The organism is Streptomyces sp. NPDC045026 (genome assembly GCF_056432625.1).
The window spans coordinates 56,549-113,310 of sequence record NZ_JBWKIS010000015.1 but is presented as its reverse complement, the minus strand read 5'-3'; the positions used below and the strand labels follow the sequence as shown (position 1 = coordinate 113,310).

Annotated in this window: 49 protein-coding genes (2 of these 49 running past the window's edge); 22 read left to right on the top strand and 27 right to left on the bottom strand. The window is 70.3% G+C overall.

All coding sequences use genetic code 11. From position 1 onward, the window contains the following. The 3 genes from AC07EJ_RS28395 to AC07EJ_RS28385 all read right to left on the bottom strand — a co-directional run. Window positions 1–763: the 5' portion of an SDR family NAD(P)-dependent oxidoreductase gene (locus AC07EJ_RS28395; protein WP_389479582.1), read on the bottom strand. Its footprint begins 197 nt before the window's first position; the window shows 763 of its 960 coding nt (coding positions 1–763); it begins with the start codon at window positions 761–763; its stop codon lies beyond the left edge, outside the window. A 64-nt stretch (window positions 764–827) separates the two neighbouring features. Then, window positions 828–1,784, bottom strand: a complete 957-nt coding sequence (locus AC07EJ_RS28390) for an SDR family NAD(P)-dependent oxidoreductase (RefSeq protein WP_393583795.1) — start codon at window positions 1,782–1,784, stop codon at window positions 828–830. An 80-nt stretch (window positions 1,785–1,864) separates the two neighbouring features. Next, window positions 1,865–2,683: an SDR family oxidoreductase gene (locus AC07EJ_RS28385; RefSeq protein ID WP_389479578.1), complete on the bottom strand. Its 819-nt coding sequence runs from the start codon at window positions 2,681–2,683 to the stop codon at window positions 1,865–1,867. Between the two features lie 137 nt (window positions 2,684–2,820). Between AC07EJ_RS28385 and AC07EJ_RS28380 the strand changes: the two genes are divergently transcribed. The 3 genes from AC07EJ_RS28380 (at window position 2,821) to AC07EJ_RS28370 (ending at window position 8,228) form a co-directional block, all read left to right on the top strand. Further along, window positions 2,821–3,405: a TetR/AcrR family transcriptional regulator gene (locus AC07EJ_RS28380; RefSeq protein ID WP_389479576.1), complete on the top strand. Its 585-nt coding sequence runs from the start codon at window positions 2,821–2,823 to the stop codon at window positions 3,403–3,405. A 706-nt stretch (window positions 3,406–4,111) separates the two neighbouring features. After that, window positions 4,112–4,849: a hypothetical protein gene (locus AC07EJ_RS28375; RefSeq protein WP_478885315.1), complete on the top strand. Its 738-nt coding sequence runs from the start codon at window positions 4,112–4,114 to the stop codon at window positions 4,847–4,849. A 346-nt stretch (window positions 4,850–5,195) separates the two neighbouring features. Then, complete coding sequence (locus AC07EJ_RS28370; RefSeq protein ID WP_478885314.1) at window positions 5,196–8,228, top strand: 3-keto-alpha-glucoside-1,2-lyase-like domain-containing protein; 3,033 nt, start codon at window positions 5,196–5,198, stop codon at window positions 8,226–8,228. Between the two features lie 101 nt (window positions 8,229–8,329). Here the strand turns inward: AC07EJ_RS28370 and AC07EJ_RS28365 are convergent, their stop codons facing one another. From AC07EJ_RS28365 to AC07EJ_RS28340, 6 genes are read right to left on the bottom strand one after another with little or no spacing between them, the layout of a single operon-like run. Continuing rightward, window positions 8,330–9,166: an ABC transporter ATP-binding protein gene (locus AC07EJ_RS28365; RefSeq protein ID WP_389479568.1), complete on the bottom strand. Its 837-nt coding sequence runs from the start codon at window positions 9,164–9,166 to the stop codon at window positions 8,330–8,332. After that, a complete protein-coding gene (locus tag AC07EJ_RS28360; protein ID WP_393583802.1) occupies window positions 9,163–10,146 on the bottom strand; it encodes an ABC transporter ATP-binding protein in 984 nt (327 codons plus the stop codon). The genes AC07EJ_RS28365 and AC07EJ_RS28360 overlap by 4 nt, the downstream gene beginning before the upstream one ends. Window positions 10,147–10,160: 14 nt before the next feature. Next, window positions 10,161–11,012, bottom strand: coding sequence for an ABC transporter permease (locus AC07EJ_RS28355; RefSeq protein WP_478885313.1), 852 nt, complete (start codon window positions 11,010–11,012; stop codon window positions 10,161–10,163). Further along, window positions 11,009–11,956 carry an ABC transporter permease gene (locus AC07EJ_RS28350; RefSeq protein ID WP_389479560.1) on the bottom strand — a complete coding sequence of 316 codons (948 nt, stop codon included), beginning with the start codon at window positions 11,954–11,956 and terminating at the stop codon, window positions 11,009–11,011. The genes AC07EJ_RS28355 and AC07EJ_RS28350 overlap by 4 nt, the downstream gene beginning before the upstream one ends. Before the next feature lie 6 nt (window positions 11,957–11,962). After that, window positions 11,963–13,621: an ABC transporter substrate-binding protein gene (locus tag AC07EJ_RS28345; RefSeq protein ID WP_478885312.1), complete on the bottom strand. Its 1,659-nt coding sequence runs from the start codon at window positions 13,619–13,621 to the stop codon at window positions 11,963–11,965. A 13-nt stretch (window positions 13,622–13,634) separates the two neighbouring features. Beyond that, the gene (locus AC07EJ_RS28340) at window positions 13,635–14,819 is read right to left on the bottom strand and encodes a C45 family autoproteolytic acyltransferase/hydolase (RefSeq protein WP_393583805.1); all 1,185 of its coding nucleotides are present in this window, start codon (window positions 14,817–14,819) and stop codon (window positions 13,635–13,637) included. Window positions 14,820–14,956: 137 nt separating this feature from the next. Here AC07EJ_RS28340 and AC07EJ_RS28335 point away from each other — a divergent pair, with 137 nt between their 5' ends. The 3 genes from AC07EJ_RS28335 to AC07EJ_RS28325 all read left to right on the top strand — a co-directional run bounded on the left by AC07EJ_RS28335 (window position 14,957) and on the right by AC07EJ_RS28325 (window position 18,758). Continuing rightward, entirely contained in the window at window positions 14,957–15,847 is an 891-nt protein-coding gene (locus tag AC07EJ_RS28335; protein WP_389479553.1) for a MurR/RpiR family transcriptional regulator, read from the top strand. A 280-nt stretch (window positions 15,848–16,127) separates the two neighbouring features. Further along, window positions 16,128–17,951: a glycoside hydrolase family 15 protein gene (locus AC07EJ_RS28330; RefSeq protein WP_478885311.1), complete on the top strand. Its 1,824-nt coding sequence runs from the start codon at window positions 16,128–16,130 to the stop codon at window positions 17,949–17,951. Window positions 17,952–18,242: 291 nt separating this feature from the next. Further along, window positions 18,243–18,758, top strand: coding sequence for a hypothetical protein (locus AC07EJ_RS28325; protein ID WP_478885310.1), 516 nt, complete (start codon window positions 18,243–18,245; stop codon window positions 18,756–18,758). Window positions 18,759–18,824: 66 nt separating this feature from the next. On the opposite strand, the gene AC07EJ_RS28320 is transcribed toward AC07EJ_RS28325, so the two are convergent. Both AC07EJ_RS28320 and AC07EJ_RS28315 read right to left on the bottom strand, forming a co-directional pair. Next, window positions 18,825–19,742 (bottom strand): aminoglycoside phosphotransferase family protein, encoded by a 918-nt coding sequence (locus AC07EJ_RS28320; RefSeq protein WP_389479546.1) that lies wholly within the window; start codon window positions 19,740–19,742, stop codon window positions 18,825–18,827. An 81-nt stretch (window positions 19,743–19,823) separates the two neighbouring features. Continuing rightward, window positions 19,824–20,216, bottom strand: coding sequence for a hypothetical protein (locus AC07EJ_RS28315; RefSeq protein WP_389479544.1), 393 nt, complete (start codon window positions 20,214–20,216; stop codon window positions 19,824–19,826). Window positions 20,217–20,317: 101 nt separating this feature from the next. Between AC07EJ_RS28315 and sigJ the strand changes: the two genes are divergently transcribed. The 3 genes from sigJ to AC07EJ_RS28300 all read left to right on the top strand — a co-directional run bounded on the left by sigJ (window position 20,318) and on the right by AC07EJ_RS28300 (window position 23,412). Next, window positions 20,318–21,235, top strand: coding sequence for an RNA polymerase sigma factor SigJ (sigJ, locus tag AC07EJ_RS28310; protein WP_478885309.1), 918 nt, complete (start codon window positions 20,318–20,320; stop codon window positions 21,233–21,235). Window positions 21,236–21,501: 266 nt separating this feature from the next. Next, entirely contained in the window at window positions 21,502–22,326 is an 825-nt protein-coding gene (locus tag AC07EJ_RS28305; RefSeq protein ID WP_478885308.1) for a class I SAM-dependent methyltransferase, read from the top strand. A 438-nt stretch (window positions 22,327–22,764) separates the two neighbouring features. Beyond that, window positions 22,765–23,412, top strand: coding sequence for an HAD family hydrolase (locus AC07EJ_RS28300; protein WP_478885307.1), 648 nt, complete (start codon window positions 22,765–22,767; stop codon window positions 23,410–23,412). Window positions 23,413–23,590: 178 nt separating this feature from the next. Here AC07EJ_RS28300 and AC07EJ_RS28295 read toward each other — a convergent pair whose 3' ends face one another. The 4 genes from AC07EJ_RS28295 to AC07EJ_RS28280 all read right to left on the bottom strand — a co-directional run bounded on the left by AC07EJ_RS28295 (window position 23,591) and on the right by AC07EJ_RS28280 (window position 26,900). Then, window positions 23,591–23,869 (bottom strand): SDR family NAD(P)-dependent oxidoreductase, encoded by a 279-nt coding sequence (locus AC07EJ_RS28295; RefSeq protein WP_389479532.1) that lies wholly within the window; start codon window positions 23,867–23,869, stop codon window positions 23,591–23,593. Window positions 23,870–24,427: 558 nt separating this feature from the next. Next, window positions 24,428–25,489, bottom strand: a complete 1,062-nt coding sequence (locus tag AC07EJ_RS28290) for a threonine aldolase family protein (RefSeq protein ID WP_478885306.1) — start codon at window positions 25,487–25,489, stop codon at window positions 24,428–24,430. Between the two features lie 113 nt (window positions 25,490–25,602). After that, window positions 25,603–26,178, bottom strand: coding sequence for a helix-turn-helix domain-containing protein (locus AC07EJ_RS28285; RefSeq protein ID WP_389479527.1), 576 nt, complete (start codon window positions 26,176–26,178; stop codon window positions 25,603–25,605). Next, on the bottom strand, window positions 26,178–26,900 hold the full coding sequence (locus AC07EJ_RS28280) for an alanyl-tRNA editing protein (protein ID WP_389479525.1): 723 nt from the start codon (window positions 26,898–26,900) through the stop codon (window positions 26,178–26,180). The genes AC07EJ_RS28285 and AC07EJ_RS28280 overlap by 1 nt, the downstream gene beginning before the upstream one ends. Before the next feature lie 437 nt (window positions 26,901–27,337). Here AC07EJ_RS28280 and AC07EJ_RS28275 point away from each other — a divergent pair, with 437 nt between their 5' ends. Beyond that, window positions 27,338–28,033: a phosphotransferase gene (locus tag AC07EJ_RS28275; RefSeq protein ID WP_478885305.1), complete on the top strand. Its 696-nt coding sequence runs from the start codon at window positions 27,338–27,340 to the stop codon at window positions 28,031–28,033. 28 nt (window positions 28,034–28,061) lie between these two features. Here AC07EJ_RS28275 and AC07EJ_RS28270 read toward each other — a convergent pair whose 3' ends face one another. The 5 genes from AC07EJ_RS28270 to AC07EJ_RS28250 form a co-directional block, all read right to left on the bottom strand. Then, window positions 28,062–29,651, bottom strand: a complete 1,590-nt coding sequence (locus AC07EJ_RS28270; RefSeq protein ID WP_478885304.1) for an oxidoreductase — start codon at window positions 29,649–29,651, stop codon at window positions 28,062–28,064. Between the two features lie 132 nt (window positions 29,652–29,783). After that, window positions 29,784–30,998: a D-mannonate dehydratase ManD gene (gene manD, locus AC07EJ_RS28265; RefSeq protein WP_478885303.1), complete on the bottom strand. Its 1,215-nt coding sequence runs from the start codon at window positions 30,996–30,998 to the stop codon at window positions 29,784–29,786. A 132-nt stretch (window positions 30,999–31,130) separates the two neighbouring features. Beyond that, on the bottom strand, window positions 31,131–32,633 hold the full coding sequence (locus AC07EJ_RS28260; protein ID WP_389479510.1) for a mannitol dehydrogenase family protein: 1,503 nt from the start codon (window positions 32,631–32,633) through the stop codon (window positions 31,131–31,133). Window positions 32,634–32,635: 2 nt separating this feature from the next. Then, a complete protein-coding gene (locus AC07EJ_RS28255; RefSeq protein ID WP_389479507.1) occupies window positions 32,636–33,688 on the bottom strand; it encodes an NAD(P)-dependent alcohol dehydrogenase in 1,053 nt (350 codons plus the stop codon). A 42-nt stretch (window positions 33,689–33,730) separates the two neighbouring features. Next, window positions 33,731–35,086: an MFS transporter gene (locus tag AC07EJ_RS28250; RefSeq protein ID WP_478885302.1), complete on the bottom strand. Its 1,356-nt coding sequence runs from the start codon at window positions 35,084–35,086 to the stop codon at window positions 33,731–33,733. A 229-nt stretch (window positions 35,087–35,315) separates the two neighbouring features. On the opposite strand from AC07EJ_RS28250, the gene AC07EJ_RS28245 reads away from it, so the two are divergent. Next, entirely contained in the window at window positions 35,316–36,089 is a 774-nt protein-coding gene (locus AC07EJ_RS28245) for a GntR family transcriptional regulator (RefSeq protein ID WP_389479502.1), read from the top strand. Between the two features lie 117 nt (window positions 36,090–36,206). On the opposite strand, the gene AC07EJ_RS28240 is transcribed toward AC07EJ_RS28245, so the two are convergent. From AC07EJ_RS28240 to AC07EJ_RS28225, 4 genes are all read right to left on the bottom strand, one after another. Continuing rightward, window positions 36,207–37,175: a LysR family transcriptional regulator gene (locus AC07EJ_RS28240; RefSeq protein WP_478885301.1), complete on the bottom strand. Its 969-nt coding sequence runs from the start codon at window positions 37,173–37,175 to the stop codon at window positions 36,207–36,209. Window positions 37,176–37,256: 81 nt separating this feature from the next. Beyond that, a complete protein-coding gene (locus AC07EJ_RS28235; protein WP_478885300.1) occupies window positions 37,257–38,474 on the bottom strand; it encodes an acyl-CoA dehydrogenase family protein in 1,218 nt (405 codons plus the stop codon). Next, window positions 38,471–39,730 (bottom strand): CaiB/BaiF CoA transferase family protein, encoded by a 1,260-nt coding sequence (locus tag AC07EJ_RS28230; RefSeq protein ID WP_389479496.1) that lies wholly within the window; start codon window positions 39,728–39,730, stop codon window positions 38,471–38,473. The genes AC07EJ_RS28235 and AC07EJ_RS28230 overlap by 4 nt, the downstream gene beginning before the upstream one ends. Further along, window positions 39,727–41,058 (bottom strand): MFS transporter, encoded by a 1,332-nt coding sequence (locus tag AC07EJ_RS28225; RefSeq protein WP_478885299.1) that lies wholly within the window; start codon window positions 41,056–41,058, stop codon window positions 39,727–39,729. Before AC07EJ_RS28225 ends, AC07EJ_RS28230 begins: the two co-directional genes overlap by 4 nt. A 230-nt stretch (window positions 41,059–41,288) precedes the next feature. On the opposite strand from AC07EJ_RS28225, the gene AC07EJ_RS28220 reads away from it, so the two are divergent. From AC07EJ_RS28220 to AC07EJ_RS28195, 6 genes are all read left to right on the top strand, one after another. Next, entirely contained in the window at window positions 41,289–42,350 is a 1,062-nt protein-coding gene (locus tag AC07EJ_RS28220; protein WP_478885298.1) for a LysR family transcriptional regulator, read from the top strand. Window positions 42,351–42,480: 130 nt separating this feature from the next. Then, complete coding sequence (locus tag AC07EJ_RS28215; protein WP_478885297.1) at window positions 42,481–43,275, top strand: enoyl-CoA hydratase-related protein; 795 nt, start codon at window positions 42,481–42,483, stop codon at window positions 43,273–43,275. A gap of 40 nt (window positions 43,276–43,315) precedes the next feature. Then, complete coding sequence (locus AC07EJ_RS28210) at window positions 43,316–44,638, top strand: MFS transporter (RefSeq protein ID WP_478885296.1); 1,323 nt, start codon at window positions 43,316–43,318, stop codon at window positions 44,636–44,638. Next, window positions 44,635–45,831 (top strand): CaiB/BaiF CoA transferase family protein, encoded by a 1,197-nt coding sequence (locus AC07EJ_RS28205; protein WP_478885295.1) that lies wholly within the window; start codon window positions 44,635–44,637, stop codon window positions 45,829–45,831. Before AC07EJ_RS28210 ends, AC07EJ_RS28205 begins: the two co-directional genes overlap by 4 nt. 47 nt (window positions 45,832–45,878) lie before the next feature. Further along, window positions 45,879–47,030 carry an acyl-CoA dehydrogenase family protein gene (locus AC07EJ_RS28200; RefSeq protein WP_389479480.1) on the top strand — a complete coding sequence of 384 codons (1,152 nt, stop codon included), beginning with the start codon at window positions 45,879–45,881 and terminating at the stop codon, window positions 47,028–47,030. A gap of 56 nt (window positions 47,031–47,086) precedes the next feature. After that, window positions 47,087–48,721, top strand: a complete 1,635-nt coding sequence (locus tag AC07EJ_RS28195) for an acyl-CoA dehydrogenase family protein (protein WP_478885294.1) — start codon at window positions 47,087–47,089, stop codon at window positions 48,719–48,721. Between the two features lie 19 nt (window positions 48,722–48,740). Here the strand turns inward: AC07EJ_RS28195 and AC07EJ_RS28190 are convergent, their stop codons facing one another. Then, window positions 48,741–49,430 carry a FadR/GntR family transcriptional regulator gene (locus AC07EJ_RS28190; protein ID WP_389479474.1) on the bottom strand — a complete coding sequence of 230 codons (690 nt, stop codon included), beginning with the start codon at window positions 49,428–49,430 and terminating at the stop codon, window positions 48,741–48,743. A 201-nt stretch (window positions 49,431–49,631) separates the two neighbouring features. On the opposite strand from AC07EJ_RS28190, the gene AC07EJ_RS28185 reads away from it, so the two are divergent. The 5 genes from AC07EJ_RS28185 (at window position 49,632) to AC07EJ_RS28165 (ending at window position 53,977) form a co-directional block, all read left to right on the top strand. Continuing rightward, a complete protein-coding gene (locus AC07EJ_RS28185; protein WP_478885293.1) occupies window positions 49,632–50,798 on the top strand; it encodes an aminotransferase class V-fold PLP-dependent enzyme in 1,167 nt (388 codons plus the stop codon). Window positions 50,799–50,850: 52 nt separating this feature from the next. Next, window positions 50,851–52,350 (top strand): APC family permease, encoded by a 1,500-nt coding sequence (locus tag AC07EJ_RS28180; RefSeq protein ID WP_389479468.1) that lies wholly within the window; start codon window positions 50,851–50,853, stop codon window positions 52,348–52,350. A 79-nt stretch (window positions 52,351–52,429) separates the two neighbouring features. Beyond that, window positions 52,430–52,966, top strand: coding sequence for a DUF2254 family protein (locus tag AC07EJ_RS28175; RefSeq protein WP_478885292.1), 537 nt, complete (start codon window positions 52,430–52,432; stop codon window positions 52,964–52,966). 207 nt (window positions 52,967–53,173) lie between these two features. Continuing rightward, window positions 53,174–53,614, top strand: coding sequence for a DUF6325 family protein (locus AC07EJ_RS28170; protein WP_478885291.1), 441 nt, complete (start codon window positions 53,174–53,176; stop codon window positions 53,612–53,614). Window positions 53,615–53,641: 27 nt separating this feature from the next. Further along, a complete protein-coding gene (locus AC07EJ_RS28165; RefSeq protein ID WP_389479461.1) occupies window positions 53,642–53,977 on the top strand; it encodes an SHOCT domain-containing protein in 336 nt (111 codons plus the stop codon). A 22-nt stretch (window positions 53,978–53,999) separates the two neighbouring features. On the opposite strand, the gene AC07EJ_RS28160 is transcribed toward AC07EJ_RS28165, so the two are convergent. Both AC07EJ_RS28160 and AC07EJ_RS28155 read right to left on the bottom strand, forming a co-directional pair. Further along, window positions 54,000–55,712 carry an aldehyde dehydrogenase family protein gene (locus AC07EJ_RS28160; RefSeq protein WP_389479458.1) on the bottom strand — a complete coding sequence of 571 codons (1,713 nt, stop codon included), beginning with the start codon at window positions 55,710–55,712 and terminating at the stop codon, window positions 54,000–54,002. 47 nt (window positions 55,713–55,759) lie between these two features. Beyond that, window positions 55,760–56,762, bottom strand: the 3' portion of a protein-coding gene (locus tag AC07EJ_RS28155) for an MFS transporter (protein WP_478885290.1). Its footprint extends 302 nt past the window's final position; 1,003 of the gene's 1,305 nt are visible here — the last part of the coding sequence; its start codon lies off the right edge, out of view — the gene reads right to left on this strand; its stop codon occupies window positions 55,760–55,762.

The following is a 56,762-nucleotide window of genomic DNA, read 5'->3' as shown; positions in this document are numbered from 1 at the left end:
TCGCGGCGCCCTGCTCGGCGGTGCGCCAGGGATAGTTGTCGAAGATCGCCTGGGTCGCCGGGTCCACGTCCATGTTCTGCTGGTGGCGCTGGAGCGGTGTGCGGATGCCGCCCGGGTTGAGGGCGTTGGCGGTGATGCCGTCATCGGCCCAGCGCCGGAACGCCTCGACGGCGAACAGCGTGACGGCGGACTTGGACTGGCCGTAGGCGAGCCACGGATCGTAGGCGCGGTGGGCGAAGTTGATGTCGTCGAAGTCGACCGGTGCGAGCAGGTGTCCGTTGGAGCTGACCGCGACGATGCGTCCGCCTTCGGCCGCCAGGGCGGCGTGAAGGGCATTGGCGAGCTGGAAGTGGCCGAGGTGGTTGGTGGCGAACTGGTACTCGACACCCTCGGGTGTACGGCGCAGCTCGGGCACGGCCATGACGCCTGCGTTGTTGAGGAGGATATGCAGCGGGCCGGACCAGGCGTCGGCGAACGAGGCCACCGATGACCGGTCGGTCAGTTCCAGTGCGGTGACGCCGACCTTGGGGTTCCCGGTGGTGGCGGTGATGTCGGCGGCGACCTTCCGGCCCGCCTCCGTGTTGCGCACGGCGAGGGTCACCTCGGCGCCCGCCCGGGCCAGGGAGCGGGCGGTCTCGATGCCGATGCCGGAGGCTCCGCCGGTGACGACAGCGCGCTTGCCGGTCAGGTCGATGCCGGCGAGGACCTCGTCGGCGGTGGTCTCGCGGTCGAACGGGGTGGTCAGACGGGCGGTGTCAGTCATGGTGTGTTCCTGGGGGCTGTGCTGAGTGGTCAAGTGGCCGGGGACGGACATGCGGCGGCGCCGGTCAGCGGATGAGGGTCTCGGACTCGGCCCACAGGCGAGCCGCGTTGTCCGGGTCGAGGGCGTACGGTGCGACGCCGGCGACGGCACCGGCCCGCTCGGTGATCGGCTTGGCCTCCGCGCAGTCCTCGTAATAGCGGCCGGTGACGCCTTCGACCGTCGGCGAAGCGGCCAGCAGTACCGAAGTGGCGGCGCCCTGCTCCACTGTCTTCTGCGGCGGCAGTGTGAGCTCGCCCGAGGCGATGAAGTCGGTCACCTGCTGCATGTCCATGTGCCGGGCCAGGGATGTGTCGGCGATGTTGCCCGGCATCAGCGCGTTGGCGGTGATGCCGTCGTCCGCCCAGCGCGCGGCGGCGCCGACGGCGAAGAGTGCGTTGGCGGTCTTCGACTGCCCGTAGGAGGTCCACGGGTCGTAGGGGCGAAAGCGGTAGTCCAGGTCGTCGAAGACGACCGGGGAGAAGAGGTGGCCGATGGAACTCACTGCGACGACCCGGGCGCCGTTCGCCGCGGCGAGCGCCGGGTGCAGGCCGGTCGCGAGGGCGAAGTGGCCCAGGTGGTTGACGGCGAACTGCCATTCCCGGCCGTCCGCTGTGCGGGCGATCTCGGGCGGGGCCATCACTCCGGCGTTGTTGACGAGGATGTCCAGCGGACCGTTCCAGGCCGCTACGAACGCCGAGACCGTCGACCGGTCGGCCAGGTCGAGCTGACCCACTGTCAACTTCCCGGAACCGGGCGGCAGTTCTGCTTCGAGCCGGGCCGCCACGGCGGCGCCCGCGTCGGTGTTGCGGACGGCCAGGGTGACGTCGGCGCCTGCCGCGGCGAGCGCCCGGGTCGTCTCGACCCCGATCCCGGAGCTGGCTCCGGTGACCACGGCCCGGCGGCCGTGCAGGTCGACGCCCTCGATCACTTCAGCGGCTGTGGTGGTCGCACCGAACGTGTGGGGTGTCTGAGGTGCGGACATGAGGAGTCTCCTGTCGTCGGCGAGATCGGCGAGCTGGGTGTTCGGGGTGTTGAGGGCGGTGCGAGTGAGCCGTCAGGCGGTCAGCCCTGTGCGATCCGGGAAACGTGCTGCCAGTCGGACCAGGTCTTGAGGCGCTCGGCGTACAAGGGCTCGATGATCTCGATGGGTTCGGTGCCGAACAGCACTCGCAGCGGCGGGTTCTCGGCGTCGACGATCTGCAGCAGGGCGGCGCCGGCGTCGCCGGGTTCGGCGTACCGGGCGTCGCCGAAGCGGGCCGCGATGGCCTCGCGGACCTGGTCGTAGGCAGGAATGGGCTCGGCCTGGGTGGCGGAGGAGCCGCCCCAGTCGGTGGCGAAGCCGCCCGGCTCGACGATGGTGACCTTGATCCCCGCGCCGGCGACCTCCTGGGAGAGGGCGTCACTGAAGCCTTCGAGCGCCCACTTGGAGGCGTGGTATGCGCCGAGGGACGGGAACGCGCCGATGCCTCCGACGGATGAGATCTGCACGATGTGGCCGCTGCGCTGGGCGCGCAGGATCGGCAGCACGGCCTGGGTGACCCAGAACGCGCCGAAGAAGTTCGTCTCCATCTGGTCGCGCAGCTGCTGCTCGGTGATCTCCTCGACCATGCCGAACAGGCCGTAGCCGGCGTTGTTGACCACGACGTCGAGACGGCCGAACTTCTCGTGCGCGGCGGTCACCGCGGTGCCCACGGCCGCTTCGTCGGTGACGTCGAGCGCCAGCGGCAGGACGGCGTCGTCGCCGTACTTGGTGACCAGATCGTCGAGTGCGGCCACGTTCCGGGCGGTCGCGGCGACCTTGTCCCCACGCTCCAGTGCCGACTCGGCGAACGAGCGGCCGAGGCCGCGGGACGTACCGGTGATGAACCAGACCTTGCTCATGAGTCCTCCTGGCGAGAAAGCCTTCCGGGGGCTGTCCCCGGCGCTGACTTCACCGTAGCGCAGAAAGTTAGACGAGTCCAAAGATGCATCGATCCAGAAATGTATCCGTCCAGGAATCAGAACGTAGGATGGGCCGCATGGGAGGAACAATGAACCTGCGCGAGCGCAAGAAGCTGGCGACCTGGCGCGCCATCCGGGTGGCCGCGCTGCGGCTCTTCGAGGAGCAGGGCTACGAGGCCACGACCGTCGAACAGATCGCGGCCGCGGCGAACGTCTCGCGCGCGACCTTCTTCAACTACTTCGCCGGCAAAGAGGCCGTGGTGGTGGACCAGGACCCCGAGGAGGCGCGCGACTGGCAGGCCCTCATGGACGGCCGCCCCGCCGGCGAGCCGCTCTGGGACTCGCTCGCCGCGATCATGACGGGGTTCTGCGAAAGCCTGCGGGAGACGCTGCCGCTGCACCGCCGCCTCAAGGCGAAGTCGCCCGCCTTCGCGCAGTCCGCGCAGAGCTTCGGCGCACAGTTCTTCACCGATCTGCGGCAGTGGGTGGCCGCCCGCGCCACCCCGGCCGACGACATGACCGCGATACTGCAGCTGAACCTCGCGCTGGCCGCCACCAACAGCGCCTACGAGACCTGGGGCACGGACGAGTCCTTCGACGGATTCATGCACCGCCTCGAACGCTGCCTCCGCCAGGCGGGTGCCGGCACGGCCTCCGGCTGACGGGCCGGACGCGCCCTGCATCCGGGGCTGTATCCGAGGCTGCATCCGGGGGCGGCGTCGATGCGCCGCGGGAATCCTTCGCCCCGGCCTTCGACAACCTCAACACTTACAGAGGCACCGCCCACTTGAACGGGCAGAACACGGTGTCACTCGACGGCGGGCGAGCGAGCGGCGAGAGGTTCTTTGCCGAACGCCGCCTGATGGTCGACCGGAACGAGGCCCGCCCCTGCAAGCCCTGAACGTCCGCCGCAATCGCACTAAGGTCATGAACGAATGCATGATTGATTCTGCTTGAAGTCGCGTATTTACGAGCAAGTATTGACACTCCCCGAGCGGGGCGCCATAGTCCTTCGCAGGCAAATTGGACTGCAGAGTCCTGGCGAACGAAGAAGGTACCTACCGATGCGGCGACTGTCGGTGCGCGGCTCTTTCGGGGTCAAGTGAGACAGCCCGCAGCACGGTATTTGTCATGAGCATGGCCAAACGGGCACTCGATGAACTCCCCTTCCGTGTCGCGAAGTGATGCAAAGTAACGCGAAGTAATGCGAAGTAATGCGAAGTAGCCGGAAACAGGCTGGTCGTTGGTCCAGGAGCCGAGGCAACGTCCAGGCCACACAGCCACCTCGGACCGAGAAGGCGGTGCCCAACCGTTCACGACCCGGGCCACCTTCAACACCCCCTTGAGGAGAATCAGATGAAGCGAGCGTTGACACGCACTGCGGTCGGAGCCCTGGCTGCACTCGTCCCGTTCATCGCAGCACCTGACGCACAGGCACAGACCTTCGGCGGGAACGAACTACTGTCGTGGTCCATCAGCGGAGCTCCCAGCGAGGGGCTGACATCCCTCAACTTCCCGATCACCGTGAACACCGGCACCGCCCACGTGGCCGGGACCTACTTCGCGATGCAGTACGGGTTCACCGGGCAGAGCGACATCGGGTACGCAGGACTGCAGCCGCGGCCGGATGCGAACGGGCATCAGCGCCTGCACGGGGTGTTCTCCTCCTTCATCAGCGGCACGACGAGCACCCACGCCAACTGTTCGGACGGGGCCGACGGCGGCGCCGGCGTCAGCTGCGGAGTGGACTTCGACGCCGTGTACGGCCACACCTTCCGCGTCGAGATCACCCAGGCCGGCACCGACACCTGGTCGGGCACGGTCGTCGACACCAACAACGGACAGCGGATCCCCGTCGGCACCTACAAGTTGCCTGCGGGCTCCGGCAACCTGAAGACCTCACAGGCGGGCTTCATCGAGTACTACAACGTGCCCAGCTGCGACCAGCAGCCGCGCTACGACGTCACGTTCGGCGGACCGTCCTCCGGCTCCCTGTCCGGCACGACGACGTGGGTCAAGGAATACGGAGAGTGCGCCGGCTACGGCAACACCCAGGTGACCACGGTGGGCGCAGGTGCGCGCGTGACCCGCGGTAGCGCGGGTTAGCACGCCAGGCAGGGCTCTACTGTCGGCCCTTGGGGATCTAGGGGCGGCCGGATCACCATCGGGCTGACGGCTTGTCAGGGGCGGTCTCGGGGAGGCCGCCCCTCGATCGGCCGGCCGGCCCGAGGCGGCGGTCGCGATCAGGATCTCCCTGTCTGCCAAGTGCCGTGCTCGGCCGGCGTCATGCCCAGCGATTCCACCCGGGCAGCACTTCGGTCTCGGCCAACTCTCTTTCGGTTCTTCTTTTCTGTGGACAAAGTGTGGACGCTCCGCGACCACATCCCTACGCTGAGCGTCGCTCGGCCACAGAACTCCGCGTTACCCACAGCGGAACCACGCAGGAGGAAGAGTGACGCCACGCCCCGTGCACGTGTCCCGCCCCAGACGTCGCGGCGCCCGAAGAACCACCGGGCTGCTGCTCACCGCTCTCCTCGGTGCCGGTCTGATGGCCCCGCCATCGGCCGCGGCCGATGGCGATCCGCGGCCATTCGCGGATCTGCCCCCGCAGGAACCGGGAGTGACCCTGCGCGTCTTCGACGTCCAGTCACCGCTGAGCAAGCTGTGCGACCTCAAGCCCGCGCAGACCCCGAACGTCGACAAGCTGATCCCCACCGCCGACTGGAACTCCACCGACGGCTTCGGGTTCAGCGACAATTTCGTCTCGCAGATCATCGGCAATCTGAACGTGCCGGAGGCCGGCTCGTACGCCTTCCGGCTGATCAGCGATGACGGTTCGCGGCTCTTCGTCGGCGATCAGCAGGTCATCGACCACGACGGGCTGCACGGAGCCGAGCCCAAGGACGGCGAGATCACGCTGAACGCCGGCTACCGGCCGCTGCGCATCGACCACTTCGACGCGGGCGGCGGCCAGCAGGTCACCTTGCAGTGGAAGCCGCCGGGAGCAAGCGAATTCACGACCGTGCCGAACTCCGTGCTCAGCACGGACGCCGGTGTCGTACGAGTGACGGCGCCCGGTCGCAAGGAGTGCGAGGGGACGTACGACACCCCCGGTGACGGGCTGCCGCTGACCGAGGTCAACCCCGGCTACAAGCTGACCGATCTGCGGCCCAAGGGCTTCGAGCCGCAGGTCTCCGCGATGGACTGGCTGCCCGACGACCGCCTTGCGATCACCACCTGGGGCGGCAGCACCGAGACGAAGGGCGAGGTGTACCTCCTCGACCACGTCACCGGGGACACCGGGCCCGACGAGGTCACGTACAAGAAGATCGCCGACGGGCTCAAGGAGCCGATGGGGATCAAGTACGTGGACGGGAAGCTGTATGTCTCCGAGAAGCATCAGCTGACCGAGCTGAACGACACCGACGGTGACGACGTCGTCGACGAGAGGCGGAAGGTCGCCGAGTGGCCGTACGGCGGGAACTTCCACGAGTTCGCCTTCGGGCTGCTCTACGACAAGGGCGACTTCTATCTGAATCTTTCGGTCGCGATCAACTACGGCGGAGCGAGTACCGATCCGCAGCCCGCACCGAACCGTGGTACGACCATCAAGGTCAACAAGGCGACGGGCAAGGTCAGTTACCTCGCCGGCGGCCTGCGGACCCCGAACGGGATCGGGCGCGGCCCGGGCAACGATCTGTTCGTTGCGGACAACCAGGGCGGCTGGCTGCCCGCGTCGAAGCTGGTGCACATCAAGCAGGACCGGTTCTTCAACCACTACATGAACCCGGACGGCCCGTTCGACGACCAGCCCGTCACCAAACCGGCGCTCTGGCTGCCACAGAACGAGATCGCCAACTCCCCCAGTACGCCGATGCAGTTGAAGAAGGGGCCGTTCGCCGGGCAGATGGTCTTCGGTGACGTCACCTACGGAGGACTCCAGCGGGCCGACCTGGAGAGGGTCGGTGGCGAGTACCAGGGTGCGGTGTTCCGGCACACTCAGGGCCTCGAGTCCGGCATCACCCGGATCAGCACCGGGCCCGACGGCGCGATCTACACCGGCGGGCTCGGCGCCGACGGCAACTGGGGCCAGGAGGGCAAGCTCCGCTTCGGACTGCAGAAGCTGACGCCGACCGGGAAGACCGCCTTCGACATCAAGACGATGCGCGCGACGCCGAGCGGCTTCGAACTCACCTACACCAAGCCCCTGTCCGAGGAGACCGCGGCCAAGCTGGCCAAGGGCGCGTACTCCGTCGAGCAGTGGCGGTACGTGCCGACACCCGCTTACGGCGGACCGAAGGTCGACGAGGAGTCGCTGCCGGTCGCGTCGGCGAAGCTCTCCGACGACCGCCGCACGGTCCGGCTCACCGTCCCGGGCCTGAAGGCGGACCGCGTGGTGCATGTGCGCTCGCCCCGCCCGTTCTCGTCGTCCGAGGGCGAGCAGCTGTGGTCGACCGAGGCCTGGTACACGCTCAACGCCAAGCCAGGTCCCGAGGAGTCGGTCACCACGTACGACGCCGAGTCCGCGAAGCTCTCCGGCAGTGCGGGCATCGACACCGAGCACGCCGGCTACACCGGCGGGGGCTTCGTCGACGGCTTCGGCGAGCAGGGGGCGAAGGCGAGCTTCTACGTCGTGGTCGACAAGAAGGGCACCTACGACGTGGGCCTGCGGTACGCGAACGGCCCGCACCCCGCACCTGGCACGAAGACGCTGGGCGTCAGTGTCAACGGCGGTGAGCCGAAGCAGACGAGCCTGCCGTCCACCGGCGAGTGGAACCGCTGGTCCACCAAGACCGAGCGGCTCGAACTGCGCAAGGGCCGCAACACGATCACGTACGCCGTCGGGGCCGGTGACACCGGTCATGTGAATCTCGACGCGCTCGACGTGCGCCGGCCCGGCGCCCGGATCGACCTGTTCTCCGGCGGGAGCATCTCCACCGCCTGGCAGCACAGCGACGGCCGCAGCGCCGAATGGCCGCACACCGCTGAGAAGTCCATGGAGGTCTGCTGCGGCGATCTGCGTACGAAGCAGCACTTCCAGGACTTCAAGCTGCACGTCGAGTTCCGGGTGCCGAAGCTGCCGGACAACGTGACCGGGCAGAACCGGGGCAACAGCGGGGTCTATCTCCAGGAGCGTTACGAGGTGCAGATCCTCGATTCGTTCGGTGTGGAGAAGCTCGCGGACAACGAGGCGGGGGCGATCTACCAGAAGAAGGCCGCCGACCTCAACGCGTCCACTGCGCCGGAGACTTGGCAGACGTACGACATCACGTTCCGCGCGGCCCGCTTCGACGCGGACGGCAAGAAGACGTCCGACGCCAGGATCACGGTGGTGTGGAACGGCAAGAAGGTCCATGACGACGTGGCGGTCGACGGGCCGACGGGCGCGGGCGACCCGGAGTCCGCGGCGGCCGGGGCGATCCGGCTCCAGGACCACGGGAACAAGGTGCGATTCCGGGACGTGTGGGTGGAGCCGCTGTCCTGACACGGTTGCTTCCGCAGGGCACCCTGGCGACGGTCCGGTGACAGGTCGTCGGCAGGGTGCAGCCCACCGGCGCACTCGACGGGCTCAGCCAGCCAGAGCGTTCACACTGTGGCCGCCCGCGCCCTGACCACGTCCGCCGGATCCCAGCCCGCGCGCGGCACCGAGGCGAGCAGCAACCGCGTGTACGGGTCCTGCGGGCCGGCCAGGACATCGGCCGTCGGGCCCTGCTCGACCACGGTGCCGCTGCGCATGACCAGGACCTCCTCCGTGATGTGCCGGACGACCGCCAGGTCGTGGCTGACGAAGACGAGAGCGACCCCGGTGTCACGGCGGATCTCTTCGAGCAGGTGCAGGATCTGCGCCTGGATCGACACGTCCAGCGCGGCCACCGCCTCGTCGAGGACCAGCACCTTGGGGTCGACCGCCAGCGCCCGCGCGATCGCGAGCCGCTGGCGCTGGCCGCCGGACAGCCCGTGCGGCCTGGCCCCCGACTCACGTGCGCCGAGGCCTACTTGTTCGAGCAGTCCGTCGGCGAGGGACTCCTCCCGGCCGTGCAGGCGCAGGGCGGTGGTCAGGCACTGGCGGGACGTGAGCCGCGGATCCAGGGAGACATACGGGTCCTGGAACACCATCTGGATCTCGCGGGCCCGCGCGAGGCGGGCCCGGTTGCCGCGTGGGGTGCGTGGTGTGCGGGTCCGCCCCGCGACGGCGACGGTGCCGGCGTCCGGTCGTACGAGGCCCACGAGCATGCGCGCGACGGTCGTCTTTCCGGATCCGGACTCGCCGACGATGCCGAGCGAGCCGCCCGCGGGAACGGTGAAGGTGACGCTGTCCGCGGCAGTGAGCCGGCCTCCGCCGGGCAGGCCGTAGGTCTTGCGCAGCCGGTCCACGGCCAACAGTGGGGCGTCCTGCGGAACTTGTACGACGTCGGCGGTCATCGGACGCTCCTCTTCAGCGGGGCCGGGCCGGTGAGTTCGGGCAGTCGGCGGCAGGTCGCGCAGCCCCCGCCGGACAGGGGCGACGGTTCGGGCGACCAGGTCGAGCACGCCGGTTCCGCGTCGGCGCAGCGGTCCGCGAACTCGCAGCCGCCGAAAGTGTCCGCGAGGGACGGTGGGCGCCCGGGGATCGGGCGCAGGTCGCGCCGCCCCTCTCCCAGCGTCGGCGAGCAGGCGAGCAGTCCCTTTGTATAGGGGTGGCGTGGCCGGTCGAAGAGCTGGGTGGCGGGCTGTTGCTCGACAACGCGGCCCGCGTACATGACGTACACGCGGTCGCAGTACGCGGCGGCGAGGTGGAGGTCGTGCGTGATGAACAGGAGTCCCAGGCTCCGGTCGGCGCGCAGGGTGCGCAGGAGCGAGAGGATTTCCGCCTGGGTGGTGACGTCCAGGGCGCTGGTCGCCTCGTCGGCGAGCAGGAGACGCGGGTCCGTGGCCAGGGCGCCGGCGATGACGACGCGCTGGAGCATCCCTCCGGACAGTTCGTGCGGGCGCTGGCGGGCCCGGCGTTCGGGATCGGAGAGGCCGACGGTGTCGAGGAGTTCGACGGCCCGGGTTCGGGCGGTCTTCTTGTCGAGGCCGGTTCCTGTCAGCCGTTCGACGAGGAAGTCGCCGACGCGGCGGACCGGGTTGAGGGCGGAGCGCGGGTCCTGGTGGACCATGGCGACCGTACGGGACCGGTGACGGCGCAGGTCGTCGCCGGTCAGGGCGAGGACGTCCGTACCGTCGACCAGTACGGATCCGGATATGGCTGTTCCGTCGGGAAGCGTACGCAGGGCCGCCTTGGCGGTGGTCGACTTGCCTGAGCCGGACTCGCCCACCAGACCGACCACTTCGCCGCTCGCCACCTGGAGGGAGACGCCGTTGAGGACGGGCCGGGCGGTGCCGGGCAGTTGGAGGGTGAGGTTGTCGATGTCGAGGAGCATGGCGCTACTTCCTGCTACTTCCTGCTGCCGAGTCGGTCGACGGCCCAGACCCCGACGACGTTGAAGGACACCACGACCAGTGCGATGGCGAAGCCCGGTACCAGTGCGGGCAGGAGCGCGCCCTGGACGACGGCGGCCTGCCCTTCCTGGACCATCAGCCCCCAGTCGGAGCTGGGCGGCTGGGCCCCGAAGCCCAGGTAGGAGAGCGTGGCCAGGGACATCAGGGCCTCGCCGAAGAGGACCACGAGATAGCCGACGACGGACCTGCCGAGGTTGGGGACGAGGAAGCGGGCGCAGATCCGTACGCCGCCCATGCCCAGGACCCGGTAGGCGTCGATGTACGGCTTGCGGCATTCGGCGAGCGCCACTGAGCGGGTGTACTTGGCGACGGTCGGGGTGTACGCGAGGCCGAGCGCCAGCACGGACGTCGTCATGCCGGAACCGAACACAGCGATGATCAGGACGGTGAACAGGAGCCCGGGGAACGCGTACATGACGTCGGTGAGGCGGGAGACGAGGGTGTCCACCCAGCCACCGCGCCAGGCGGCGAGCGTGCCGAGGGTGACGCCGAGGAGTGCCGCGATGGCCAGCAGCAGGATCGGGGCGATGAGGCTGGTGCGGGCTCCGTACAGCACTCGGGAGAGCAGGTCCTGCCCGGAGGAGTCGGTGCCGAGGAGGTGGTCGCCGCTCGTGCCGACGAGGGACGCCGAGAGGTCGATGGCGTCGGGTGCATAGGGGGCGAGCAGGGGTGCGAGGACTGCGGCGAGTACGACGAGGGTCATCGCGGCGCCCGCGACGACGGCTCCGAAAGGGCGCCGTTCCTTCGTGGGTTTCAGGCCGAGGGGTGCAAGGGTCTCGGTGCTCATGCGGCGGCCTCCTTCACTCTCGGGTCGAGCAGCGGGTGGACCAGGTCGACGAGAGTGGTGACCACGATGTAGCCGGTGACCATGAGGAGGAGTACGGCCTGTGCGACCGGGAAGTCGTGGGTGTTGATCGCGCCGACGAGCAGTGATCCGACGCCGCTGATCCCGAACGCTGTCTCGACGACGACGGTGCCGGCGAGCATGCCCGCCATGACGAGGCCGCACATGGTGACGATCGGGCCGAGTGCGTTGCGCAGGATGTGCCGGAGCACGATCTCGCTCTCGGGGATGCCGGAGGCGCGGGCGGCCTCCACGTGGTCGGCGGCGCCCGCGTCGACCATGGACTGCCGGGTGACGCGGCTGATCAGGGCGAGCGCGCCCAGCGCGAGCGAGAGTGCGGGCAGTGTCAGATGGTGCAGGCCGCCGGTGAAGCCCTCGCCGCTGCCGGACACCGGGAACCACCCCAGTTGGACGCCGAACAGGGCGACCAGGGCGATGGCCGAGACGAACGAGGGCACCGACGCGGCGAGTGTCGTGCCGCCGACGACCGCCGAGTCGATCCAGGTGCCGCGGCGCACGGCGGCGAGGATTCCCGCGCCGACGCCGAGGACGACGAAGATCACGGTCGCGTAGGCGACGAGGGCGAGTGTCGTCGGGAAGCGGGCGCTCACCAGGTCTGCGACCTGGTCGCCGTACTTGAAGGAGCGGCCGAGGTCGAAGTGGAGGCAGTCGCCGAGCCAGCGCCCGTACTGCACGACGAGCGGCTCGTCGAGGTGGTACTGCGCGCGCACCAGGTCGAGCTTTTCGGGGGTGAGTTTGTCGCGGCCGCCGGCCAGGAAGACGGCGGGGTCGCCGGGTGCCGCGTACACGGCGGCGAAGATGACGAAGGAGGCGGCGACGAGGGTGGCGAGCAGTCCGGCGAGGCGCCGGGAGATCCGGGCAAGCATCGGTGGTCAGCCCTTCTTCGCGCCGAGTTCGGCGGCCCACGGGTAATAGAGGTACGCCATGGAGGCGGGCGGTCCGGTGAGCTTCGCGTTGAGGACGAGGACGGAGGGGACCTGGGCGACGGAGATCCACACGGCGGCGTCGGTGAACTTCTTCTGGACGTCGACCGCGAGCCGGGCCCGCTCGGCGTCGTCGAGGGTGCCGAGCGCCTTCTTCACCTCGGTGTCGTACGCCGCGTCCTTGAAGCCGACCCAGTTGTTGGAGGAGTCGGACAGGGCGTTGTCGTAGAAGCCCATCGGGTCGGCCTTGGAGATGTACCAGTCGCCGACGAGTACGTCGATGTCGGCGCGGGCCTGAGGGTCGCTGTAGAACTGCTCGAACTGTGAGGTCGGGACCGTCTTGATCTGCCCCTTGAGGCCGATCCGCTGGAGGGCCGCGCGGACTGCGTTGGCGATGACGGTGCGGCCCTGGCTGGCGTCCGTACCTATCACGATCGGGGTGGCGGCATCGGCCCCGGACTCCTTCACCAGCTTCTTGGCGGTGGCGAGATCGCCGGCCGAGGGGCTGGCAGGGGCGTAGCCGACGGCCTTCTGGGCGGCTTCGAAGACGGGCTTCTCGTAGCCCCAGGCGCCGGAGCCGACCGGGGTGCCCCAGGGCTGGACCATGCCGCCGTAGCCGGACGCGGCGATGCCCTTGCGGTCGAGCGCGAGGGACAGCGCCCGGCGGACCTTGGCGTCCTTCAGCCCGCCGCGCTCGGTGGGGATCAGGACGAGCGAGGCGGTGGAGGGGCCGTAGTGCTGCTCGATGCCCTTCTTGTTCTGGAGGGCGGCGGCGGTGTTGGGTGATTCTGCGTACGCGCCGTCGGCCGCTCCGGTCGTCAGGGCGTTGACGAGGGCGCTGTCGCCGGCCCAGCGGAAGGTCACCTGCTTCGTCAGCGGCTCCTTGCCCCAGTAGGAGTCGTAGCGGCGGATGGTGATGGAGTCGCCGGACTTCCAGCTGCTCAGCTCGTACGGCCCGGTGCAGGCGTCGGGCTGTCCGGGTGTTCCGAAGTCCTTGCCGGCCTTCTCGACCTGTTCCTTGTTCCACACGATGCCCGCGTCGCCCGCGAGTGCCTTGAAGAACATGGCGTCCGGTGCTTTGAAGGTGATCGTGATCTGCCGGGCGCCGGTCTTCTTCATCGCGGCGATGTTGCCGAACTCGTCGCCCTGTTCCATGTCGGGGTCGGCGTGCCGCTTCAGGCTCCACAGCACGTCGTCGGCGGTCATCGGGGTGCCGTCGTGGAAGGTGACGCCGGAGCGCAGGGTGAGGACCAGGGTCTTGTCGTCCGGCGTCTCGGCCTTCTCGGCGAGGAGGGGCTTCGTCGACATGTCCGGCTGCAGCTGGTAGAGGCGTTCGCAGACGTTGGTGAGGACGACGCGGCCCGCGCTGGTGCCCTGGGTGTCCAGGTCGAGCGAGTCCGGCTCATCCTCCAGGAGCCAGTCGGCGTTGGCCAGTTCACCCTTGGCGGCGGCGGTCGTGGGGGTGAGGGTGAGCTTGGCGGCGTCGGCGGTCGCGGAGCCCCCCGCGGTGTTCCGGGTGGCTCCGCTACAGCCCGCGGCCGTGGCGATCGTCGCGACGACGAGGCCTGCGGCCACGGCCGCCCTTCTTCTGGAACTGGTGTGGGTCATCGCTGATTTCCTGTCAGTTCTGGCCGCACGGGCCGTCGTAGAGGTTCCAGGGGAGGTGCTGGTACTCGCGGTCGCAGGGCGTTCCGGCGGTCACGTGGTAGTCGCCGGTGGTCAGGTCGGCCAGGGAGGAGACGAGCGTCGTCCAGTGGTTGACGGCCGGCTGCCGGGGGTCCGGGTGGGTGCACAGGGACTCGGGGTGACCGAGGTGATCCGACATGGCGTGGCGGATGATCTTGCGGGATTCGTCGGGCCCCGTGGAGCCGCGCAACGCCCTGAGCCCCTGCTCGGCGCGCGGCACGCGGACCAAGGAGTCGGACGACATGGGCCGGTAGCCGGCTGCGGCCAAGTGGGCAGGGACGCCTGCCTGGTAGTGGTTGCCGTGCACCAGCAGGCCGTCGGTCGGATACATCCAGCCGTGTCCCGCCGGGGTGGTCTCCAGGTCGATGGCGAAGCCCTCGCGGCAGGTCAGAAGGGCGTTGCTGGCGATGTGGGCGCGGGTGCGGCAGAGCACGTCGAGGGCGTCGGTGATGTTGCTCTGGTCCAGGACACTGCGGCGCACGACGGTCTGCGGCAGGCCGATCGCGTCGTCGAAGCGGCCGCCGAGACCGTTGGCGTTGAAGGCGATCCCGGCGGAGTTGGCGCCCTGGCGGCCGATCTGGCCGGCCTCGACCTGCATGATCAGGGTCGGCTTGGGGGGCTGGACGATCCGGATCATGACGACGGTGTCCGCGACCCCGGCGCGCCAGTCCCAGTTCTGCCCGGCGTAGACGTGCCCGTCGCCGCTGGCCTCTCCGTAGGCGGCGAAGGAGGTGCAGCCCTCGGCGGGCTCCCCCTCGGGTGTCCTGCCGTCGGCCTCCATCTGCGCGAAGGACTTGTCGTAGATGACCTCGCCCCGCGCGTTCAGGGCGAGGACGTCGAGCAGGTCGACTCCCGCACCGTCCGCGATGCCCCGCATCTCGTCGACGAGGTGGGGTGCGTAGTCGCGTACGGGTTCCAGCCAGCGGGCGGCACGGGCGGTGACGCGGTCCCAGGTCAGTCCGGCGGACTGGCCGAAGGCCTCCTCGTAGTAGCCCAGGGCGGCGTGCAGTTGGGGCCGCACGGCCTCGCCGTACTGCCGGCCCCGCTCGAGCGGGCTGCCGGAGATCTCGATGACCGGAAGGACCCGGGTGGGGGCGGTTTCCGTGGGACGGGGTGTCATTGTTCTCCTCGCGACGGAGCGCTCCCGACCAACGGCGGAGGACCCGAGGATCCTGTAACGTCGATTTCAGAAAGAGCTCCACTTGGAACGTTCTGCCCAGGACAGTAACGCCGACCACACGGAAGTCAATGGTTGTAATGGAGATTTCAGAGGACGGGACCGGCGCGACGCGGCTCCGGGCAGCGATTCGCGATCAATGGGAGGAACTGTCCACGTCCGAGCGGGCCGTGGCGCAGCACCTCGCCAGCGCACCCGTCGAGCAGCTGCTCTTCGCCAGCGCGCAGGAGCTGGGTACGGCGAGCTCCACCAGTAACGCCACCGTCGTCCGCGCACTCCAGCGCCTCGGCTACACGGGTCTTCCCGCCCTCAAGCGCGAACTGGCCAGCGACTTCACCTCTGCCGTCGCCCCCGAGGTCCGCCTCAAGCAGCGCATCGCGCACGTGGGCCGGGACCTCGCTTCCATCTGGACCGATGTCTTCGACGAGGCCCGCGAGCGCATCGACCACACCCAGCGCCTCACCGAACCGGACGCCCTCAAGCGCGCCGTGACCGCACTCGCCGAAGCCCACGAAGTGTTCTGCTACGGAATCGCCGCCTCGGAACCGGGCGCCCGCCACCTGGCCCTCGCACTCGGCCGCATCGGCCACCGGGCCCGATTCGTCTCCGAGACCGGCTTCGCCCTGGCCGACCAACTGCTCGCCCTCGGGCAGGGCGACGCGGTGGTCATCTTCCAGCCCGGCCGCCAACTCGTAGAACTCACCGTGATGATGGAGCGGGCCCGCGCGGTCGGTGCCAAGGTCGTCCTGGTGACGGACGAACTGGGCGAGACTTACGAGGACCAGGTCGAGGCGGTCCTGACCGCGCCACACACCCCCACCGGCATCACGGCGGAGTCGCTGACCGGCCTCCTCGTCGCCGATGCACTCCTGCTCGCACTCGCCACGCTCGACGAGTCCCGCGCGGTGGACTCCTCCCACCAGCTCACGGCACTGCGGGAACAACTGCTGCGACCGAAACGGCGGGGCTGACCGGGCATGTGCCCCACCGGCCGGCGCTGGGTCCGGGCCCAGGCCGGCAGGCAGGCCTCGCCCCTTGGACATCCGCAAGCCGATCGCAGCGCGAGGTCGAGTTCTGCGGTGGACGGGGAAGGAGGGGCCCGACTCCCCCGGGTACGGGCCTGCGCGGTCCGGGTTCCTCGCCCGGTCGGCCCATCCGCGTGGACGTGGGGCACCGAGGAGGGTTGCGTGGGACGGGACGGGCGGGTACCGAACGCCCGCGCCTTGCACCGCACGAGAGACGAGGCCAGGCATGGGCGGCTACCCCCCGATCGCCGACCATGGGCTGATCGGCGACCTGCAGACCGCCGCGCTGGTCTCCGGTGCAGGCGCGATCGACTGGTTCTGCGCTCCCCGCTTCGACTCGCCGAGCATTTTCGCCTCCCTCCTCGACGACGAGCGCGGCGGCCACTTCACCCTCGCCCCCGACACGGACGACGTGACGGTGCGGCAGCTCTACCTGGCCGACACGGCCGTCCTCGTCACCAGGTTCCTGACCCCGAACGGCGTAGGCGAAGTCATCGACTTCATGCCGGTGGACCCGCAACCGGATGTTCCCAGCGACCGGCACCGTCTGGTGCGCGGCCTGCGCGCCGTGCGGGGAACGATCACCTTCAACCTCGAGTGCAGGCCGCGCTTCGACTACGGCCGCGCCCCGCACACCCTGGCTCTGGACGGCCACAGCGCGGCCTTTCACGGACCCGAGATCGACGTGCACCTGCGCAGCACCTTCCCTCTGGCCGCCGACGGCGACGACGTCCGCGCCACCGTCACCCTCCGAGCGGGAGACCTCGCCGGAGTCGTCCTGGACACCCGCGCCTCCGGCAGCGCCGGCCCGGGACCCGTCGATACGGAGGGGCTCCAGGCGGACTTCGGCGCCACCCGTCTCTTCTGGCACGAGTGGATCCGCCGCTGCCGCTATCGAGGCCGCTGGCAGCAGATGGTCAACCGCTCGGTGATCACCCTCAAGCTGCTCACCTACGCGCCGACCGGCGCCCCGATCGCCGCCGCCACCATGGGGCTGCCCGAACAGATCGGCGGAGAGCGCAACTGGGACTACCGCTACACCTGGATCCGCGACGCCTCCCTGACCATGAGGGTCCTGCTCGACCTCGGCTACGTGGACGAGGCCGACGCGTTCCGCCGGTGGCTGGGCGAACGCCTGCAGGCGCCCCGCCCACCCGGGGCCGAGCCCCTCCAGATCATGTACCGGATCGACGGCGACCCCCATCTGACCGAGGAGCCCCTGGAACACCTCGCCGGCTATCGCGACTCCTCTCCCGTACGGGCCGGAAACGCAGCCGCCGACCAACTCCAGCTCGACATCTACGGCGAGTTCGCCTACGCGATGACCCACTCCCCGGACCTGGCCGAAGTCGCCGGCTTCAACGGGTGGAAGGCGATCTCGGGGCTCCTCGACTGGCTCGCCGACACCTGGGACCGGCCCGACGAGGGCATCTGGGAGACCCGGGGCGGCCGCAAGCACTTCACCTACAGCCGGCTCATGTGCTGGGTCGCCCTCGACCGGGGCATCCGCCTCGCCACGCAGTACGCGCGGCCCGCCGACCTGTCCCGCTGGACCGCCGAACGTGATGCCATCCTCAACCAGGTGCTGGAACGCGGCTGGAACTCCGACCGCAAGGCATTCGTCCAGCACTACGGCAGCGACGTCCTCGACGCGTCGCTGCTCCTCATGCCACTGGTCGGCTTCATCTCACCGAAGGCGTCGCACTGGCTGTCCACGCTGGACGCGATGGAGCGCGAACTGGTCACCGACAGCCTCGTCTACCGCTACAACCCTGAGGCGTCACCCGACGGCCTGCGCGGCAGCGAAGGCACCTTCTCGTTCTGCAGCTTCCTCTACGTGAACGCGCTCGCACGGGCCGGCCGCCTCGAACAGGCCCGCTACGCGATGGACAAAATGCTCACCTACGCCAACCACGTAGGGCTCTTCGCCGAGGAGATCGGTCCGACCGGCGAACAACTGGGCAACTTCCCCCAGGCGTTCACCCACCTCGCCCTGATCACCGCCGCGATGGCGCTCGACGAGGAACTCGACAAGGCCGACCAGCACTGATCGGCGCTGAAGGGTCGGCACTGACGTCGTTCGGGTGGTCGCCGGGCACGCCCGCACCGCCGAACTTCGATCCTCCGGCAGAGCTCAAGGAATCCTGCCTCCCCAAGCCGTAGACCTGCACGTTCACAGCACCGGCGCCACAATGACGCCATTCTCGATGCAGGTGACGTCACAATTGACTCCCCCTGGCGCCATACATGTGCCATTATGGCGCCAGGGGCAACACGCCCCTCGGCCCCACAGGCCGAAGGGCGCACGCCTCGCGAAGTGGGCGACCAAGGGGGACGGATCATGGAGACAGTGCAGAAGCAGCGACGGGCCGGATCAGGCGCCTTCAGCGCCTTCGCCCGCTTCGTGCTCTGCGGCGGCGGAGTGGGACTCGCCTCCAGCTTCGCCGTGGCAGCCCTCGCCTCCTGGATTCCCTGGGGCCTGGCCAACGCCCTGATCACCGTGGCCTCCACGCTCCTCGCCACCGAGCTGCACGCCCGCATCACCTTCGGCGCGGGCCGACGCGCGACCCGGCGTCAGCATGCGCAGTCGGCCGGATCGGCGGCCGCGGCGTACGCGGTGACCTGCGCGGCGATGTTGGTCCTGCAGCAGCTGGTGGCGGAGCCCGGTGCCGCGCTCGAACAGGCCGTCTACCTGTCCGCCTCGGCACTCACCGGCGTCGCGCGGTTCGCGATGCTGCGCCTCGTCGTCTTCGCACGGAACCGCTCGACGCTCGCAGCCACCACGCGCGCCGTACACCCGCCCCTGGCCCGGACCACGACCCCCGCCCGCTCCACCGCACTCTGCCGCGCGGCCTGACCACCCCAGCAGGAAAGCGCGCCAGGCGGACCGGCGGGGGCGGGTGGCCGGAAGCGAGTTGCTTGCTCAGGGGCGTACCGATGCGGTGAGGCGTTGCAGTGCGGCGTGGGCGGGTGGGCCCCAGGTGGGCTTGCCTCCGGGGCGGCCGTGGACGCCGGCGTCTCCGACGTGGATCCCGCCGAGGGCGCGCATCACCGCCCAGCCGCGGGCCCGGCGCAGGGTCGCGGCGTCCGGGCTCGGCCGGTAGGTCTCGTGGAAGAGGTCGGCGGCGCCGTCCGGCAGCAGGATCCAGGCGGCGGCCAGGTCGCAGGCGGGGTCGCCGGCGAACAGGTCGCCGAAGTCGATCACACCGGAGAAATTGCCGTGCGTAGTCAGGATGTTGGCTGGATGCAGGTCGCCGTGGAGCCAGAGACTTGGGCCTGCCCACTCGGGGGCGGCGGCGGCGTCTTCCCAGACCGCGCGGACGGCGTCCGGGTCGCGAATCAGCCCCCGTTCGGCTGCCGCGGCGAGCCCGTGAGCGAAGGATTCGGCGTGGTCGGCCAGCGGGCCACCGCGGTCTCGGCCCGTGGGCGCCTCGTCGGGGGCGGGTCGGTGAAGGGCTGTCAGGAAGCCGGCCAAGGTGACGGCCGCATCCGCCGCGCGCGTCGCGGGGGCACGGTCGGCAGGCTCGCCCGGAACCCACGTGGTGACGAGCCAGGTCCGCGGAAACCGCTCCGAGGGCTCACCGAGGCGCTGCGGGACGGGGATCTGCAGAGGAAGGTGCGGGGCGAGGGCGGGCAGCCAGGTGTGTTCCTTGCGCAGCAGCGCGTCCGCAGACTGCGTCGCCCAGGGCAGCCGGACGGCGAGGTCGTCGCCGAGCCGCCACACTTGGTTGTCCCAGCCCAGCGCTGCGAGCTTCACGGGGCGATCCGCCAAGTCGGGGTGCTGCTCGCGCAGCAGATCCCGGATCAAGTCCTCTGTCATATCCGTCTCGGTGGCTGTCATGTGGAGCAACCGTAGTTGAGTAGCGGCCTGCCGGGCTTTCGTGCGGATCCGAGTCCAGTTGCGGAGCATGGCCAACAGGCCTCAGCGCCGGGCCAGTGCCAGCACACTCAGGCCGAACATCAAGACACCCAGGGGGACATGGACCGACGGGACGTGCGCGATGCCGAGCACGACCTGGACCGAGGCGAGTACGAGGAATCCCGACGCTTGCCAGACGGGCCGGGGCGAGCCGCCGCCCGGCTTCCACGCCAGCGCCGCCGCGAGCACGTACAGCATCGACGCGCCGTACATCACGCGAGCTCCGACGCTGTGCAGTGTCTCTCCGTAGGACGCGGTAAGCAGCAGTCCGGCGGAGACCGCCTGAAGGAAGATCGTCAGGGTCTGCAGGGCGATCGCGATCTGCAGGAACGAAGCGCTGCGCCGCGATTTCGCCGTCACCGTCGCTGTCGTTGTCGCCGTCACCTGAGTAGCCATGTCGCAGTCCCCTTTTCCGCCCTCGGGCAGCAGATCGATAAGGTCTCACCAGCCCGACGACGCGGGCCTGCGAAAGGTAAGGCGAGGGGGCGGCCGGAAGCATGGGGACTGTCGGTACCAGCACAGATGAGATAGCCGGCGAGCGACGCCAACTGATCAATGTCGCCTACCGGTTGCTCGGTTCGGTGACCGAGGCAGAGGACGCCGTACAGGATGCCTACGCACGCTGGTACGGGCTGACTCGAAGCCGGCAGGAGGAGATCATGTCCCCCGGCGCCTGGCTGACGACGGTGACCAGCCGCATCTGCCTGGACCTGCTCGGCTCGGCGCGGGCCCGCCGTGAACGCTATGTCGGCGCGTGGCTGCCCGAGCCGGTGCCCGACCGCACCGAATGGGACCGCGGGGGCGGCGCCGACCCCACTGGCCCTGCAGACCCCGCCGACCAGATCGTCCTGGACGAGTCGGTGACCATGGCCTTCCTCGTCGTCCTGGAGGCGATGACGCCCGCCGAGCGGGTGGCGTTCGTCCTGCACGACGTCTTCCGGTATCCGTTCGCCGATATCGCCGACGTTCTCGGCCGGACCCCTGCGGCCTGCAAGCAGCTGGCGGCGTCCGCCCGGCGGCGGGTGAACATCGCGGGCCCTGCGGTGACGGCGGCCGGCCGGGCCGACGTGGTGAGGCACGTCAAAGAGGCATGGGAGACCAAGGACATCGCTGCCCTCGTCGGCCTCCTCAACCCGGCCGCCGTGATGACCGCCGACGGCGGCGGCATGGTCGGCACCGTCCTGCGCCCGGTCGAGGGCGGGGCGCGCATCGCCCAGTACATGGTCGCGATCGCCGACAAGGCTCCGGGGCTCGAGCTCCTGGAACGGTCGGTCAACGGTGCGCCTGGCCTGGTGGCCCAGCGTGCCGGCGTCGTCATGACCGTGGCCTCGTTCGACGTCTTTGACGGGCGCGTCACCCGGATCTGGGCGGTCCGCAACCCGGAGAAGCTGCGGCCGTGGGTGCGGGAGGGCTGACCGGCCTGCGCTCGGCAGAGCGGGCAGCCGCCCGACGCCTCTTGGGCCGGCTGGCTCAGGCAGCACGGCGCGCCTCGACCGTGTGGGCGGCCGTCGGTGGAGGATCCGTGGGGCGGCGACCTCGGGACGGGGCGCCCGGCTCCACCCCACGGATGAAGAGGTCAGGCCATGAAACCGTTCGACGACCCGCTGTTCCGGTCCAAGACCGACCGGGCACCGGAACTCATCGAGGACGAGACCCTCGGCGCCTCCTCCACGACCGCGGCGTGAGCACCGCTCCGCGCGGGGACGTGCCGGGCGGCGGTCGGTACGGCGAGGCCGTCTTCCGTCCCGAGCAGGCGGGCGAGGGCGAGCGCATCGACTTCGGCGCCCTCGCCTACGACGACATCACCATGACGCGGCTGCGGGCACTCGGGGCCGGCCCGGATTGGCGCTGCCTCGACGTGGGTGCCGGCACGGGCACGGTGTCCCGCCGGCTGCTGGACGAGGCCGGGGTGGCCGGCGTGCTTGCCGTGGATCGCGACGTACGTTTCCTCGGCGCACGGCCCGTGCCCGGACTCGACGTGCTGCAAGCCGACGTCACCGCCCCCGATTTCGCCCCCGGCCAGTTCCGGCTCGTCCACGCGCGCTTCGTGCTCATGCACCTGCCGGAGCGCGACCACGTGATCACGGCCTTGACCGAACTCGTCGCGCCTGGTGGGGTGTTGGTGCTCAGCGACGCCGTCGACCTGACGAGCGACCTGACGCCCGTCACTCCGTACGACGTGGCGATGCGGGCCATGTGGCAGGGACTGCGGGCCACCATCGGCACCGATGTCTCCTGGGTTCCGTCGTACCCGCAACTGCTGCACGACGCGGGGCTCGTGCCCGTCGCCGCCGAGATGCATGTGCCGCCGCTGCTGCCGGGCAGCCCCATCAGCCGCTTCTGGGCGGACACTTGGGAACGCAGCAGAGCCGCGATGCTGGCCACCGGTCTGGTCGATGACGCGGCTGTCGACGCCGCAGTCCGGTACCTGGGCTCCGACGACTGCGCCGCGCTGTCAGCCGGCATGCTCACCGCGTGGGGATGGAAACCCGAGGACCCGCGATGACGCGCCCCGACACCAGGCGAGGTGCCGCGCCCACCATGAGACCACCACGTGGCATTCCGGTCCAGCACGCGGGGAGCGGCAACGGACTGCGGACTGATACACCGTCAACTGAACACCCGAGCCGGCCGTTGACGACTGCCTGGCGCCCACGACGGCCCTGTGGCTGCCCCTGTATGGGGTAGGGGTGGCAGTGCTGGTGGGAGCGGGAGCGTGGTTCCGCGACCGGGCACGGGCACGATCGGGCCCCGTCGGCTAGGCGGTTTCGTTCGGATCAACAGGGCATCCAGGTGCTTGACCATCGCGATGGCCGGCGCGCCGGCCATCGCACTGACCGTCAAGACTGAACCCGCAGGAAGCAAAAAGAGGGAGTTCGGCTCCGGGGCGGTCGAGTTCCATCGATGTGGTCGGCCACCAAGTGCGCACGGTCTACTGCCGGTCATGCCGTTGCTGCTGCTGGACCTCGACAACACCCTGGTCGACCGCGATGCGGCCTTCCGTACCGCCGTCGCCGGCTTCCTTGCCCAGCACGGCCTTCCCGACTCCGACCTCACATGGGTGACGAGGATTGACGCCCGCGGCTATACCGCACGGCACGAAGTCGCCGCAGCCCTGAGCGACCGATACGGCGACGCCGTGTCAACCACCGCTGTCCGCGCCCTCCTCGACAACGGCGTCGCCGACCACGTCGTCCTGGCGCACTCATCCCGTGAGGCGCTGCGCAAAGCACAGGACGACGGCTGGAGTTGCGTGATCGTCACCAACGGCCGCACCGTCCAGCAGGAAGCGAAGATCCGTAACACCGGCCTCGACCAACTCGTCCAGGGCTGGGTGATCTCCGAGATGGTCGGCCACAAGAAGCCGGCCCCAGAAATCTTCCGAGCGGCAGCAGCAACCGTCAGCATCCCCCTGTCCGGTGCGTGGGTCATCGGCAACTCAGCTCATGCCGACATCGCCGGCGCCGAAGCGCTCCGGCTTCCAAGTGTGTGGGTGACGGACGGCCGCCCCTGGTCCCACGACTCCTACCGGCCCACCCACGTCGCTGATGATGTCGCCTCCGCAATCAGCCACGTGATGCTGACACCGTGATGGGGCACCGCCACACCGTCCAAACCCCGGGACCCTCCCACATGGCGTCAGCCTGTGGGCCGTCGAGGCTGAGACCGCGGGAGTCAGCTGGCCGTCGAAGGCTGTTCAGACCGCCCACGTACTCCGCCTCGCCGCGCCCCGCCGTCACGGGGATTGGTCCGTGACGGCGGGAGTTTCATTACGCCTTGATCAGTTCTTCGCTCAGTGCCCAGAGGCGCTGGGCAGATTCCGGGTCGATGGAGTACGAGGCGACGGTGGAGTTGGGATTCCGCGGGTCGAAAGGCCTCGGCTCGTCGTCCAGTTCGGAGATGTCGCTGTTCCTCAGATATACGCCGCCGGTATCGGCGAGGAGGGGGCTGGTGGCCGCGAACACGATGGTGGCAGCGCCTTGTTGTGGCGTCTTCCTCTCACGGTCGGGGTCGATGATCGGCCGGCCGGACTCGTCGATGAGTCCCATGGCCCGCAGCCCCTCCTCGCCTGCCGCACCGTTGAGGCTGGTACCGACGACGATGCCCGGTGGGTGGCGTAGCCACGGATTCCGTCCCGGGCCCAGCGGCAGTCCAGCTCGACGGCGAAGAGCACGTTGGCCGTCTTGGACCGGGCGTAGGCCGTGGCGTGCTCGTAGTCGGCGGTGAAATGCAGGTCGTCCCAGTGGATGTCGGACAGCCGCTGGGCGCCGGAGGTGACGTTGACCACCCGGGCACCGTGCGCGGCGCGCAAGGCGGGCAGCAGGCCCAGGCTGAGCTGGAAGTGGCCGAGGTGGTGAGTTGCGAATTGGATCTCGTAGTCACGGGCGCCGATCACGGCCTGCCCCTGGGGCGTATCGGGCGCGGCGAAGAGATCGCCACGGCCGGTTGCGTTCCTGCTCTCCGACGACGCGTCCTCCATCACCGGCGCGCAACTCGCCGTCGACGGAGGATCCTCGCCTGAACTCATCGGCCCCGAGCAACCGTGTCGTGGCCGGCGCGTGCAGGCCCACGAGCCCCCCGCACGCCGCGTCTCTCCCGGCCATCGGTCAGCGAGTGTGGCGGAGGACCGCGGCGAGGAGCTGGTCGATGTCTTCGGCGCTGTGGGAGAAGGCGGTGACGAACCGGACGATTCCCGGTTCCCAGCGGTCGTGGTAGAAGGCGTAGCCCTCGGCGAGGAGTCCCTCGGTGACCTGCTGGGGCAGGCGGCAGAAGAGGATGTTGGCCTGCGGCGTGGCCAGCAGGCCAGTGCCGGGGATGGCTTTGAGGCCGTCGCCGAGCCGGGTGGCCATCGCATTGGCGTGGCGGGCGTTGTGCAGCCACAGACCGTCGGTGAGGTACGCGTCGATCTGAGCCGTGTGAAAACGCATCTTGGAGGCGAGCTGGCCGGCACGCTTCGCGCGGAAGGCCAGCTCCATGGCCAGTGCGGGGTCGAAGGAGACGATGGCGTCGGCGGTCATCGCGCCGTTCTTGGTGGCGCCGAAGGACAGGACGTCGACGCCGGCCTTCCAGGTCATCTCGGCCGGGGTGGCACCGAGATGATCCAGGGCGTTGGCAAAGCGCGCGCCGTCCATGTGGACGCGCAGTCCTGCGTCCTTGGCGATGGCGGACAGGCGGCGGATCTCCTGCAACGTGTACACGCTGCCGCTCTCGGTGGCCTGGCTGATGCTCACTACGGACGGCTGCACGCTGTGCACGTCACCGGCCCTGCGCCGCACCGCCGCCTGTAGCGCTTCGGGATCGATCTTGCTGTCGGAGCCTGGGACACCGACGAGCTTGGCACCGCCCGTGAAGAACTCCGGAGCGCCGCACTCGTCGTGGTTGATGTGGCTGTCGGGGTGAGAGAGCACGCTGCCCCACGGCGGGGTGAGGGCGGCCAGGCTCAGGCCGTTGGCGGCGGACCCGGTGGAGACCGGGAAGACATCGACGTCCCGCTCGAAGATCTCGCCGAGCCTGCGTCGAGCGCTGTCGGTGAAGGGGTCGTTGCCGTACGGCAGGACCTGCCCGGCGGCCGCGTCGGCGACGGCCTGGGCTATCTGCGGTGATGCTCCGGCCATGTTGTCGCTGATGAAGGCGCGGCTGGAGGGGGTGGTGGCGATGGCGGCGCTCATAAGGGGATCTGTCTTCCTTGGTCTCGCGTGCTGAGGTCGCAGGCGCTGAGGTCACAGGTGCGTCGGTCGCAGGTGGGGCGGTCCCAAGCGCCGAGGTCTCACGTCCCGACGTCTCACGTGCTGATAGGGGAGGCGAAGACGACGGTGATGTCCACTTCCTCGGCGCCGGTGCGGTAGAAGTGCGGGGCGTCCCCGGCGAAGGCGAGCATGTCGCCGGGGCCCAGATCCTGCGGGGCGTCGACGGGGCCGGCGGTGACGTGACCGGTGGCGATGAGCAGGTGCTCGATCGTGCCGGTGGCATGCGGGACCCCGGGCAGCTCCGTATCGGGCGGAATGCGCAGCCGCCAGATTTCCAGGCTGTTGCCGCTGCTGATTCGGCGCAGCAGTTCCCGGGAGACTTCGCCGGGCTCGATGTCCGTGCCTGGCCGGAAGACCGGCCCGGTGTCGGCGTCACGCGCCAACAGGTCGGCGATCGGGATCCGCAGGGCGATCGCGATCGCATCCAGGGTGTCGATCGTCGGATTGCCGTTGCCGGCCTCCAGCTGCGACAGCGTGGCCTTGCTCAGCCCGGCGCGCCGGGCCATCTCCGCGGCGCTCATGCCGCGCTGCTGGCGGCGCAGGCGGATCTTCGCGCCGACCGCGGCTGCGGTACTGCTCACCGGCTGGCGACCGGACGGCGGGGGCGTCATCAACGGCTCCTGTGGGTTGCGGTGTAGGACACGCGGATGCGGCCCTTCTTGACTCTCAACGTCGGCAGCACCACTTCGGCCAGGTCACCGAGGCTGCGCACGTGCGTGCCCCCGCACGGCGCAGCGTGCAGCGCGTCCAGGTGCACGACGCGCCGCCCGTCGGCGAGGAACCGGGCGAAGACCGGCAGATCGTCGGCGACCGCGGCTGCCACCGCTGAGCGCAGCGCGTCAGTCACCTCCTCCCGCCCTTCCGGATCGGCCAGCCGCGCGTCAGTCCCGGGCGCCTGGAATTCGATGCGTGCCTGACCGGGGAAGTGGTTACTGCCGGCCATCTCCCACCCCTGCATGCGACCGACTGCTTCGACGAGGTGTCCAGCTGTGTGCAACGCGGCGTGAGCCGTCCGGGCCTGAAGGTCGATCCTGGCTCGCACCTTCTGCCCCTCGACAAGGGGCGGAAGTCTGCCGCGCTCGGGCGCCGTCGCCACAACCAGTCCCGACTCCCGGTCCCGGACCGGGATGACCTCCGTGCCCTCCAGCCACGCACGGTCGGCGGGCTGGCCCCCGCCCTGCGGGTGGAACAGGCAGTGCTCGACGGCCGCCCATGGCGTCCCGTCCCTCTCGCCGACCGCGATCACCCGCGTATCGACCTGCTCCAGGTAGGTGTCATCAAGGTAGACGCTGCTCTGTGCGCCTACCCGACAGGACTCGATCGACTGAACCATGCGTTCACTATACCGAACGATCGCGGCTAGTGAACCCAACGTTCGTTTTACTGAACGCACATCGATGATCGTGATCGAGGGGCAGGCGAAGACACACCCCACGCATCCCGGAAGTAGATGTCGTCGCGGATCTCCCAGGGAATGCGCAGCCGACGCCGCGGAAGCCACCTGGGCAGTTTCGTTTGGATCACTCGAAGACCGCGACCTTCTACCTGGCCGGACTCCACATCCCAGGCATCTTCCTCTGGGCCGACCGCTGATTCGACGGAGACGAAGGGTTGTCCCGTAACCGATCTTGGAGTTGGTGGGAGTGGGGCCAGCTGCCGTGCGGCCCTCCCGCCTATCCGGCGAGGGTGAGGTTGTGCAGACGGGCAATGCCGAGCATGGCGTGATGGACTCCGTCACCCGCACTCATCGCCGCGGACGAGCAGCACCACGTGCTGCTGATCGAGCACGCCCCGGGCCGGCCCCCCGTCCCCGGCCGGGACCGGTTCCCGTCACAGGCGCTGGACCCGGCGCACGTCACCGCGATGATCGAGGCCCTGACCGACCTCGCCCGGTGGCGGCCCCCCACCGGCGTGCTCACCCGGACGCCCGACTATCCCGGACGTCTTGACCGCGATCACCGCCAGGGCCTGACGACCCGGCAGGACCACCAGGCCCTGACCGACCTGCTCCATCAGGCCGGCACCGACCTGGTGCCGGGCCACGGCGACCCGCTGCCGACCAATTTCGTGTTCGGGCCTGACGGACGGACCACGGTGATCGACTGGGAGCATGCGGGGCATTACCTGCCAGGACACGACCTGGCCGTCCTCTGGACCGTCCTGGCCCCCACCCCGGAAGCCCGCACACAGATCGAGGAACTGGTAGCAACCGGCCCCACATCCGCCCGTGCCGCCTTCACCCTGAACCGGGCCGTGCTGCTCGTGCGAGAACTGCGCAACCACCGTGCCGTTCCCCCTCCACCTGGCGTGACGAGCGGGTGGAAGCGATCGATCGTGACTGGCAGGACATCCGCGAACTGCTCCACGCCCGCTGATTGCGAACTGGGCCGGCACTACCGAGTACCGAAGCGAACCGCCCCGCGAGGCATCCGGCACCTTCCTGTCCAGCGCCTCGCCCCAGGATGAAAATCGCCTACTGGTCTGCCTTTTCGTCTCACTGGCGGCTGATGGCCCGTGAGATACCGGCGGTGACGGTGGTGGCGAGGACCCAGCCGGCGGCGGTCAGCCCGTAGGCGAGCCATTGACCCGTGCCTCGTGGGGCGAATGCCGCTTCCTGCCCGAAGGTGACGATGGGAACCAGCAGGTCGAGCGTGTAGATGACGGCGTTGAACGGCGGCGCCTTTCCCACCTCGAGCGGTGCGGGGCCATGGGTTGCGAAGAAGCTCGCACCACACGCGAGAAGGGCCATGAGCCAGAGGCCGGCGCGCAGTGGCCGGTAGCCGTAGCCGACGGTCGCGTCCTGGATGCAACCCCAGATGCGCAGGAGCGCGGGCAGCGTAGTGCGCCGACGGCGTTGCTTCGCCAGCAGTACCGTGCGTGCTTCGTCCTCGTGTCCGAGCCGCCGATACGCGGCTGCGAGCTGTTCGTACGGCTGTGGGAGGTAGCCGTCGGTGCCGCGCCGGAGCCAGTCGAGCCGTTCGACCGCTGCCAGGGGGTGTGCGAGGGCGTCGTACGTGGCCTCGGCCAGCCGGATGTCTGCCGGCCAGGTGTCCGGGGTGTCGTACAAGGTGCCCAGCTGGGCGTTGCGCGCGTCGACGGTGCCGGCGATCGGCCGCCGGGTGCGCAGATCGGTCTCCCGGGCCCGGGTCATCCGCAGGGACAAGGCGGTCTCGCCAGGATGTGTGAGCATGGTGTCGCGGAAGCTGAGCTGCGTACCGATGTCGCTGCCGTCGAGTTTGATGCCGCCGTTGACGGTAAGGCCCCGGCCGAGGTCGAAGTTGCGGGTGACGTGCACGTCTACGGCCTCGAGCGCGACGTCGCCGGCGTTGTTCAGGACGGCGCCGCAGAAGCCGATCGCGGCCGAGACCGTAGCACCGGACAGGAGGACCCGCCCCTCGGCTCTGAAACCCGGGTGGAAGGTGAAGTCCTCGGTGATCTGGACATGGTAGGCGTCCAGTGCGTTGCCGCCAGGGTTGTTCAGGGACGCACCCTGCAGGTCGAACTCGCCGTCGATGGAGGCACCGGACACGCGGAACCCTCCCTGGACGGCCAGGCCGGCACACAACGCGTCACCACTGATGGCCGAATGGACGGCGGATATGGCCTCGGCGCCCGGTGCGGTGATCACGGCGTGGCGGAGGTCGAGGTCGCCGTGGATCTCGGCGCGGTTCAGTGTGAGGGGTCCGGTCAGGTGGCAGCCGGCCAGCACCAGTCGGCCGCCGATCTGGGCCATGTCGGCGGCGAGACCGGGCAGGGAACTTCCGGGGAGGGCCAGTTCGCGGAACCTGGCACCTTGCAGCTGAGGTACTTCGTCGAAGCGGCAGTCGGCCAGGACGACCGGCATGGCGATCTCGGCGAATCGCAGATCCAGGCTGCCTGTGATGCGGGCGCCGGTGAGGCGGAGTGCCGGGCGGTCGCCCGGGGCGGGCTCCGCGCCGGCGCCCAGCAACAGCGCCTCGATGACCTGGGCCCGTACGACGCGGACAGCCGACGACGACATGTCGTCGCGGACATTGACGGCGGTGCCCTGCGGGAAGGAGTTCCACAACTGCCGCTCAGCAGCACCAAGTTCATCGAGACGCATGATCGACGATCATCCCGGTGCGGGCCCGCCCAAGGCAAGACCTGGCAGCCTATCCCGGCGCTCGCCGCGGGTACTCCCCCGTCGTCCTCGGCTGAACGTGACGCTCGGGTCGGTGGCCGGATCACCCGCTGCTCACCAGTCGTGGACGGCCCCGTCCCGCAGTCGGTTGACCGGCAGGTACTTGCGCTCGTACGGGAACTTCGCAGCGGCCTGTTCGTCGAACTCGACGCCGATACCGGGCTTGTCGCCGGGGTGCATGAGGCCGTCCTCGAACGTCCAGGACGTGTGGAACACCTCCTCGTAGCCGGGCAGATGGGCCATGTACTCCTGCATCCCGAAGTTCGGCACGGACAGGTCGACGTGGAGTGCGGCGGCGAGCGAGGCCGGGGAGAGGTCGCCCGCGCCGTGCGAGCCGGAGCGCACCCCGTACAGCTCGGCGAGGGAGAAGATCTTGCGGAGATGGGTGATGCCGCCCGCGTGGGAGACGGAGGTGCGGACATAGTCGATCAGCCGGTTGGTGATCAGATGCTGGCAGTCCCAGATGGAGTTGAAGATCTCGCCGACCGCGAGCGGCGTCGTGGTGTGCTGACGGATCAGGCGGAACGCCTCCTGGTCCTCGGCCGGGGTCGGGTCCTCGATCCAGAACAGTCGGTGCGGTTCCAGGGACTTCCCGAGCCGGCCCGCCTCGATCGGGGTGAGCCGGTGGTGCACGTCGTGCAGGAGCTGGAAGCCGAAGCCGAACTCCTCACGGACGGCGGCCATGTACGTCGGTACGAAGTCCAAGTAGGCGCCGGTGTCCCAGACTTCCTCGGTGGGGAGATTGCCGTCGGCCGGCTCGTACGTCGCGCCGTCACCCTTGCGCATGCCGTAGACCCGCTCCAGGCCCGGCACCGCCGCCTGCGCACGCACCGCGCGGAAGCCCTTGTCGAGGAAGCGCCGTACGTCGTCGAGGAGTTCGGGGATCGTGTTGCCGCTCGCGTGCCCGTAGACGGTGACGCCGTCCCGAGCCGCACCACCGAGCAGTTGGTACACGGGCAGGCCGGCGACCTTACCCTTGATGTCCCACAGGGCGACGTCGACGGCGGCGATGGCGGTCATGGTGACCGGTCCGCGCCGCCAGTAGGCGCCCTTGTACAGGTACTGCCACAGGTGCTCGATGCGCGCGGGATCCTTCCCGACGAGGGTCGGGCAGACGTGGTCACGCAGGTAGGAGGCGACGGAGAGTTCACGGCCGTTGAGGGTCGCGTCGCCGATGCCGGTGACGCCGTCGGAGGTGGTGATCTTCAGGGTGACGTAGTTGCGGCCGGGGCAGGTGACAAAGACCTCGGCGGAGGTGATCGTGGCCATGGGGTGCCGTTCTCTTCGTAGGACGGGAAGGAAAGTGGTCGCTTCGCGGGGCAGAATTCGCCGGACAGAAGGTGCGGGGCAGAAGTGCGGACGGTGCCTGCCGCCGCACGGGATCGGCGGTCTGCGCCGGGTTCAGGTGCGGGCCCAGCGCAGTGCGGCTTCTGCTCCGTGGGTGTGCAGTGTCCGCGCGGCCTCGGCGACGGCGCTCGCGAACGCCTCGTGCTGCGCTGTCTGTTGGGGCAGCAGTCCGCTCTCGGCGAGGATCAGTCTCGTCGCCTCGCCGGGTTCCGGCGTTCGCCGGGCCAGTTCGGTGAGGCGGGGCCGTGCGGCGTCGTGGACGGTGCCGAGCGCCTGCTCGTCGTAGGCGTCGGCTCCGCCGGTGACGACGCGCACGTACGCGGCGATCCCGAGGGCGAGCAGGCGCGGTACGCGCCCCGCGGCCAGGGACTCCTCGATGACGCCCGCCCAACGGACCGGGATCTTCAGTGAGCCGTCGGAGGCGACCTGGGCGGTGCGGTGACCGAGCGCCGGGTTGGCGAAGCGGTCGAGGAGTTCGGCGATGTACTCCTTGCCCGGCATGCCGTCCGGTGCGGTGACGGTCGGCAGGATCTCGTCGCGCATGGCCGCCTCGACGGCTGCGCCGAGCAGGTCGTCGGTGACGGCCTGGTCGATGGAGCGGTGGCCGCGCAGCAGGCCCAGGTAGGCGAGGAGCGAGTGCGCGCCGTTGAGCAGGCGCAGCTTCATCAGTTCGTACGGGGCGACGTCCCGCGTGAACACCGCTCCCGCGGCCTCCCAGGCGGGCCGTCCGGCGCGGAAGTCGTCCTGAAGGACCCACAGTTTGTACGGCTCGGCGGGTACGGGCACGGTGTCGCGGACGCCGAACGCGCGGGCGACCAGGGCGCGGTGCTCGTCGGTGGTGGCGGGTGCGATCCGGTCGACCATGGTGCTCGGCGTGGATACGGCAGTGTCGAGGTACGTCTGGAGGTCGTCCCGTTCGGCGGCGGGCAGCGCGGCGATGAACTCGCCGAGCAGTCGGCGTAGTTGATGCCCGTTGTCCATGAGGTTGTCGCAGCACAGGACGGTGACGGGGGCGTCGCCCGTGCGCAGCCGCTGCTGCAGTCCGCGCACGGTGAGGCCGAGGGCGGTGCGGGGTGTGCCGCCTTTCAGGTCGGCGCGGACCAGTGGGTCGTCGAGGTCGAGATGTCCGTCGGCGCCGAAGGTATAGCCCTTCTCCGTCACGGTGAGGGAGACGATGCGGGTCGTGGCGCTGCCGATCGCGGCGACGACGTCGGCGCCCTGTCCGTCGGCGGCGAGTGGGGCATGGTGCACGCCGGGGACGGTGGCCGCGACGGCGCGGTCACGGCGCAACGTCAACACCGTGTAGAGGCAGTCCTGTTCGGCCATGCCGGTGAGCACCGGGCGGGGTCCACGGCCGGGGCTCGTGGACACTCCGGTGATGCCCCAGGGGCCATCGGTGCGGCGCAGCGCGTCCGCGGTGTAGACGGCCTGGTGCGCGCGGTGGAAGTTGCCGAGGCCGAGGTGGACGATGCCGGGTTCGGGCGTACTGGAGGGACGTTGGAGACCGGGGACGGGGAGGATCGCCCGGGAGAGGCGGGGCAGGGTGCGCGTGTTCATCGTCAGGCCTCCCCGCCCGGCTCGACGAGGACCTTCAGCTGTGTGCGGTCGGTGAGCGCGGTGTCGAGGGCTTCGGCGGCCCGCTCCAACGGGAAGGCGGCGGTGACCAGTTCGGCCAGCTGGATCCGGCCGGACGCGGCGAGCCGGATCGCCGCCGGGAAGTCCCCGGCCGCGTACCGGAAGGAGGTGACCAAGGACAGCTCCTGGCGCTGCATCCAGGCCAGGGGAAGCTCGGTGAGCGGGCGGTTCGGGTTGCCCACGACGACGGCGGTGCCGCCCGGGCGCAGGGCACGGATGCCTGACACCAGTGCGGGTCCGACGCCGGAGCAGTCCAGGACGATGTCGTATCCGGCCGGGTCGGCGAGCGCGTGTGCCCGTTCCGGGTCGGGGGTGAGGTCGGCGGCATCCACCGTCGCGGCGCCGTGTCGCGCGGCGAACTCCCGCCGGGCGGCGGCCACATCGGACACGGTCACGGATCCGGCTCCGGTGGCGGCCGCGACCTGCGCGACCAGTACGCCGATCGGGCCGGCCCCGGTGACGAGGACCCGCGCGCCCGGTTCGAGACCGCTGCGCCGCACGGCGTGCACGGCCACGGCGAGCGGTTCGACGAGCGCGCCGAGCCGTACGTCCATGGTCTGGGGCAGCGGGTGTACGAAGTCCCGCGGGACGCACAGGTACTCGGCGAGCGCTCCGTCGGTGGGCGGGGAGCCGAAGCAGGTGCCTTGGGGGCAGAGGTTGTAGCGCCCGGCGCGGCACAGGGTGCAACGGCCGCACGGGTGGGCGGGCTCGATGGCGACGGGTGTGCCGTGCGGCAGGTCGTCGGCGCCGTGGCCGACGACGAGTCCCGCGGGTTCGTGGCCGAGCACGGTCGGCTGCCGCAGTACGTTCGGGCCGTTCTCGCCGTGGGCGTAGTAGTGCAGGTCGGAGCCGCACAGTCCCACGGCGCGCACGGCGACGAGGACCTCACCCTCCGCGGGCTCGGGCAGCGGCCGGTCTTCGATGCGCAGGTCCTTGGGCCCGTGCAGGACGGCGGCGCGGTGCGTGGTCTTGGCCACGGGGCGGCCCTTTCTGTCGTACGAGGGGGGTGGGCAGCCGGTCTAGCGGGCCGGCAGCGGTTCGACGCGCTTGATCACGAACGCGTAGGTCAGGGCGCCCACGATGGAGAGCGCGCCGGAGACGAGCAGCGGCACGAGGTACGAGCCGCCGGACGACGCGAGCAGGAAGCCCGTGACGATCGGACCGAGGGCGCCCGCCACGTTCGAGGCGAAGTTCTGAATGCCGGCGAGGGAGGCGACGTGTCCGGCGGTGGGCGCGACGTCGGCGGGCAGCGAGGCGACGGACGCGGTGGAGAAGGTCAGCGACGCATAGCTGAGGGAGAGCAGCGCGAGGGCGCCGGCCGCGGTCGGCACGACCACCGTGAGCGCGATGACGGACGAGCACAGGGTGCCGGAGACCAGGCAGGTCTTGCGGACCTTGGTGATGGACCAGCCCTTGCGCAGGAGCCGGTCGGCGGTGAAGCCGCCGAGCAGCGATCCGACGATGGCGACCAGGCCCGGGACCGTACCGAAGAAGCCGAGCTTGAGCAGGTCGAAGCCACGCTCGTCCACGAGGTAGCTGGGGAACCAGGTGATGAAGAAGTAGATGACGTAGTTGAGGCAGAAGAAGCCGAGCATCATGCCCCAGACCGTCCGGTACCGGAACAGGTCACGCCAGCGCACCTGGGGGCCTTCATCGCCCTGCGCGGGGGCCTCTTCGACACGGGCGCCGCCCGCCTCGATGTAGGCGCGCTCCTGGGCGGTCAGCTTCGGGTGGTCGGCGGGCTCGTGGTACAGCCGCCACCAGCCGATGATCCACAGGAATCCGAGCAGACCGCAGGCGATGAACGCGACGCGCCAGTGGAAGGCGGAGACCAGCATCGTGACGAGCGGCAGCGCGATGGCGGTGCCGACGCGGGCGCCGTTGTCCCAGACGCTGTTGGCGAGGGTCCGCTCGTGGCGCGGGAACCAGCGGGAGACCGCCTTGGCGGGTGCCGGATATCCGGCGGCTTCGCCGGCGCCGAGCACCAGGCGCGCCCCGACGAGGCTGCCGACGCCGCGCACCAGACCCATGCCGACGGTGGCGAGGGACCACCAGATGGCACCGATCATGAAGACCTTTTTGACGCCGAACTTGTCGAGCAGCGCTCCGGCGGGCAGTTGGCACAGGGCGTACGTGATGAAGAACGCGCTGAGGATGAAGCCCTGCGTCTCGGGGCCTATGTGCAGGTCCTTCGACATCGTGGGCAGCGCCACGCTGAGCGTGGAGCGGTCCAGGTAGTTGACCGCGAGGCCGCCGAAGCAGAGCACGGCGATGCCCCATCGGACGTTCTTGCCCCGGCCACGGGGGCGGACGGCGTCAGCGGCGCCTGGTGAGGCCTGCTCGGCCTCGGTTTCGGTGACGGAGTGCGTCGTCATCGGGGTCCTCCGGTCGTCTTTGGCCGGTCGGAGGCGTCGTGAACGTCGTGCACGGCGGCTCCTTCGTGCGGGGACGGGATGCGTGGGGTGCGGTTGGGCGGATGGCGGCTCGCGAGACCGGAGGGATGCGTTGGTTCTCGCTTCCCGCGACATTTTCTACCCTCTCACCGACTTACATACAAGCCTTGTATGTAAGAATCTCCGCAGCTGAAGGTGAGAAGGTGACGTCATGGCAGCCCCGCAACGACACACGAGACCGGCCCCGCGGCGCACTCCCGCGTCGCCCGCCCCCAAGGAGTCGGTCCGCACCCGCGTGCACGCGCTGCTGCGGTCCCGGATCACGTCCCTGGAGCTGCCGCCCGGAGCGCCTTTGTCCGAGAACGAGCTCGCCGCCGAGCTCGACGTCAGCCGCACCCCGGTGCGCGAGGCGCTGATCCTGCTCGGCGAGGAGGCCCTGGTCGACGTCTTCCCCAAGCTCGGCACGTTCGTCTCCCGGATCAGCGTCGACGCCGTTCTTGAGGCCCAGTTCATGCGCGAGTCCCTCGAGCTTGCCGCGCTGCGCAAGGCGGTCGAGCAGGCAGGGGCCGAGGACATCGTGGCGCTGCGAACGATTCTCGACGCACAGCGCGCGGCGTTGGCGGCGTCGGACGCGGACTCCTTCTTCGAGCAGGACGAGGCGTTCCACCGCCGCCTGATGGAGTCCAGCGGCCACCGCACGCTGTGGCGCACGGTCACCACGGCCAAGGCCCACCTCGACCGCGCCCGCAGACTGAGCCTGCCGCTGCCCCACCGCATCGAGGACCTCATCGCGGAGCACACGGCGGTGGTCGACGCGCTGGAGCGGCGCGACGCCGCGAGCGCGGAGACGGCTCTACGCGGACACCTTCAGGGAGTCTTCGACGACATCGGGACCATCCAGGCGGACCGCCCCGAGCTCTTCACCGAGCCGTATGACGAGACGGTGCCCGCCCGCCCCCGGATCCATCCGGGGCTGCGGGCCTGACGGCGCGGACCGTGCCGAGGCGGCACCGGTACCGCCGACGCCAAGGGCCGACGAGACGCCGGCCTCATCGGCGCCCGCAAGACCGCATGGCTGATCCCGGCGTCCGGACGCGCCATCTCACGACAGTGCGCCGCGCGCGGCAACCACCGCCTCGACGAAATCGAGCCCGTCGGCGCGGTGCGCGGCGATCGCCTCGTACCAGCCGCGCAGCGCCGCGTCGACGTCGTTGACGAACTGCTGCGCGGCGGGCGCGAGCGCCCCGGAGCGGTGCACCACGCCGAACGGCGACTCGATCAGCGGATCGGTCTCGACCACGCAGGCTCCGGCGTCCAGCGCTGCTGCACACATCCGCAGCGGCAGAAATGCCTGGAGCCCGGACCCGAGGACGAACGCCAGCTGCGCGGTGCGGCTGGGCACGGTCGCCCCGGTCACGCTCTCCACACCGTGCGCCGTCAGCACCCGTTGCACGGCGTCCTCCTCGTTGCGGGTGACCTGACGGCGCACCAGCGGCAGGTCACCGATGCGCGTGAGCGGCACCACGCCGGCGGGGCCGGGTGGGCGCCGGCCCGGCGGGCGCACCAACAGCAGCCGCTGTACGCCGAGTTCGACAAAGTCGAGATCTCCGCGCAGCTCCTCGCAGGCCAGGGTGAAGCCCAGCTCGGCCCGTCCGTCCGCCACCGCCGCGACGAGTTCGTGCCGGGACCCGACCTCGCTGATGTCGAGGCGCACCGCGGGGTACTTGTGGGTGAATCCGCCCGCCCAGGACGCCACCGCCTCACCCGACATGTCCGGGGTGCACATCACGGTGAGCACGCCGCCGCCGACCTCGCGCGCGCCGCGCATGGCGTCCTGCACGGCGACCACGTCGTCGAGCACCCGCCGTGCCAGCGGCACCAGCTCCCGGCCCGCGGAGGTGGGCATCAGACGGCGGCCGGTGCGGTGGAACAGCGGCACCTTCATCTCGCGTTCGAGAGCGCGGATCGAACTGGAGAGACTGGGCTGCGACAGGTACAGCCGCTCCGCCGCACGTCCCAGACCGCCGTGGTCGACCACGGCCAGAAAGTGCTCCAGCTGTCTCAGCTCCACCGGAGCCTCCTTGTTCGCCGGCCCCTGCCCGTGACTGTTCCGGCCGTCCGAATCTCTCGGTCGGGCGCCGCTGACCTGGGCCTACGCGCCTGCGGCAGGTCCGCGGGTCACACGGTAGGTGTCCGGCAGCGTTCCGTCCATCCCCACGTGCCGGGCCACCGCCCGCCCCAGATTGCGCTCGTGGACCGGCGAGGACCCCTCGTAGATCCGCAGCGCCCGTACATCGCGCCACATGCGAGGCACCGGGTTGTCGCCGACGATGCCCTCGCCGCCGAGGAGCTGGACACACCGGTCCGCGACGCGGCCCGCCATCTCGGAGCTGAACAACTTGGCCGCGGCGATGCGATGGCGGGGGATGTGGCCGGAGTCGAATGCCTCGGCCGCCGCGAGGGTCAGGGCCCGTCCGGCCTCCAGGTCCGCGAAGCAGCCGCCGAGGTCCGCCTGCACCGCACCGAGGTCCGCGAGCGGCGCCCCGAACTGCCGCCGCCCCAGCAGATGGCGGGTGGTCTCCTCCAGCATCCGGGTGGCCTGCCCGACACAGGTGGCCGCGACGTGCAGCCGGGCGTGGTTGATGCCGCGCAGTGCCGCCGCGAACCCGGTGCCCACCGAACCGCCCAGCAGCGCGGAGTCGTCGACGCGCACCCCGGTCAACTCGATCTCGGCCACGGGGGCTTCGGCGTGTCCGTTCATCCGCTCCGGAAGCCGGGTCGTCACTCCCTCGCTGACCCGCGGCACGAAGAAGGCGGAAACACCCGCGGCGCCGTCGGCAGCCTCACCGGTCCGTGCGAAGACCACCAGGTCGTCCGCCCAGTGCCCGTTGGTGATGTACCGCTTGCGGCCGTCGACGACCCAGCCGCCGTCGACGCGCCGCGCGGTGGTGGTCAGCGACGCCGCGTCCGATCCCGCGTCGGGTTCGGTCAGGGCGAACGCCGTGACGTGCTCGCCCGCCGCCATCTTGGGCAGCAGTCCCTCACGCTGCTCGTCGGTGCCGTGGTCGAGGATCGCCTGCGAACACAGGCCGATCACGGTGGAGAACCGGGAGCGGTAGACGCATGAGGCGCGGGTGAACTCCATGGTGAGCCTGACCTGTTGGGTCATGGACCAGTCCAGTCCCCCGAGCCGGCGCGGGATCGACACCGCGAACAGCCCGTGGTGGGCCAGCTCCCGCAGCACACGGTCCGGGACCGAGCCCGCCGCCACCATCTCCGCCTCGGCGGGAATCAGCACGTCGTCGGTCAGCGCCGCCACACGGGCCAGATAGTCGTCGAAGCCGAGAGCGAACACCTCGGGGTCGATCATGCTGTCTTCTCCTTCTTCGTGTTCTTCGTGTTCTTCGTGTTCTTCATGCCGACGTCCGGACAGACGACGACACCGTCTTCGATCAGTGCGCGGATCTGGGCGTCGGACCGGCCCAGTTCGGCCAGGACCCGGTCGGTGTGCTCCCCAACCTCGGGCGCGGGCGGGGTGGCGCTCGGACGCCGCCCGCCCAGCGAGAACGGCGTGGTCGGCGCGGAGTACGACGTGCGCTCGCCCCGGCAGTCGGCGATCAGTCCGGACGCGCGTACGTCGGCGTCCTCGACGACCTCGTCGAAGCGGCGCACCGCCCCGCAGACGATGCCCGCGGAGCGCAGCCGTTCCAGGGCCGCCGACCGGTCGAGCCGGCCGAGGGTGGTGTGCAGCAGGTCGAGCAGTTCCCGGCGGTGGGCGACCCGGTCCCGGTTCGACGCGAACCGGGCGTCGGCGGCGAGTTCGGGCCGCCCGATGACCTGGCACAGGGCCGCGAACTTCTCCTCCGTGTACGCCGACACGACCAGAGCCCCGCCGTCACGGGTGCGCACCAGATCCGCGGCGGGCGCGACCAGTGCCTGCCCGTTGCCGCGGCGCCGCGGCGCTGCACCACTCAGTTCGTACTCGGCCCAGGACGCGGCCTGCGCGTGCACGACCGCCTCCATGAGCGAGGTCTCCACCACTTGGCCCCGTCCCGACGATGCGCGGTGCAGCAGCGCGGCCAGCACTCCGGAGGTGAGGGCCTGCGCGGCCAGGACATCCGCAACGGTGAAGCCCACCCGCTGCGGATCGCCGTCGGCCTCTCCGGTGAGGTCCATGACGGCGAACTCCGCCTGTGCCGCGATGTCCAGACCGACGCGGTATGCGGAGGGCCCTCGCGTACCGAATCCGGTGACGAAGCCGTACACCAGCCGGGGATGGCGGGCCAACAGCGTTTCCGGGGCCAGCCCCAGGCGTTCGCTCACTCCGTGCCGGAAGTTGTGCAGCAACACGTCGGCCGAGGTGATGAGGTCCCTCACCACTTCCTGCCCGGCAGGTGCCCGCAGGTCGACGGCGAGGCTGCGCTTTCCGCGGTTGTTGGCGCGTACCATCGCCGTTCCGAACGGGCCGATGCGGCGCGCCTGGTCACCTGTCGGCGGCTCCACCTTGATGACGTCCGCGCCGAGGTCGGCCAGGTTCTGGCCCGCGCCGGGCGCCGCGATGTACTGCCCGAAGTCCAGGACTCGCAGCCCGGCCAGGGGCAGCGCCCCGATCGTGGTGGTGGTCATCGGGCCGCTCCTGCAGATGCTGACGCTGCGGCGCGACGACGCTCGGTCTCGGCCAGCAGGACCTCGCGTGAGCGCGCCGGGTTCAGCAGCAGTCCCCCCACGACGGCGCAGACGCAGATGGTGATCCCCACGACGAGAAAGCCGTCGGCGTACCCCTGAGACACGGTGTCGGCGGCGTCGACGACGACGCCGAGCAGCCACGGGGCGACGATGCCCGCGACGCTGTAGGCCGCGATGATGCACCCGAAGAAGCCCGGCCGGTGCCTGCGTGGCAGGAAGTCGGCAGCACCGGCGAAGGCGACGGAGAACGCCACGCTGTTGATGGAGAACGCGGCTACCACCAACCCCAGTTGGAGACCTCCGGGCGGCACCTGGGTGAACGCGACCATCGCGAGCCCCGCGAAACACAGGAACCCCATCGTCAGAAAGCCCCGGGCGGCCCGCGCCGATCGGCCTGCCCGCAGCATCCGGCCCGACAGGAGCCCCGCCGTGAGCAGCACGACGATCGCCAGGCCGTACGGCACCGTGACCAGCACCCCTACCGTCCCGCGGGAGTAGCCCATCCCGTCGTGGAGAAACGACGGCAGCCAGGACACTTTCAGCGACGAGATGAGGTAGCCGGCGAAGGAGAGCAGCGCGAGCCCCCAGAAACTTCCGGTGCGCAGCAGCGAGGACAGCGGCACGTCGATGTCGCCGTTGGGGTCGGCGGGGAGTACCTCGGGTCCGTCCTGAACCGTCTGCCCAGTAGCAATCCGCTGTGGCCCCATGCCCGGCTCACGCCGCGTGACGAGCAGCCATATCACCACCCACGCGGCGCCGAAAGCGACGAGTACGGCAAACGCCGCGTGCCAGGTCCACGTGACGATCACCCAGGTCAGGAGGGGCGCGGCGGCCAACGGCCCGAGCGATGAACCCGCGTTGACCACGGCACCGGCGAACGCCCGCTGCTGGGACGGGAACCGGTCCGCGACCACGGCTTGGCACAGGGCGTGCGCGGGCCCCTCGAAGAAGCCGAGCACCACCCGCGACGCGATCAGGACCGTGAGCGTGGTCGGCACCGTCAGCGGTGCCATGCTCGCCACCCACGCGATCATGAGGAGCCCGGCCGACCAGCGCCAGCCGATCCGCCGGAAGACCAGGGCGAGAAACACCGCCCCGACCGCGAACAGCCAGAAGAACGAACTCGACACCAGCCCGTACTCGCCCGCGGTGAGCCCCAGATCGTGCTCGATGTCCGGTGCGGCGAGCCCGATCGCGGCCTTGTCGGCGAAGTTGAGCGTGAAGAACGCCAGGAGCAGGCCGATGATCCACCAGTCTTTCGGAGACACCGCCCGAAGGGCTCCGCCCCGCGTTCCGGCCCCGGCCGTCGCCTGCGACGCTGCGTGCGCGGTCACGTTCACCTCCACAGTCCCGCGCCACTCCGGCCGAGCGGCGCAACGTCAGGCAACCGCAGTGGATCGGGGCGAACAAGCTCGGGTTTCCGCACGGACCCTTCGGCGATTCCGAAGGGAGCGCCGCACCACGCTTCCCTGCACGACACCGGGCGTAGATTCCCCGCATGGATCTTCGTCAGGTGGAGTACTTCCTCGCGGTGGTCGATCACCACGGCGTCAACCGCGCGGCGGCGGCGTTGCACATCGCGCAGCCCTCGCTGTCGCAGGCGGTGCGCAAACTGGAGCGGGAGTTGCACACGCAGCTGTTCCACCGGGTCGGCCGTGGTCTGGTGTTGGCCCCGGCCGGTGAGGCGCTGGTCGGGCCCGCCCGGCAGATCCTGCGTGATGTCGAGCAGGCCCGCGAGGCGGTGCGCGAGGTCAGCGCGGTAGAGGGAGGGCGTATCGACATCGCGGGTCTTTCCGCCGTGTCGACGGACCCGCTCGCCGTGTGGGTGGCGCAGTTCAGGGTGCGCAGACCTCAGGTGAGGCTGCGCGTCGAGGAGCGGGACCGGCACTCCGAAGTGGTCGAACTGGTGAAGTCCGGGGCCTGCGAACTGGGTGTCACCGTCCTTCCCGTGCCGCTCGACGGACTGGCCCAGGAGTTCCTCGTTCAACAGCACTTCACGCTCGTCCTGCCGCCGGGCTGCGACGACGAGGATCTGCCGGCTGCCGTGCCCTTGGCCGCGATGAAGGGCGTGCCCCTGGTGATGGGAGAGCGCAACACCGCCGGCCGGGACCACGTGGAGGCGATGTTGCGCGCGCACGGTGTCGAGCCCTTGATCGCGGTCGAGGTGCCGCAGCGCGGGTCCGTCGTGCCCATGGTGCTGTCCGGCGCGGGCGCCGCGATCCTGCCGCTGCGGGTGGCGCTCGAGGCGCGCCAGCGCGGCGCTGTGGTGCGCGACCTCGACCCGCATCTGTCGTGGCCCGTCGGAGTCGTTCACCGACACGGGCGGCTGACTCCTGCGGCCACGGCGTTCCTCGCCCACACGAAGGACCGGCTGGCTTCATGGGCGCGTGCCGTCGAACGGCGGGTGGCTGCCGGAGAGTCCCAGATCGAGGCCTCCGCCGCCACGATGTCTGCGGTCGAACGACGGCAGAACGCCCGGTTCCGGGCATCTTCTCCGGTGCGGCTCGGCCCGCTGCCGACCGAGCCGGCACCCGAGCCGATCGACCACCTCGATCGATAGGTACTGACAGTCAGTCCGGCACGAAATGAGTCTTTGACCCCATCGAACGCGGGCGCTTCCATGTGATCCAGGTCAAGTTCGGCGGCGGGTCCTTTCGGCCCCGATCCGCCGCGTTCACAGGAGGCAGCCCATGTCAGCGCAGGTCACGTGCTCGATCGACGGTCACGTCGCGACGGTCACCCTCCGCAATACCGAACGCCGCAACGCCCTGTCGGTGCAGCTGCTGCACGACCTGTCCGACGTGCTCAGCGGTCTCGAGGCCAGCCCGGAGGTGCGGGTCGTCGTCCTGACCGGATCCGGCAGGGCCTTCTGTGTCGGTGCTGATCTCGCCGCCCCGCCTGAGGCCAGGTCGCTGCGCGGCGACAGCGTCGAAGGGGACACGTCCCGGCTGCGCAGGGCCGGCCGCGTGGTACAGCAGTTCCACCAGATGCCGCAGGTGACCGTGGCCGTCGTGAACGGCGCCTGCGCGGGGGCCGGGCTGTCCCTCGCGCTGGCGGCCGACCTGCGCGTGGCGGCCGAGAGCGCCGTCTTCAACACCGCCTTCCTGAGCGCCGGGCTGTCCGGCGATCTCGGCGGCGTCTGGTTCCTGACCCGGCTCGTCGGCGCCGCCCGGGCCCGCGAACTGTTCCTGCTGCCCGGCAAGTTCGACGCGCACCGCGCCGCGAAACTCGGACTCGTCACCGCGGTCGGCCCGGACACCGAACTGGACAAGCTCACCGAGCAGTTCACCGCCCGCCTCGCCGCGTCGGCCCCGCTCGCGCTGCGCGCCATGAAGCGCAACCTGCTCGACGCGACCACGATGCCGCTCGCCGACTACCTCGCTCCGGAGGTCGACCGGATGGTCGGCTGCTTCCACACCGAGGACGCCCGGGAAGCCGCTGCGGCCTTTCTCCAGCGCCGCGAACCCGTGTTCGCCGGCCGCTGACCCACTCTGCTCGCGGTCTCGCCCACGCTTGGAGACGACCATGACTGTTGCAAGTCCCCGGAGCCGACAGACCTCGGTGGCAAGACGCCCGGTGGGACGCCGGGCCTGGGTGATCACGTGCCTGCTCTTCGCGTTCATGCTGCTCAACTTCGCGGACAAGGCGGTGCTCGGTTTCGCCGGCGCGGAGTTCACACAGGATCTCGGCATATCGGCGCAGCAGTTCGGTGTGCTGCAGAGCTCCTTCTTCTGGCTGTTCGCGGTCGGCGCCCTCGCGCTCGGTGCGCTCACCGCCCGGGTGAAAGTGAAGTGGCTGGCCGGGGGGTTGATGGTTCTGTGGATCGTCGCGATGGCGCCGCTGCTCGGACCGGTCGGCTTCGGGACCGTCCTGGTCTGCCGGATCGTCCTCGGCTTCGCCGAAGGCCCGGCGTACGCCCTGTGCACGCACATCGTGCACTCCTGGTTCCCGCCGGAGAAGCGGGGCGTGCCCGGCGGTCTGGTCACGGCCGGGGCGTCGGTCGGCCCGCTCATCGCGGCGCCGCTGCTGACCTGGGTCATCGCACGGTGGTCCTGGCACGCGGCGTTCGGTGTGCTGGTCGCGGCCGGTGTGCTCTGGCTGATCGCCTGGCTCTTCCTGAGTGAGGATCCGCCGGAGGCGGGCGCCACCGCCGCCGCACCCAGCGTCTTCTCCGCAGACGCGCTCCCCGTGCAGGCACCGCTGAGGGTCCTGCTCAGCAGCCGCACCGTGATGGGCATCGCCCTGCTGACGGCGTTCGCCTACCTGGCGACCACACTGAAGGTCGCCTGGCTCCCGCTGTACCTCAACGAAGGGCTCGGCTACGGCACCGTCACCAGCGGCTGGCTGATCACCGTGCCCTACGCGGTCGCCGCGGTGGCCGCGATCAGCGCGGGCCTGGTGTCGAACCGGCTCACGGCACGCGGCGTCAGCCGGCGCATCACCCGCGGCTATCTCGCCTGCGGTCTGGTGGTGCTGGCCGGAGCGTCGATGTACCTGTTCACGGCGATCGACAGCAGACCCCTTCAGATGGTCTTCATCACGCTGGCGTTCTCGATGAACTCCGCTGCGTACGCGGTGGCGTTCATCGCTGTCGGAGACGTCGTCCACCCCAGGCAACGCGGCACGGTCCTCGGTTGCGTCGCCGCCTTCTACAGCCTGGCCGGCATCCTCGCGCCGCTGCTGCTGGGCCACCTCGTCGACGCGGCACCGAGCGACGGCATCGGCTACGGCCGGGGTTTCGCAACGATCGGGATCCTCATGGTCGCGGGCGGCGCCCTCGCCCTGACCCTCGTACGGCCCGAGAGCGACCTGGCACGTATCCGCGAACGCGTGGGAGGCACCCGATGACAGCACAGAACACTCCCCTGGACGGCGTCCGGGTCATCGACTTCGGACAGTACATAGCGGCCCCGGCCGCCACCCAGATCCTCGCCGACCTGGGCGCCGACGTCATCAAGGTCGAACCGGTGAGCGGTGAGGCCGCCCGCGGGATCGGCGTGTACGGTGACGCGATCCTGCGCACCTACAACCGCGGCAAGCGCGCCATCGCGCTGGACCTCAAGGACCCCAGGGGGCGCGCCGTCGCCGAGCGGCTCATCGCCGGCGCGGACATCGTGGTGCAGAACCTGCGCCCAGGCGTCATGGACGGCTTCGGGCTGGGCGCGGCCGAGGTCCGCGACCGGCACCCGCACCTCGTGTACGCGACGGTCACCGGGTTCGGCCTGCGTGGACCGTCGCGGAACCGGGCAGGACTGGACATCGCGGCGCAGGCGGAGAGCGGCATCATGTGGGTCACGGGTGAGGCGGACGGCGAACCCCAGCGCGTCGGCTTCCCGCTCGTCGACGCCGCCGCGGGACACGTGTTCGCGCAGGCGATCCTCGGCGCGTACATCCGCAGGCTGCGCCACGGCCTCGGCGACGAGGTCGAGGTCTCCCTCCTGGAGGTCGCTGTTCACCTTCAGGGCCCCAACTGGGGCGAGTACCTGATGACGGGCAACGCCCCCGTACGCAGCGGCAACGGCCAGCCTGCCGTCGCCCCGGCCGCCGACGTCATGGAGACGAGCGACGGCCTGATGGTGGTGTCCGCCTACGCCCCACCGCACTTCGTGAAGATGTGCGCGCTGATCGGCCGCGACGACCTGCCCCACGACGAGCGGTTCGCGACCGGCCGGGCCCGCGTCACCCACCGTCCCGCCCTGCTCACCGAACTGCGCGCGGCCTTCGCCCGGATGACCACCGACGAGGCGATGGAGCTGCTCACCTCGAACGGTGTCGTCGCGGGCCGCATCAGCAGCTACGACACCGTGCGCAAGAACCCGGACGTCGAGGCGAGCGGCTTGTTCGTCGAGGCGGAGGCCGCCGACGGCACCCGCCACACCACGCTCGGATCGCCGTGGCGGCTCGGCTCGGTCGGCGCGGGTGTCCGGCACGGCGCGCCCGAACTCGGCCAGCACACAGCCGAGTTGCTCGAAGCCCTCGGCTACAGCCCGGCCGAGACCGACGAACTCGCCGCCGCCGGAGTCGTCGGCGTCCGGCCCTGAACCCGTACCGCACTGCCCACAACGCCCTATGTCAATGGAGAGAACGCATGCGCAGGGATGTCTACACCGAGGACCATGAGATGTTCCGCGAGGTCGTCCGGCAATTCTTCGAGAAGGAGGTCGTCCCGCACCTCCCCGAGTGGGAAGCCGCGGGCCTCGTGCCCCGCGAGCTGTTCCGCAGGACCGCGGACATCGGCATCAACGGCTTGCAGATACCCGAGCGGTTCGGCGGCGGCGGAGTCGAAGGATTCCGCTTCAACGCCGTCGTCCTGGAGGAAACCGGCTACGCGGCGGCCACCGTCGGCGGACTGCAAGTGCACCTCAACACCGTCCTGCCCTACTTCCTGGAGTACGCGAACGAGGAACAGCAGGAGCGCTGGTTCCCCGGCTTCGCCGACGGCAGCCTCGTCAGCTCCATCGCCATGACGGAACCCGGAACCGGGTCCGACCTCGCCGGCATCACCACCAAGGCCGTGCGCGCCGGTGACCACTACGTGCTCACGGGCGCGAAGACGTTCATCACCGGCGGCATCAACGCCGACCTCGTCATCGTCGTCGCCCGCACCGCGGCGGCCGAGCCCGGGAACCGGCGGTCCGGTCTCTCCCTGCTCGTCGTGGAGTCCGGCATGCCCGGGTTCAGCCGTGGCCGCAACCTCGACAAGATGGGCCTGAAGGCGCAGGACACCGCGGAGTTGATGTTCGACGACGTCCGGGTGCCCGCCGCCAACCTGCTCGGCACGGAGGGCGACGCCTTCGCGATGCTCACCGCGAACCTGCCGCAGGAGCGCCTCACCATCGCCGTCAACGCCCAGGCGACAGCGACCGCGGCGGTGTCCCTGGCCGTCGACTACGTCAAGGAGCGCAAGGTCTTCGGCCGGCCCGTCGCCGACTTCCAGAACACCAAGTTCGTGCTGGCCGAATGTGCCACCGAGATCGAAGCGGGGCAGGCCCTGGTCGACCGGGCCCTGCGCGCCCTCGACGAGGGCACCCTCACCGTCGCCGACGCGGCCAAGACCAAGCTGTTCTGCACCGAGATGCAGGCCCGTGTGATCGACCGGTGCCTCCAACTCCACGGCGGATACGGCTACATGCGCGAGTTCGCCATCTCCCGCCTCTACACCGACGCACGGGTGTCCCGCATCTTCGGCGGCACCAGCGAGGTCATGAAGAGCGTCGTGTCGAAGTCGCTGGGCCTGTGACAGCTCCGGCCGGCGACACACCCGTACCACCATCCACCTGCCCCGAGGAGGCAGCGATGCGCAGCGGCTACGAAGTGATCAACCAGGTGCCGGAGCTCGTCGACTACGACGTGTCGGCCGACCCCGCCCTGCGCGAGGGCCTGGTCCGGGAGGGGGCCGGGTGGGCCCTCGACGACCTCACCGAGGTGGGACGCCACGCCGGCAGCCGGGAAGCCCAGGAATGGGGGCGCCTCGCCAATGAGCACGAGCCCGTCCTGCACCGCTACGACGCGGTCGGCAACCGCCGCGACGAGGTCGAGTACCACCCGCACTACCACGCGCTCATGCGCAAGGCCTGCGAGTACGGCCTCAACGCCGCACCGTGGTTCGACGACCGGCCCGGCGCGCACGCCGCCCGCACCGCGAAGGCCTTCGCCTGGGGCCAGGCCGAGTCGGGACACATGTGCCCCGTCGGCATGACCTACGGCGCTGTTCCCACCCTGCGCCACGCCCCCGGACTGGCCGCCTCCTACGAACGGCGGCTGGCCGCCCCCCATTACGACCCGGTGCTGCGCCCGCTCGACGACAAGCCGGGACTCGTCCTCGGCATGTCGATGACCGAACGCCAGGGCGGCTCCGACGTCCGGGCCAACATCTCCCATGCCCGGCCGCGCCCCGACGGCACGTACGAGGTGTTCGGCCACAAGTGGTTCACCTCGGCGCCGATGTCCGACGCGTTCCTCACCCTGGTGCAGACGGAGTCGGGGATCACCTGCCTGCTGCTGCCGCGGGTGCTGCCGGACGGCACGCGCAACGGCATCCGTGTCGAGCAGCTCAAGGACAAGCTGGGCAACCGGTCCAACGCCTCGTCCGAGATCGAGTACCACGGAGCCGTCGGACACCTGGTCGGAGAGGAGGGACGCGGGGTCCGCACCATCATGGAGATGGTCAACTTCACCCGGCTCAACTGCACCGTCCTCAGCTCAGCGTTCATGCGCAAGGCCCTGGTCCGTGCCGTGCACCACGCGAAGCACCGTCAGGCGTTCGGCAAGCACCTCATCGACCAGCCGCTGATGCGCAACGTGCTCGCCGACCTCACGCTGGAGTCCGAGGCCGCCGTCTTCGCCCTGATGCGTCTCGGCGGGGCCACCGACCGGGCCGCGGCCTCGGAGTCCGAGTCGCACGTACGCCGTCTCGGCCTCGCGGTCACCAAGTACTGGGTGTGCAAGCGCGCGGCGCCCGTGGTCGGTGAGGCCCTGGAATGTCTGGGCGGCAACGGCTACATCGAGACGTCCGGAATGCCGCGCCTCTACCGCGAGGCGCCGCTGCAGTCGATCTGGGAGGGCGCCGGGAACGTCGCGGCGCTCGACGTGCTGCGCGCCGTGCGCAAGCAGCCGGAGGCGCTGGACAGCTTCCTGGCCGAGGTCCGTCTCGGTGAGGGCGCCGACCGGCAACTGGACGCCACGGTCGCGGAGTTGAAGAAGGACCTGAGGGATGCGGACCACCTGGAGTTCCAGGCGCGCCGCATCGTGGAACGCATGGCGCTGGTCTTCCAGGCCTCGCTGCTGGTGCGGCACGGCACCCCCGAGGTCGCCGACGCGTTCACCGCCTCGCGGCTCGGCGGAGCCTGGGGCATCGCCTTCGGCACGCTCCCTCCGCAGGTCGACACCGCCGCGATCCTGACCCGGGTGCCCACCGGGCTTGAGGGCTGAGCCGGACCGAAGCGCCGCGTCACCCCGGCTCCGGTGACGGTCTCAGTCGTCGCAGCCACGCCTCGGTCTGTGAGAGATGGGCGGAGGCCGCGGCGGCCGCGGCCGTGGGGTCGCCGGCCGCAAGGGCGGTGATGAGCGCTTCGTGGCCGAGGTCGCTGGCCAGACGTACAGTCGCCGCCTCCCTGGTGCCGTAGACGCTGTAGTGGGCTCCGCGGGCACGCAGCAGGCCGGCGAGCGCGGCGAGCGTCTCATTGCCGGCGGCCGCGCAGACCGTGGCGTGGAACTCGTGGTCCAGCAAGTGGAGTTGCTCCTGGTCCTGCTCGCGGGACAGGCGCTCCTGAAGGTCGCGCAGGTGCGCCACGACCGTCTCGTCCGCGCGCGCCGCGGCGAGTGCGGCGGCGTGTGACTCGATGGCGCGGCGTACGTCGAAGAGTTCCAGGAGACCGTCCAGCGGGAGGACGTCGACGGTCGCACTGAAACCGGCCAGCATGTGCGCCGGGTTCAGTGCGGAGACGAACGTGCCCGCGCCGTGCCGGGACTCCAGCATGCCGAGGGCCGCGAGCGAGCGGACCGCCTCGCGCAGTGAACCGCGGGAGACGCCGAGGCGGGTGCACAGGTCGGGTTCGGGCGGGAGCCTGCTGCCCGGCCCCAGCTCGCCGCTCGCAATCATTGCGCGCAGGCCCGCAGCCGCGGTCTCGGTGGCCGCCATCCTCGTACCCCCTCCGGTTGCCGCGGGCCGTCCCCGCCGACGTGTCCGCAACGATGTCATGGCGCGCCGTCCCCCGAGTCATCTGATGACCGAGCTTGCGGCTGGACGTGAAGATTCTCTTCCCACCCCTGTTCAGCGGGAAGTTTACCGCCTACGGTCCTCCGGGAGAGCGATAGTCATCGGATGACTCAGAGAGCTGATATGCCTTCGCACCCCCTGGAACACTGGGCACTCGACCCGGACGTACGCCACCTCAACCACGGCTCGTTCGGTGCCGTGCCGCGCACTGTCATCGAGGAACTGCACGCCCTGCGCGCCGAGATGGAGACCAATCCGGACCGCTGGTTCCGCGAGCTCCCCGAGCGGGTGGCGCAGGCCCGCACCGAGATCGCCGGCTATCTGCGCACCGCCGCGCAGACCCTCGCCCTCGTCCCGAACGCGAGCGCCGGAGTCAGCACCGTCCTCGCCTCGCTCGCACTCCCGCGCGGCAGCGAGGTGGTGATCACCGACCACGCCTACGGCGCCGTCGCCATGGGCGTGGCCCGCGCCGCCGCACGTGCTGGGGCGCGCGTTCGGACCGTCCACGTGCCGCTCGACGCGACGCCCGAGCAGATCACCGCCCGGTTCGCCGACGCCCTCACCGATCCGCAGGCCCCGACCTCGCTCGTCGTCGTCGACCAGGTCACCTCGGCGACGGCTCGCCTCTTCCCCGTGGCCGACATCACCCGGCACGCCCATGCGGCCGGCGCGCTCGTCCTCGTCGACGGCGCCCACGCGCCGGGCATGCTCGCCGACCCTCTCGCGCAGGCGGGCGATGCCGACTTCTGGGTCGGCAACCTGCACAAGTGGCCGTGCACACCGCGGGGTACGGCCGCCCTGGTGGCGCGCGGAGACCGGGCGCAGGAGCTGTACCCGCTGACCGACTCATGGGGCGCGCCCGACCCGTTCCCGCTGCGCTTCGACCAGCAGGGCACGGTCGACCTCACACCGTGGCTCGCGGCGCCGCGCTCCCTGGAATTCGTGGAGAAGCGGTTCGGCTGGGAGGCCGCGCGGGGCCGCATCACCGAACTGGCGGGCGAGGCACAGCGGATGCTCGCCGACGCGCTCGGCACGGACACCGCCGCGGTCGGCGGAAGCGAGGCCCCGGCGATGCGCCTGGTACCGCTGCCGGTCGGCACGGCAACCGACCAGCCGGCCGCACACGCCCTGCAACACCACCTCTCCGTCGCGATCGGCTGCGAGACGGCCGTGACCACCTGGCACGGGCGCGGCTACCTGAGGCTGTCCGCGCACCTCTACAACGACCGAGCCGACTATGCGCACCTGGCCGAGCACCTTCCCGCAGCCCTGACCGAGGCGGCCGGGTAGCGGGCACCGTTCGACGGCCTGCCATCCACCGCTCCCAGAAAGGGCAGTAAGCGTGCGCACCAAATCCATCGAGGCGACCCTGCGGGACGCCGAACGTCCCACGACCCGGCTCGCCCGCTCGCTCGGGCCGCTCCAGCTCACGATGATGGGCATCGGCGTCACGATCGGTGGCGGCATCTTCGTCCTCACCGGCACGGCCGCGGCGAATTACGCGGGCCCGGCCATCGCGATCTCTTTCGCGCTCGGTGCACTCGCCTCGGGCCTGGTGGCCCTGTGCTATATGGAGTTCGCGTCGACGGTGCCGGTCGCGGGCAGCGCGTACACCTTCGCGTACGTCTCGCTCGGCGAACTGGCGGCGTGGCTCATCGGCTGGGACCTGATCCTCGACATGACGATGGGCGCGGGGGCCGTGGCCAGCGGCTGGTCGCAGTACGTGGTCGACTTCCTCGCCACGTTCGGCCTGCACCTGCCCTCCGCCGTCGCGGGACCGGACGCCGTGGTGAACGTGCCCGCCGTGCTGGTCATCCTCGTGCTGACGGCTGTCCTGGCCGCGGGCGTCCGCACGACCGCACGTATCAACACGGTCATGACGCTGGTGAAGCTCGCGGCCATCGTGCTCTTCCTGTGCGTCGGCGTCTTCCACATCGACCCTGCCAACTGGACCCCGTTCATTCCGGATTCGCGTCCGCCGGGCGGCGACGGCGACGTGTGGCAGCAGCCGCTGCTGGGCTGGGCGGGCATCAGCACGAACGCAACCTTCGGCCTCGCGGGCATCCTCACCGGCGGCGCCATCGTCTTCGGCGCGTTCTCCGGCTTCGACATCATGGCCAGCAACGCCGAGGAGGCCAAGCGCCCCCAACGCACGCTGCCCATCGCCCTGATGGCGACCGTCGTCGCCTGCGCCGTTCTCTACGTCGGCGTGTCACTCGTCATCACCGGAATGCGTCCGTACACACAACTGGACACCGCGGCGCCCGTGACCGGCGCGCTGGCCGCCGTCGGCTCGGACTGGGCCGTTCGGATCGTCGGCCTCGGCGCGATCTGCGGGCTCACCACCGTCGTCATGATCATGCTGCTCGGACAGAGCCGCGTCTTCCTCGCCATGAGCCGCGACCGCCTGCTGCCCGAATGGTTCTCCCACGTCCACCCCATCACGCGCAGCCCGCGTCGGATCACCTGGACACTGGGCCTCGCGGTGGCGTTCATGACGGCCGTCCTGCCGATCCAGGACCTCGCCGAACTCGGCAACATCGGCATGCTGACCTCATTCGTCGTCGTCTGCGTCGGCGTGATGTACCTGCGCCGCACCCGCCCCGACCTGCCCCGCGGGTTCCGTACACCGTGGGTGCCGTTCGTGCCCGTGGTGGCGCTGCTCCTGTGCCTGCTCCTGGCGGGCAGCCTGCCTCTGATCACCTGGGTCCGCTTCCTCGTGTGGATGGCGGTCGGTCTGGTGATCTACGCGTTGTGGGGGCGCCGCAACAGCCGCGTCGCCACGGGCGAGCTGGCCGCCGAGTCTCCCGACGCGGAACCGGTACCGTCCGGTCGCTTGTGAGAGGCCCGGCCGGGGGCATCGCCGGCCTGTGGGAGCCAGGCCGCCCCATGTCCTGAGACGGTCGGCATCCGGTCTGCCGGTGCTCGGCGAACCGCGCGGCTCGCCGAGCCCGGAGATCGGTTGCACGATGGATGTCTGTCCCGGATATGACGAGCCGTCGAGCGGGATCCGCCTCCTCGCCGACATCGCCGTCAGGGCGCTGTCACCGGCCGTCAACGATCCGACCACGGCTGTGCAGTCATTGGACCAGGTGGAGGACGTCCTCCTGCGGCTGTCCACGCGTTCGCTGAGCGACGCCTGGCTGCTCGACGGCACAGGGACGCCGCGGGTGTCGTATCCCGCGCCCCAGTGGCAGGACTTCGTCTCGCTCGCCCTTGACGAGACGCTTCTGTACGGAGCCTCGAACCCGCAGGTCGCACGCTGGCTGCGGGCACTCCTCGCCCGAGTGGCAGCCGCGGCGCCGGCCGAAAGGCAGCCGCCGGTCGACGAGCGCCGCAACGCACTGGACCGCCTCGTATCGGCTGCCGCGCCCGATCCGCTCCTGCGCGGCATCTCGCAGGCCACCGATCCGCAGGGCCTCGGCGGGCCGCCCAGCAGGGACGCGTCCGGATCGTGAGGCACCGTGGCGCGCGCCTCCAGCGGCGACCGTTCAGATCCCGGCATTCCGTTCAGATCCCGGCATTCAACGAGGGCCCGAATGCTCAGGACTGATGCTGGGGCGATCCGGAGGTCCGGAGGTCCGGAGGTCCGTCCATGGGCGCACCTCCGACCACCCCCCTATGCTCATATTTACCCGGTTTGTTTCATATGGAAGGTGGCCCCCGTGCCCAGTGGCCTCAATGCCGACACCGTCGGTCCTGTGGACGTCGCCGTGGTCGCCTTCGAAGGCAACCGGTTCAACGGCGAGATCGTGCCCGCGTTGCGGGACCTACAGCAGGACGGGACCGTACGCATCCTCGACCTGACCTTTGTCAGGAAGTCGGGCGACGGCTCGGTCGACATCATCGAGCTCGACGATCCGGAGGTCGCCGAGCTGTTCCAGCGGGTCGCCGACGCCCAGTTCGACCTGCTCAGCGACGAGGACCTGCGGGCCGTCGCCGACGAGCTGCCCGCGGAGTCGTCGGCCGTGGTCGTGGCCTGGGAGAACACCTGGGCCGCCCGGCTCGGTGCCGCGGTTCGTGACTCGCACGGCGAGATCCTGCTGCTGGAGCGCAACCCCAGGAGCGCGGTCGTCGAAGCCGTCACCGCGCTCGACGCAGGCTGAGTCACCACTGCAACGAAAGGAACCGTCATGCCGCAACGATTCGGACGGCCCGGCCTGCTGGGCACCATCGCGCGCACCGCGGTGATCTCGGGCACCGCCAGCGCGGTCTCCAACCGCGTGAACCGAGGCATGGCCGATCGGGACATGCGCCGGCAGACGGATGCCCAGGCCCAGCAGCAGGCGATGGTGGACCAGGCCGCCACGCAGGCGGCGGCCCAGGCCCCGCCCCCCGCGGCGCCCCAGGCCCCCGCGCCCGCCACGGACCGCGTCTCCCAGCTGACCGCGCTCGCCGACCTCAAGGCCCAAGGGATCCTGACGGACGAGGAGTTCGCGGCGGAGAAGGCACGGATCCTCAACTCCTGAGAAACCCCGCCCGGTTCGCGGATCAGCCCCGCAGTGCCGAGACGAAGATGCCGGGCAGCCGGCTCGGCTTCGGATCCGTCGTGTACGCCGTGAGGCGCTCCATCGTCGTGTTGCCGGTGCGGTTGGTGACGTAGTACGGCGGTCGGGGCGACAGGGAGGGAGAACCGGTGAACAGGCCACGCGGCGAGGGTGCGAACGGCGCCCTCACGACGGTCTTCTCGACGTCCTCCAGCATGAACGCGTTGTGCACGAAGCCGATGCCGCTGCCGATGTCCTGACGGGTGTGACCGGGGAACGCGCCCCAGGGCGTGTATCCCAGGAGGAACCCGAAGGCCGACCAGCAGTTCACGCCGAGCGTGCCGTAGCGCAGGGCGGCGACGGCGTCACCGACGGCCTGGCGGTGGGATCGTTCGGTCCCGGGGTGCACGAGGAGCGTGGCGCCGAGCGTGCCGGGCAGCTTGTCGTTGGCGAACTCTGTTGCCGCGCGCAGGAATTGGGGTGCGTCGTCGCCCGGAAGGCGCACCACACCCAGGGCGCTGGCGAACACCTCGACGGTGAGCAACGGGTCGTCGGCGTCGGTGATGTCCGGCACGAGGAGACGGCACGCGTCTTCGCCGTGGATCTCGACGGCAGGATGGTCCTGTGTGACGGCGTCGAGGCGTTCACCCGCACCGGGGTAGTAGTCGGTGCGCGGCGGCAATTCGCGCAGCACGCGGCGGATCTCGGCGAGCAGGAGTTCGGTGCCGTCCCAGTGGCGGGGCACGAGCAGGATCTGGCTGGCGACGCAGTTGTGGCCGGAGTTGTTCATCTTGCTGGTGACGATGTGCTCGGCCTGGAAGCGGAAGTCCGCCGCGCTCCAGGGCCCCGGCGTCACGATGCAGGGGCTGACCCCGCCCAACTCACTGGTGAACGGCTTGTCGTTGACCGGTGTGTCCGTGCGGCGGCGCTCCTCGGCCTCCTCGCCCGTGCCCCACACGATGGCGTCATGGGTGCGGTCACTGCCCGTGACGTGGATGCTGTCGACGCCCTCGTGTGTCGTGAGGTACGCGCCCTCCACGCTGCCGCCGTCGACGAAGCGGACCCAGCCCCGGTCGACGAACTCGGTGAACACCTCCTCGAAATGCGGCCGGAGGTAGGCGTTGACCGGGTTCATCTTGGCTATGACGACCTGGCCGTCCGCGTACAGCTTGTGCAGGATGTCGAGTGGTGTGATGGCCGGGACGTTCCCGGCGCCGAGCACGAGCGCGACGGCCGGGTCGCCCGGCCGGCCCCGGTACTCCCCGGCCGCCCGGGCCAGGACCTGCTCACGGCTCGTACCGGGCCGTGTCCACACCTGTGCCGTGAATCCGTTGAGCAGCAGGCGGTCGGACGCGGTGGCGGGGAAGACATCGACGACGGTGCGGCCGTCGCGGTGGCGCACGGCCTTGGCGTCGAGCGGATCGCGTCCGGCGGCCATCCGCCGCAGCACATGCAGGTACGCGCTCACGGTCTGGGCCAGGGCCCAGGGCGCGGTGACCCAGTCCTCGGCGGCCCAGGCCGACGTGGCGGCGTAGCCCTTGGCAGCGGCGGCGTCGGACACCATGGCGGGCGCGCCGTCGGCGATGCGCGGGAGCATCCGTTCCAGCAGTCCGACCCGTTCCGCCAATGGTGTCGCGGACCAGGAGGCTGCGTTGGCGCGCAGATCGCCGACGGCGCGATCGAGAGGGGCGGTGTCGAGTGCGGGGGCAACACTCATGGTTCAACTCCAGTAGATGTAAGACAAGTTGGGAAACGTCGAATCGGTCAGCGGCTCAGCCGGGCGATGTCGCGGGCCGGGTCGATGAGCAGGAAGGACGCGGCTGCGCCAACGGCCAGGAGGACACCGGAGAGCAGGACGGCGCTCTGGTAGCCGCTGTTGCCCTGGGCGTCGACCATGGCGCCGACGACGGCGGGGGCGGCGAGACCGGCCGCTGTCACCACCGCGTTCATAGTGCCGAGCGCGCCTCCGCTCCTGGCCGGCGGAGCGACTTCGGCAATCGTGGTGGCCGCGATCGTGGCGTACGAGCCGCCGAGACCGAACCCGAGAGCGATGAGGACGGTCTTGGCTGTCGAGCCGTCGACGAGCGGCAGGGCCAGACAGCAGGCGGCACCGGCCGCGAGCAGCCAGCCGCCCACCCAGCCGCGGGCACGTCGGCTGCTGACGCCGCGCCGCATCAGGCGGCCGGTGATCCCGGCCTGGGCCAGCAGCACGACGGCCCCGATCGTCCAGGGAGCGACGACGACGGTGCCGGCCTGGTCGGCCGAGTATCCGAGACCGTTGCGCAGGTACGACGGCAGCCACACCAGCATCAGCGCCACGGACCAGTAGCTGGTGAAGTACGCGAGGGTGGCGCCGATCCAGGTGCGGCTGGCAAAGATCCTTCGGTACGAGGGGACACTCCGCGCCTCCACCGACGCAGTGGCGGCGCCTTCGGGTGAGGCGGTGCGGTGCCGGCCGTCGGCGCCGAGGACGGCCCAGGCCGCGGCCCACACCAGTCCCACCGCCGCGAGCACCCACAGCGCGGCCCGCCAGCCATGGTGCTGGACCACCCACGACAGTCCGGGCGCGGACACGATCACTCCCAGTGTGACTCCGAGCGTGATCAGGGCGCCGGGCAGGTTGCGCCGTTGGTTCGGGAACCAGGCCAGCGCGGCCTGCTGGGCGACGGGGAACGCCGGGCCTTCCGCCGCCCCGAGGAAGACCCGCGAGACGACCAGCACGGCGAGGCCGCCGCCGATCGCCGCGGGCACCTGCGCCACGGACCAC

What these genes read in the sequence shown, in the direction of transcription:
- AC07EJ_RS28380 (WP_389479576.1), top strand. Translation starts at nt 2,821, where the DNA reads ATGGGAGGAACAATGAACCTGCGCGAGCGCAAGAAGCTGGCGACCTGG.
- AC07EJ_RS28295 (WP_389479532.1), bottom strand. Translation starts at nt 23,869, where the DNA reads ATGGGACTCATCGACGAGTCCGGCCGGCCGATCATCGACCCCGACCGT.
- AC07EJ_RS28220 (WP_478885298.1), top strand. Translation starts at nt 41,289, where the DNA reads ATGGATCTTCGTCAGGTGGAGTACTTCCTCGCGGTGGTCGATCACCAC.
- AC07EJ_RS28285 (WP_389479527.1), bottom strand. Translation starts at nt 26,178, where the DNA reads ATGACGCCCCCGCCGTCCGGTCGCCAGCCGGTGAGCAGTACCGCAGCC.
- AC07EJ_RS28360 (WP_393583802.1), bottom strand. Translation starts at nt 10,146, where the DNA reads ATGCTCCTCGACATCGACAACCTCACCCTCCAACTGCCCGGCACCGCC.
- AC07EJ_RS28345 (WP_478885312.1), bottom strand. Translation starts at nt 13,621, where the DNA reads ATGACCCACACCAGTTCCAGAAGAAGGGCGGCCGTGGCCGCAGGCCTC.
- AC07EJ_RS28365 (WP_389479568.1), bottom strand. Translation starts at nt 9,166, where the DNA reads ATGACCGCCGACGTCGTACAAGTTCCGCAGGACGCCCCACTGTTGGCC.
- AC07EJ_RS28250 (WP_478885302.1), bottom strand. Translation starts at nt 35,086, where the DNA reads ATGACGACGCACTCCGTCACCGAAACCGAGGCCGAGCAGGCCTCACCA.
- AC07EJ_RS28330 (WP_478885311.1), top strand. Translation starts at nt 16,128, where the DNA reads ATGGGCGGCTACCCCCCGATCGCCGACCATGGGCTGATCGGCGACCTG.
- sigJ (WP_478885309.1), top strand. Translation starts at nt 20,318, where the DNA reads ATGGGGACTGTCGGTACCAGCACAGATGAGATAGCCGGCGAGCGACGC.
- AC07EJ_RS28235 (WP_478885300.1), bottom strand. Translation starts at nt 38,474, where the DNA reads ATGATCGACCCCGAGGTGTTCGCTCTCGGCTTCGACGACTATCTGGCC.
- AC07EJ_RS28260 (WP_389479510.1), bottom strand. Translation starts at nt 32,633, where the DNA reads ATGAACACGCGCACCCTGCCCCGCCTCTCCCGGGCGATCCTCCCCGTC.
- AC07EJ_RS28390 (WP_393583795.1), bottom strand. Translation starts at nt 1,784, where the DNA reads ATGTCCGCACCTCAGACACCCCACACGTTCGGTGCGACCACCACAGCC.
- AC07EJ_RS28185 (WP_478885293.1), top strand. Translation starts at nt 49,632, where the DNA reads ATGCCTTCGCACCCCCTGGAACACTGGGCACTCGACCCGGACGTACGC.
- AC07EJ_RS28340 (WP_393583805.1), bottom strand. Translation starts at nt 14,819, where the DNA reads ATGACACCCCGTCCCACGGAAACCGCCCCCACCCGGGTCCTTCCGGTC.
- AC07EJ_RS28315 (WP_389479544.1), bottom strand. Translation starts at nt 20,216, where the DNA reads ATGGCTACTCAGGTGACGGCGACAACGACAGCGACGGTGACGGCGAAA.
- AC07EJ_RS28215 (WP_478885297.1), top strand. Translation starts at nt 42,481, where the DNA reads ATGTCAGCGCAGGTCACGTGCTCGATCGACGGTCACGTCGCGACGGTC.
- AC07EJ_RS28355 (WP_478885313.1), bottom strand. Translation starts at nt 11,012, where the DNA reads ATGAGCACCGAGACCCTTGCACCCCTCGGCCTGAAACCCACGAAGGAA.
- AC07EJ_RS28160 (WP_389479458.1), bottom strand. Translation starts at nt 55,712, where the DNA reads ATGAGTGTTGCCCCCGCACTCGACACCGCCCCTCTCGATCGCGCCGTC.
- manD (WP_478885303.1), bottom strand. Translation starts at nt 30,998, where the DNA reads ATGGCCACGATCACCTCCGCCGAGGTCTTTGTCACCTGCCCCGGCCGC.
- AC07EJ_RS28300 (WP_478885307.1), top strand. Translation starts at nt 22,765, where the DNA reads ATGCCGTTGCTGCTGCTGGACCTCGACAACACCCTGGTCGACCGCGAT.
- AC07EJ_RS28385 (WP_389479578.1), bottom strand. Translation starts at nt 2,683, where the DNA reads ATGAGCAAGGTCTGGTTCATCACCGGTACGTCCCGCGGCCTCGGCCGC.
- AC07EJ_RS28245 (WP_389479502.1), top strand. Translation starts at nt 35,316, where the DNA reads ATGGCAGCCCCGCAACGACACACGAGACCGGCCCCGCGGCGCACTCCC.
- AC07EJ_RS28335 (WP_389479553.1), top strand. Translation starts at nt 14,957, where the DNA reads ATGGAGATTTCAGAGGACGGGACCGGCGCGACGCGGCTCCGGGCAGCG.
- AC07EJ_RS28230 (WP_389479496.1), bottom strand. Translation starts at nt 39,730, where the DNA reads ATGACCACCACCACGATCGGGGCGCTGCCCCTGGCCGGGCTGCGAGTC.
- AC07EJ_RS28270 (WP_478885304.1), bottom strand. Translation starts at nt 29,651, where the DNA reads ATGCGTCTCGATGAACTTGGTGCTGCTGAGCGGCAGTTGTGGAACTCC.
- AC07EJ_RS28350 (WP_389479560.1), bottom strand. Translation starts at nt 11,956, where the DNA reads ATGCTTGCCCGGATCTCCCGGCGCCTCGCCGGACTGCTCGCCACCCTC.
- AC07EJ_RS28195 (WP_478885294.1), top strand. Translation starts at nt 47,087, where the DNA reads ATGCGCAGCGGCTACGAAGTGATCAACCAGGTGCCGGAGCTCGTCGAC.
- AC07EJ_RS28320 (WP_389479546.1), bottom strand. Translation starts at nt 19,742, where the DNA reads ATGACAGCCACCGAGACGGATATGACAGAGGACTTGATCCGGGATCTG.
- AC07EJ_RS28205 (WP_478885295.1), top strand. Translation starts at nt 44,635, where the DNA reads ATGACAGCACAGAACACTCCCCTGGACGGCGTCCGGGTCATCGACTTC.
- AC07EJ_RS28210 (WP_478885296.1), top strand. Translation starts at nt 43,316, where the DNA reads ATGACTGTTGCAAGTCCCCGGAGCCGACAGACCTCGGTGGCAAGACGC.
- AC07EJ_RS28190 (WP_389479474.1), bottom strand. Translation starts at nt 49,430, where the DNA reads ATGGCGGCCACCGAGACCGCGGCTGCGGGCCTGCGCGCAATGATTGCG.
- AC07EJ_RS28290 (WP_478885306.1), bottom strand. Translation starts at nt 25,489, where the DNA reads ATGAGCGCCGCCATCGCCACCACCCCCTCCAGCCGCGCCTTCATCAGC.
- AC07EJ_RS28165 (WP_389479461.1), top strand. Translation starts at nt 53,642, where the DNA reads ATGCCGCAACGATTCGGACGGCCCGGCCTGCTGGGCACCATCGCGCGC.
- AC07EJ_RS28280 (WP_389479525.1), bottom strand. Translation starts at nt 26,900, where the DNA reads ATGGTTCAGTCGATCGAGTCCTGTCGGGTAGGCGCACAGAGCAGCGTC.
- AC07EJ_RS28200 (WP_389479480.1), top strand. Translation starts at nt 45,879, where the DNA reads ATGCGCAGGGATGTCTACACCGAGGACCATGAGATGTTCCGCGAGGTC.
- AC07EJ_RS28325 (WP_478885310.1), top strand. Translation starts at nt 18,243, where the DNA reads ATGGAGACAGTGCAGAAGCAGCGACGGGCCGGATCAGGCGCCTTCAGC.